Below are 56704 nucleotides of genomic sequence, written 5' to 3' on the forward strand. Positions count from 1 at the left end.
AGAGCGCGGCCAGCTCGGCCCGGTCGAAGGGCTGGGTGAGGTAGTGGATGGCCGGTTCGCCGACCCGGCCGAACTCGCCGTTGATCCGGCCCACCTCGCGTTCGATACGTTCGCGCAGGATCTGGTACTGGCCGACGCGTTCCCGGCTCGGCATGGCGACCTGGACGAGGACCGTGTCGCGGACCTTGACGTCGCCGCTGGCGAGCAACTCGCTGTAGGCCTTGAGCCGCTGCTCGATGCCCTTTGTGTAGTCCATCCGGTCGACGCTGAGGATGACCTGCCGGGGGTCGCCGAGGTCCTGGCGGAGTCGGCGGGCGCGGGCGGCCACGTCGGGGCGGGCGGCGAGGGCGGCCATCTCGGTGGTGTCGATGGAGACGGGGAACGCCCCGATGCGGACCACCCGGTTGTCGATCCCGATCCGGCGGTCGGTGGCGGGCAGCTCCAGCACCCTGGTGACGAGTTGGGCGAAGTTGTGCGCGGCCTGGGCGCGTTGGAAACCGACCAGGTCGGCCCCGAGCATGCCCCGCAGCAGCTCGGCCCGGCGGGGGAGCTGCATGAACAGCTCCGGCGGCGGGAACGGCACGTGCAGGAAGAACCCGATGCGCAGGTCGGGTCGCAGGGCGCGCAGTTGCCCGGGGACCAGTTGCAGGTGGTAATCCTGCACCCAGACCACCCCGCCCGGCTCGGCCACCTCGGCGGTCGCCTCGGCGAAGCGCTTGTTGACCCGCTGGTAGGCCTCCCACCACCGGCGGTGGTGTTCGGGTTGCTCGACGGCGTCGTGGTAGAGCGGCCAGAGCGTGGCGTTGGAGAACCCCTCGTAGTGGTCGCGAAGATCTTCTTGGCTGAGGGGAACTGTGTGCATCCGGACGCCGTCCACGTCCGCCAGCGCGGGGGCCGGCCCGGTGCCGCCGGCCCAGCCGACCCAGGTCGCCGGGGTGTGTCGCAGCAGCGGGTGCAGCGCGCTTACCAGCCCACCGGGGCTGCGGCGCCACTCGCAGGCCCCGTCCGGAGCCTGGTTGTCGTCGATGGGGAGGCGGTTGGCCACCACCACGAGGGAACTCTGTCGCATCTCGGGCATTCCGATCAGCAGAGGACTGACCGCCGCGAGCAAGGGAAAACCGGTCAGTCAGCGGGGGAAGTGACGTACATCGGTATTCCTACTGACAGTAAGTTACACCACTGTTACGTCCCGGGCGGGGCGAGGTCGTCCCGGGATGCGGTCGGCTGTGCCGGGCGTCAGACGACGGCGCCGTTGCCCGGGTCGTCGTCGTCCTCGTCGCCGGGGCGCAGCCGCCAGATCAGCGTGACGAACCCGGCCAGGATGCCGGTGAAGCCGAACAGGGTGACCGCCGAACGGTCGATGGGGAGCAACCACGGGAAGAGGAAGAGCACGAAACCGACGACCACCGCGAGCGTGCCGATCACCGCGTACTTGGAGAAGTGGGGCAGCGGCGGTGGTGGTGGCGGGTGGTAACCCTCGTCCTCGTCGTCGTCGGGCAGGTCGGCGCCGAAGGTGTCCAGCCCGTCCAGCAGCGACGGCTCGTCCGGCCGTGGGCCTCGCCCGACCGAGATCCCGGAGAAGTCGGTGGCCGACGGCAGCCGGCGGATGTCGGTGGCGGTCGGCCCGGCCTCGTCGGTGCCGGCTCGGGCGAGTGGGCCGGCGGCCGGCTCGTCCCGGGTCTTGAGGTCGTCCCGGTCATCGATGTCCTCCGCGGCCGGCCACGGGTGGTCACCGGCCGTCGAGGTGGTGTGAAAACCCGCCACGATTCGGGCCCACTCGGCGTCGATGTCCGGCTCGTCGCGGGCCGAGGGCTGCTCCGGGGCCGTTTCGTCGGCGAGCTGGGTGAGGTAGTCGCGTGCGGTGGTCAGGTGCGAGCGGTCGACGTAGAGCCGGTCGACAGGTCGGGCCGGAACGGTGGTGGTGCGGGTGACCGGGTTGAGGTCGGCGGAGGGTTGCAGGTAGGCGGCTATCCCACCGGCGGCCAGCACGTCGAGCAGGTGCTCGCCGACGCGCGGATCGACGTCGCCGACGACGGCGTACTCGCTCGCGTCGAGCCCGTTGTCCCGCCGTCCCCGGCGGGCCCCACCCGCTGACACCCGGACTTCCTCCTCAACGCGCCTCGCGACGCGGCCGCCCCTGCCCCCACGGCGCCGTTCGCACGCCGTGCCCTGAATCGTGACACGTCGGGGGTCGGTTCCGGGAGTGCGTTGTGTCGCGTCTTCCAAAGTCACGGCCGCTGCCGCAGGTCGCGGCAGGTCTAATGTCCGTTCTTGCGCGACACGTGCTATCTCGATGATCGTTGACACGGGCAACTCGACACGCCGAGCCCGCCCTGCCGAGCTGTCATCGAACGGAACCGGGGAGGCGCACGTGGCTGCTGATGAGTACGAGGAACTGGATATTCCGCCGCAGTTCCAGACCTTCGCCGACCGCCACCACCTGGAGTACCGGCAGACGCCACCCGGCATCGCCCTCTATCTGGGCCTCGCCGCGATTTTCGTGGGGGCGCTGTTCAGCGCGGCCCCGATGGTCGCCGACGACCGGATCATCGGTTACCTGATGCTGGGCGGCGGCGCCGTGTTGCTCGTCGTCGCCCGGGTGCTGCACAAGCGCAAGCAACGGCGGGAAGATGCGCTGTACCGCGAATACCTACAGTGGAAGAAGGAGCAGGGCGGGTAGCGGCGTGCGAGGTGCCCACTCGGTCCGTTGTGGCGCGGCTCCGGGCTTCGTAGGCTCGACCGTGACGGGCGACGCCTGCGGGCATGGCGCTCCGTCGCGGGCCCACCACGGGAAAGGACGCCGGTGCTCTACTGGCTACTGAAGTACGTCATCCTCGGTCCGCTGCTCAAGCTGATCTTCCGTCCGCAGGTGGAGGGTCTGGACAATGTGCCGGCGACCGGCCCGGTGATCCTGGCCAGCAACCACCTCTCCTTCTCCGACTCGATCTTCACCCCGCTGACCACCCAGCGGAAGGTCACATTCGTGGCCAAGGCCGAGTACTTCACCGGCAAGGGGATCAAGGGCTGGCTGACCAAGATGTTCTTCGTCGGCACCGGCACCATCCCCGTGGACCGCTCCGGCGGGCAGGCCGCCCGCGCCGCCCTCGACACCCAGTTGCAGGTGCTGCGCGCCGGGGGAGTGGCAGGCATCTACCCCGAGGGCACCCGCTCCCCGGACGGTCGGCTCTATCGGGGCAAGACCGGGGTGGCCCGACTCGCGCTGGAGAGCGGCGCGGTGGTCGTGCCCGTGGCGATGCTCAACGCCGACCAGATCCAGCCGCCCGGCAAGCTCATCCCCAAGATCGCCCGGGTGCGGATCCGCTTCGGCGCCCCCCTCGACTTCTCCCGCTACCAGGGGATGGCCGGTGACCGGTTCGTCGAGCGCGCGGTCACCGACGAGATCATGTACGAGCTGATGGAACTCTCCGGCCGCGAGTACGTCGACATCTACGCGCAGAAGCTCAAGCAGCTCGCCCCCGCGCCGGTGGCCGCCTGACCCACGCTCAGCAGGCCACCGCCGGCCCCGTCGGGCTGATCGGCCGCCCGGCCAGCGCGAGCAGACCCGGGGCGTCGTTGCGCAACGCGAAGGTGCCGACCTCGGCACGGGGCACCCGGGCGGCCGCCGGCTCGCCGGCCCGGGTCAGCTCGGCCGCCGCGAGCGCCAGCGCCAGCGCCCGGTCACTGGCGTCCGGAATCCGGCCGTACGTCTCGGCGGCGGCCAGGTGCAGCTCCGCCGCGCGCCGGTGGTCGCCGTCGGCCGCGGCCACCGCCGCCGTCACGGTCCGCAGCGCCGCCTCCGACCACGGCGTGCGATGACCCACCCGGTCCAGCATCGCCCGGACCCGCACCGAGGCGTCCCGCCCGGACAGAGCGGCGGCGTACGCGGCAGCGGCGATCCACTCGCCGCTGGCCAGGGCCGGCACCTCCGACCACGACCGATCCAGCTCGTCGATCAGCTCCGCCGCCTCGGCGCCACGGCCCTGCAACGCCCGGCACAGCGCCGCCATGCTCAGCATCGTCCAGCGCAGGCGGTGGAACCCGCTGCGTCGCGCGGTGTCCAGCGCGTCGCCCAGGTCGCTCGGATCATCGTCGTCGCGCAGCACCAGCAGGCAGCAGCGCAACCCCCGCACCTGCATGTCCCAGCTGCCGGTCGGAGTGTCCACGAACGCCTCCGCCGCCGCGAGCAGCCGGCCGAAGTCACCCTCGAACCAGGCCCGCATCGCCTCCGCCGAATAGCTTGTGGTCAGTGTCTGGCCGCTGGCCGTCCGGGCCGGCGCCGCCGAGAGCAGGGCGTCCGAGCGCAGCCAGTCACCCTCCTCGCGGATCGCCCAGGCGAGGTTCTGGGTGGCCCGGGGCAGCGCGAGCAGCTGACCGGCCCGCGCGAACTCGACGACCGCGTGCAACTCGTCCAGGCCGATCCGGTCGCCGGCCTGGTAACGGGCGGTCGCGGCGGTGATCCGGGCGTTGGTGCGTGTCTCGGTCAGGCCCAGCCGCTCCGCGATCTCCGCCGCGATCTCCGCCGCCGCCACGGCCAGGTCCCGCTCGTAGTTGAGCATGTGCAACCGGCCCAGCTCGGCGTACGCGTCGGCCTTCTGCGAGCTGTCCGGCAGCGGCTCGAACAACTGGACGGCTCGGTCCAGGCAGACCAGCGCGTCGGCGCGGTCGGCGCGCAGCCAGGCCGCCTGGCCGAGCAGCGTCCACGCCCGCGCCGCGCACGCGTCGTCGCCGTGCGCCAGCAGCCGGTCGGCGAGCGCGTGCACCTGCTCGGGCCCACCGCCGGAGAGGAACCCGTTGCCGTCGCGGTAGAACGAGATCTCCGTGCTGAGCAGCTCCAGTTGGAGCCGGCCCACCGGGTCACCGTCGTCGGCAAGGCCGAGCGCCCGGCCCGCGTGGCTCGCCGCCGCGTCCAGCCCGTGCAGGGCGTACGCCCGGCGGGCCGCCCGGTGCAGCGCCTGCCGTGCCGGCGCCGCATAGCGGCGGACCTGCATGCCGAGCGAGCGGGCGATCTCGTGGGCCGCCCAGCGGTGGTGGGCGAGCACCTCCGCCAGATCGGTGTCGCGACTGTGGGACAGCGCGTCGAGCCAGTCCGCCGCCCGCTCGTGCCGCGCGACCCGCTCGGTGCGCGGCAGCCGCTGGTAGCAGACGTCGCGCACAAGCACGTGCCGGAACCGGAACTCCGCCTGTCCTGCCATCGTCGACGCGGACTGCTCGTGCACGAAGTCGCGCTGCTCCAGGCGGCGCAGCGAACGTTCGACCGACTCGACCTGCTGCCCCAACGCGGACGCCACAGCACCCGGCCAGAACTGCACCCCGACCACCGAGGCGGCCAGCAGCACCGCCCGGTCGTTGGCGTCCAGCAGGTCCACCCGGTTGGCGATCACCGCGTGCACGCTCTCCGGCATCGTCAGTTCGAGCTGCTTGTCAAGCGACCAGCCCCGCCCGGACTGGCGCAACGCGCCCTGCTCGATGAGCATCCGGACGTACTCGTGGGCGTAGAGCGGGTTGCCGCCGGCCACCTCGATGAGCGGGGTGAGCATGTCGGCGGAGAATGCCGCCTGGCCGAACAGGTGCGCGTACAGGGCGGCGATGCCGGTGTCGCGCAGCGGCGGCAGGGTGATGGTCACCGAACCGGTGATGGTGCCGGCCCAGCTGGGATCCCTGTCGACAAGCTCCGGGCGGGCGGTGCAGAGCAACAGCAGCGGCACCTCCCGGGCCGCCGCCCCGAGCAGCTCCACGAAGCGCAGCATCGCGTCGTCGGCCCAGTGCAGGTCCTCGAAGACCAGCACGGTGGGGCGCCGGGCGGCCATCGCCAGCAGGAAGCGCCGCCACGCGGTCTCCGTCTCCTCGGCCGGCAGCGGCGTGCCGGACAGCCCGACCAGCGGGCGCAGGGCGTCCACCACCCGGTCCCGTTCACCCGGCCCGATCAGCTCACCGACGGCGGCGGTCAACCGCTGCGCCGCACTGCCGGCCGGATCGGTGTCCAGGATGCCGGCCTCGGTCTTGACGATGTCGGCGAGCGCCGCGAACGTGACATTCTCCCCGAACGGCGGGCAACGCCCGGTCCGCCAGGTCAGCGGCTCGTCGACCAGCCGGCCGGTGTGCCGGTAGAGCTCCCGCAGCAGCCGGCTCTTGCCGATGCCCGCCCGGCCGAAGATCGTCACCACCTGCGGCAGCCGGTCCCGCAGCGACCGGTGCAGGGCGTTGACAAGCATGCCCAGCTCGTGCTCCCGGTCGACGAGCGGCGTGGTGTCCGGCTCCCGGTCGGTGGGCTGGCGGCGCAGCGGAGACAGGGCGAGCCACACCTCGGTCGGTGCCGAACGGCCGCGCAGCGTGACCGGGGGCTGCTCCTCGTAGCGGATGGAGTCCTTTGTCAGCGCGTGCGTGGTGCCGCAGACCAGCACTCCGCCCGGTGGCGCGACGGACTGCATCCGGGAGGCCGTGTTCACCACGTCGCCGGCCACGATCGCCTGCCCGCCGTTGCGGGCGGCGGCCACGTCGACAAGTGCCTCGCCGGTGGCCACCCCCACCCGGAACCGCATTTCGGCGCTGCCGGTCGGCGCGAACCGGGTGAGCACCCGTTGCAGCTCCAGCCCGGCGCGTACGCAGCGCAGTGCGTCGGTCTCGGTGGCGATGGGCGCGCCGAAGAGCGCCATCACCGCGTCGCCTATGTACTTCTCCACCACCCCGCCGTACTGGCCGACCACCCGGCGGGCGGCGGAGAAGAAGCCTGTCTGCATGCCGCGGACCTGCTCCGGGTCGGCCCGCTCGACGTACGGGGTGAAGTCGATCAGGTCGACGAACAGCACACTCACCCGCCGGCGATCCTCCTGGGGGGTGACGACCGCGGGTCGGTCGGCCCCCGGCCGGGGCGACCCGCACGAGGTGCAGAACGTGACGTCCGGGGCGAGCGGACGCAGGCAATGGGGGCAGACGGCGCCCAGCTCGGTGCCGCAGCCACCGCAGAAGCGGTCGCCGTCGGCGGCCGTGCGTCCACAGCGCTCACACTGCGCGGCGATGACACCCTCCACTGGCGGACCGGTCGACGCCAACGGCGTCCCGTCAGACGGAGTATCACCGTCGGGACCGCTGTCGGGTACCGGCCTGTTGGCTTGTGGACAGTCCACTCGGGGGATTCGCGGACTACATTCAGTCAGCCAATGTCGATCAGCGACCAGAGGGGGACAGGTCAATGGTGTACGTCAAGTTGGAGAGCGACTGGACCGACGGCAACGGGGTCAGCCACTCCGCGGGCGAGTCGGTGGATGTCGACGCCGCCACGCTCGCCACGCTCCAGGCCGAGGGCATCGTCATCGAGCAGTCCCACGGCCCGGGCGGCGACGGCAAGGGTCCGGACAAGTGGGCCGGGCCGGGCAGCTCCGGAGTCTGATCCGACGCCTGTGACACGACGACGCGGCCGGGTCGCCCACGGGGTGACCTGGCCGCGTCGTGTTCGTCTCGGTGTGCCTGCCCGCCCCCGGCGGGTCAGCGGTCGCTCATGCCGGCACGTCGGCGCAGCGCGGCCACGTCGGTGACCACGATCCGGCGACCCTCGGTACGCAGCCAGCCGCGGCTGGCGAACGAACCGATCGCCTGGTTGACGCTCTGCCGGGAGCCGCCGGCCATCTCGGCCAACTGGCTCTGGTTGAGCTCGATCGTGATCATCGGGGCCTGGCTCTCGCCGGCCAGCCGGACAAGCGTCTTGGCCACCCGTCCGGGCAGGTCCAGGAAGACGTGGTCGGCATTCTGCTCGGTGAGCCGACGGATCAACCCGCCCAGCGAGCGCATCACCGCGTCCAGGATGCGCGGGTTGGAGTGCACGAGCTCCATGAACGCCCCCCGGGAGAGCGCGAGCGCCGCGCAGTCCTCGATGGCCTCGGCCGAGGCGGACCGGGTGGAGGCGTCGAGCAGGGAGACCTCGCCCAGCACGTCCGGTGGACGGATCACCGACAGCACCGCCCGCTCGCCCGTGGGCGCGGTGCGGAAGACAGCCACGGCGCCCCGGCGCAGGACGATGAGCGACTCACCCGGGTCGTTCTCCACGAAGAGCAGTTGGCCCTTGCGGTAGGTGCGGGGAACGGCGGCGGCGATCACGCGCTGCCGCACCTCGGGCTCCAGTCCAGCGAACATTTCGACACCCGTGAGCGCATCACCCGGCTCCGGCAGGCGAACCTCCACGGCCCAACCCCTCCCCGGTCAAGGACCACAAAATCGCTTACCGGGCGAAACCTGATGGCCCAGACAAGGTGAACTGACACCGATTCGGCGTCCGGTTAGCGGTACACATCAGATCATGACGGTCTTGTCGCTTGCTGTACACCCCTCGAAGCACTTCCGTGACCGTCGGATGCGGCTTCGCGTACCCGGTCGTTGCTTGTGGCCCGGGTCGCGCTGACCTGCGGCGATCTGTTTGTGGGCCCCGCCGGGACGTGCCCGACGGCGGTGGGCGAGGATGGCCGGAATGGTGTACCGCTACTTTTACGACTGCGAATTCATCGAGGACGGTCGGATCGTCGATCTCGTCTCGATCGGTGTCGTCGACGAGTACGGCCGCGAGTTCTACGCGGTCTCCACCGAGTTCGACGACTCCCGAGCCGTGCCCTGGGTCCGGCGCAACGTGCTGGACAAGCTGCCCTCGCCCGCCGACCGTGCCTGGCGATCCCGTGAGCGCATCCGCGACGACCTGTACGACTTCCTCGTCGAGCCGGTTCGGGACCGCCCGGGGGAACAGATGGAGCTGTGGGCCTGGTACGCCGCGTACGACCATGTGGTCCTCGCCCAGCTCTGGGGTGCCATGCCGGCGCTGCCTCGGGAGATCCCCCGGTTCACCAAGGACCTGCGCCAACTCTGGGACGACAAAGGTCGGCCGCCCCTGCCGGACGCGGACGCGGCCCGGCACGACGCCCTTGTCGACGCCCGGCACAACCTGGCCCGCTGGCGGGCGATGACGACCCGCTGACAGTGGTCGTACCTTTGCAGGTTTGACCGGTTCTGTCCCGGGCATCGGTCCGACGAGCCGAGCCGAGGGAGACTGCCATGAGCAACGAGCCGACCAGCGCCACCGAGGCCCGAGCACGGGTCACCGAGCTGGTCCGCGACGCCCGGATCTGCATGCTGACCACTATCGCCCTGGACGGCCGGCAGGTGAGCCGACCGATGGGTCTGCAAGAGGCCGAGTTCGACGGGGACCTGTGGTTCTTCGCCTCCACCGACTCGGCAAAGGTCCGTCAGATCCGGGTGAACCCGGAGGTCAATGTCGCGTTCTCGGACCAGAAGCGCAGCGCCTGGGTGTCGGTCTCGGGCACCGCCACCGAGGGGTTCGACCGGGCCCGCGCCGAGCAGTTGTGGAATCCGGTGCTCAAGGTGTGGTTCCCCGACGGGCTGGACACCCCCGGCCTGACGTTGATCAAGGTTCACGCCAGCTCCGCCGAGTACTGGGACTCGCCGAGCAGCACCGTGGTCAACCTGTTCGGGTTCGCCAAGGCGGTCGTCACCGGCCAGCCGCCGGCGCTCACCGAGAACCACGAGGTGACCTATTGACCCGCGGCTCGGTGTCGGGTGGCCCGGGGCGCGCTGTCATCACACAGGCAGGCCGACTACAGTGCGCAGTGACGGCCCGCCCCGGGCCGGCAACGGCGCCGATGGTCTGACTTGACACATATCCTGGGGCAAATCGGGCTTTACCTGATGCTCCAGGAGGATGAGCGGATCATGCGTATCGGCGTGCTCACCGGCGGCGGCGACTGCCCAGGTCTCAACGCGGTCATCCGGGCGGTGGTCCGCAAGGGCGTCGCCACTTACGGTCACGAGTTCGTGGGCTTCCGGGACGGTTGGAAGGGCCCGCTGGAGGGCCTGTCCCGTCCGCTGACCATCGCGGACGTCCGCGGCATCCTGCCCCGCGGCGGCACCATCCTCGGTTCCTCGCGGACGAACCCGTTCAAGATCGATAACGGTGTCGAGCGGATCAAGGACAACCTGGCCAGCCAGGGCATCGACGCGCTCATCGCGATCGGCGGCGAGGACACCTTGGGCGTCGCCACCAAGCTCTACGAGCTGGGCGTGCACGTCATCGGCGTGCCGAAGACGATCGACAACGACCTGGGCGCCACCGACTACACCTTCGGCTTCGACACCGCTGTCAACATCGCGATGGAGGCCATCGACCGGCTGCACACCACCGCGGAGAGCCACCACCGCACACTTGTCGTCGAGGTGATGGGCCGGCACGCCGGCTGGATCGCCCTGCACGCCGGCCTGGCCGGCGGCGCCAACGTGATCCTGCTGCCCGAGCGGCAGTTCGACGTCGACCAGGTTGCCGGCTACGTCGAGAAGCGCTTCCAGCACCAGTACGCCCCGATCGTCGTGGTCGCCGAGGGCGCCCAGCCGCTCGACGGCCAGATGGTGCTCGCCAACCAGGAGCTGGACTCGTTCGGCCACGTCCGCCTCGGCGGCATCGGCCAGTGGCTGGCCGAGCAGTTGGAGGCCAAGACCGGCAAGGAGGCCCGCACCGTGGTGCTGGGCCACATCCAGCGCGGTGGCACCCCGACCGCCTTCGACCGGGTCCTCGCCACCCGCCTCGGCCTCCAGGCCATCGACGCGGTCCACGAGGGCGACTGGGGCAAGATGGTCGCGATGCAGAGCACCGACATCGTCCGGGTGCCGCTTGCCGACGCCACACGTGAGCTGAAGACCGTGCCGCTGGAGCGGTACGCCGAGGCCGAGGTCTTCTTCGGCAGCTGATCAACGGTAGGGCGGCGCGGCGGGCCTACGGGCCCGCCGCGCCGCGACTCGACGCGAGGGGAGTACGGCCGACATGTCAGCCGGGGTGCACACGGTCGCGGTGATCGGCGCGGGCAAGATCGGTGAGCTGATGCTCTCCGGGCTGCTGCGCTCCGGATGGCCTGTGGACCGCCTGCTGGCCACCGCCCGCCGGCCCGCCCGCGCCGAGGAGTTGACCGCCCGCTACGGCGTACGAGTGGTCGACAACCTGACCGCCGTGGACGAGGCGGCGGTGCTCGCGATCTCCGTCAAACCGCAGGACGCCGGCGCCCTGCTGGACGAGATCGGCCCCAAGGTGCCCGCCGACAAGCTCGTCATCTCGCTCTGCGCCGGGCTGCCCAGCAGCTTCTTCAACCGTCGCCTGCCCGAGGGCACCCCTGTCGTCCGGGTCATGACCAACACCCCGGCGCTTGTCGACGAGGCGATGACAGCCATCTCGGCGGGCACGTACGCCACCGGGGCCCACCTGGCGCTCGCCGAGGAGATGTTCAAGCCCCTCGGGCAGACGATCCGGGTGCCCGAGTCACAGCAGGACGCCGTCACCGCGCTCTCCGGCTCCGGCCCGGCCTACTTCTACCTGCTGGTCGAGGCCATGATCGACGCAGGCATCCTGCTCGGGCTGCCCCGCCAGGTGGCGCACGAGCTGATCGTGCAGACCGCGATCGGCTCCGCCGTGATGCTGCGCGACTCCGGCGAGCACCCGGTGAAGCTGCGCGAGGCGGTCACCTCGCCGGCCGGCACCACCATCTCCGCGATCCGTGAGCTGGAGAAACACGGCGTACGGGCCGCGATGCTCGCCGCGCTGGAGGCCGCCCGGGACCGCGCCCGGGAGCTGGCCGCCCAGGCCGACTGACGTCCGCGCGGGGCCGTGCGCGACGGATGTGTGCCGCATACTGGCGGGCGTGTTCACACTCGCCCAGGCCCGGCACCTGGTGGCCACCCTTCGGCCGCGTGTCGACGAGTTGATCCGGCTCCGCGCCGACCTGGCTGAGCTGCGCGTCGACCTGGCCGACCACGGCGTCAGCGCGCTCGGCGGGCTCGCCGAGGTGAAGGGGCTGGAGGCCCGGCTGCACGGCGTCGTCGAAGAGCTGCACCAGCACGACATCCAGGTCAAGGGCATCGCCCCGGTGCTGCTCGACTTCCCCGGCGAGCGGGCCGGCCGCGCCGTGCTCTGGTGCTGGCTGGAGGGCGACTCCGACGTGCGCTGGTACCACCGGGCCGAGTGCGGCTTCGCCGGCCGCCGCCCGGTCTGACGCCCCGCCGCGCCGCCTGCGCGACGCCCTTGCGCCGCCTGCGCGACGCCCTTGCGCCGCCTGCGCGACGCCCTTGCGCCGCCTGCGCGACGCCCTTGCGCCGCCTGCGCGACGCCCTTGCGCCGTGCTGCCCGGTCTGACGCCGCGTCGCCCGCTTCGTGCGCCGCGTCGCCCGCGTGATCGACTCGGGTTCCTGGAATCCGGGGTATCCGGATGACGTGGACACCGCGCTTTCCGTGAAACCGAGTCGATCAAGCCACAGCGGGCGTGGGGGCGCAGGCCGTGCGAACAGGGGGCCTAGTGCGGGGCCGGCGGGGCCTAGTGCGGGGCCGGTTCGGTGGCCACGCTGACCGCGAACACCACCACATTGTCGACGTAGTGCCCGCGCCGCCGGTCGAAGTCGCCGCCGCAGGTGACCAGGCGCAGCTCCGCGCCGGGCGTCGGTCCGTAGACCAGAGCGGTGGGGAACCCGTCCTTGCGGGTCCGCAGCGACCCGGTGACCTGGAACGACAGCCACTGCCCGCCCCGCCACACCTGCACCCGGTCGCCGGGTCGCAGCTCGTCGAGCCGGGCGAAGACCGCCGGGCCGCGCCGCGAGTCCAGATGCCCGGCGAGCACGGCGGGACCGGTGTCGCCGGGGGCCGGACCGCCGCCGTACCAGCCGGCCGTGTCGAAGTCGGCCGGCGGCACCAGCGCTCCGGCGGGGTCCAGGCCCAGCACCGTGAGCGGCGAGTCGACGCCGATGCGCGGCACGCGTACCCGCGTGGGTGGTTCATGGGTCGCGGGCGTGGCGGCCGCCGACGGGCAGGCGTCGGAGCAGCCGGGGTGCCAGCTCGCGGCCGGCGGCGGGCCGGTGCCGGCCCGCCCTACCCCGCTGCCGGCGGCGAGGCCGACCCCGGCGGCCAGGCAGATCACCGCGCCGGCCGCGACGAGCGCGGCCCGCGGCGGCCGACGGTCGCGGTGCCGTCGGATCGCGGGGGCGGACCCGGCGCTCACCAGGTGGTGCGCCGCCGGCGCCACAGCAGCAGGCTCGCCGCGACGGCCGCCGCGGCAAACCCGCCGGCCACCAGGGGGTACGCGCCGAAGCCGGCCCTCGCGGTGCCGCCCGCGCCGGTGTCGACTCCACCGGCGGGTATGACGGTGCCGCCCTCGGCGTCGCGGCGCAGCTTGGCGGTGAGACCGCCCTGCTTGCCGTCGAGCACCAGCAGCGAGTAGACCGCGCCTCCGGTGAGCTGCACCTCGGCGTCGGTGCTCGGCCCGCCGACGCCGGTCAGTCGCAGCCGCCAGGCGCCCGGCTCGACCTGCTGGTAGTCGGTGGTGGTGGCGAACTGCACGCCGTTGGCGATCATCGGGCCGTCGGCGGCCACGTCGAGCACGGGGGTTCGCACCGACGCCTGCACGACGCGGACCTTGGCCCGGCCCTGGGTGGGCGCGCTGAGATCGTCGTTGAGCACCCGCAGCCCCAGGTCGGCGTGGCGGCCCACACCTGCCACCGTGTACGCCTCGCCGCTGCTCACCGCGACCTCGGTGGTGAGCACCGGGGGCTCGTTGGCGGGGGTGCCGGCCTCGCGCATCGCCACCGCGTAGCGGCCGGGCGCCAGCTCCAGGTAGTCGGAGACCACGCCATAGTCGACCCCGGGGAAGACCTGCGGTTTCGCGGGCTCGGGAGCGATCAGGTAGACGTCCACCGCCGGGGTGTCGGGGGAGAGGTGGGCGAGCCGGACGTAGCCGACGGTGTCGGCGCTGGCCGGCGTCGGCGTGCCCGCGGCGGCGAGGGTGGTGCCGAGCAGGAGCGCGCCCAAGCCGGCAAGCAGTCGGCGGGGCACGGTGCGGAGCGTGTGCATGTGGCCTCCGGGGGGCACTTTCGGTGAGCGGGCAGCAACCCAGGGAAACAGAGTCCCGTGAACGGGACTCCGGCGCAAGTTGTGCGCCCCACGTTCTCGCCGCTACCGCTCGGCGTGTGCGCCTGAGCCGGGCGGGCACGGGGCTGCTGGCGGCCTTGTGCTCGATTACCATCGGTCGATGCGGGATCGCCGGGTGGCACTGGTGTGGGCGGCCTTCGCGGTCGTCGCGCTGGTGTCCTGTGTGCTCGTGCTGCGCCGCCCGGATCGCCTCTCCGACCTGCACATCTACTACGGCGCGCTGTCCGACCTGCACGCCGGTCGACCGCTGTACGGGTACGTGGCGGAAAACGGCGGCCCATTCACCTATCCGCCGTTCGCCGCGCTCGTGCTGGGGCCGATCACCGCCGTCAGCGAGGGCGTACTCCAGGGGATCTGGCTGGTGGCGACCTGCGCGGCGGTCGTCGCCATCGCCGGGTCGGTCGGCGTCGCGTTGACCACCTGCCAGTCCCGGCGCCCGCTCGTCGTGGCGGTGGCGGCCACCGTGCTGATGCTCTCCGCGCCGGTGCAGAGCAACCTGCGCTTCGGTCAGGTCAGCATCTTCATCGTGCTGATGGCCCTGCTCGACGGCATGGGCGTCGTTCCGCCCCGGCTGCGCGGGGTGCTTGTCGGGGTCGCTGCGGCGATCAAGCTGACACCGCTGCTGTTCGTCGTGTATTTCCTCGCCACGGGCCGCTACCGCGACGCCTGTCGTGCCGCGGCGACGTTCGTGGCCTGCGCCGGGCTGGCCGCGATCGTGCTGCCGGGCGAGAGTTGGACGTACTGGACCGAGGCCGTGCGGCAGACCTCCCGGATCGGCAACCTGGCCTCGCTGGGCAACCAGTCACTGCACGGGATGCTGCTGCGCGTCGGCGTCGACGAGTCGACGCTGCCCCTGCTCTGGGCCGCCCTGGTGGCGCTGATCTGCGCGGCGGCGCTGCTGCGCGCCCGGCAGTTGACGGCGCAGGGCCGACAGGCGCACGGCGCGGTGCTCGTCGGCTGCGCCACTGTGGCCGCGTCCCCGGTGTCCTGGACACACCACCAGGTGTGGCCGGTGCTCGCCGCGATGCTGCTGATCGGCGCGTCCGGGGTGACCCGGCGGGTGGCCGGCGCGGCGCTGCTCGGCACGATGGTCGTCTCGTTGGGCGCGGTCCTCAGCCCGGTGTCGATGCGGCCGGGCGTGCAGTTTCTCTTCGAGAACGCCCGCGCTCTCGGGGTGTGCATGCTGTGCCTGGCCGGCTTCGGGGGCGTCGCGGTGGCCGCCTCCCGGACGACCCGGCGACCCGCCGCCGGCCGAGCCTGGTGGCGGGTGGGCATCACGGCCGCGGTGGCGGTCGCGTTCTTCGCCGTCCAGCCGCTGCCCGCCGGAGCGGACCCGACCTTCAAGGCGTACACCCTCGACGACGTGGTGAACCCGCGATACTTCTTCGTCTGCCGTGGCCCGGTCGAGTGCGCCGCCTACCGCACCGACGCGCTGGTCACCTTCGGCACCCGCGCCGAGAAGACGAAGGTACGGGTCAACGGCGTGGTCGCCCCGCAGGTGAGCCGCTTGGAGTACTACTCGGCCCCGGGCGGGGCACCTCGGGCCATCCCGCTGCTCGACGCGTACCCGGGAACGCGCACGTTCTCGTTCCGGTCGGCGAACATGAACCAGGGGCGGCTCGTCGCGTACGCCTCGGACGGCCAGCCGATCGCCAGCTACGACGAGGAGTTGGCCGCCGCCCTCCGCGCGACCACCCGGTAGGCGATCGCACGAAGGGCGGCGGTGCTGCTCAGCGGGTGGCGGCGGCCAGCAGGGCCTGAAGCTTGTCGGCACCGGCCGGCGCCGAGTGCTCCCAGTCGGTCGGGTCGGCGGAGTAGAGCGCGCCGTAGGCCGGGGTGTCCGGCTGGTAGCGCCACCCCTCGGCCAGCGACCCGGCGTCCACTGTGTCGTAGCCGATCCGGTCCAGGAAGGCGGTGACATCGGCCTTCGCGGTGGCGTCGTCACCGGCGATGGCGAGGGCGCTGCGGTCGGCCGCGCCGGCCGGCCGGGCCAGCGAGCCCAGGTGCTTGAAGAAGATGTTGTTGAAGACCTTTACCACCCGAGCCAAGGGCAGGTGCTGCTGAAGCAACTCGCTGCTGGTGACCTCGCCGGCGTCCAACTCCGGCATGTTGCCGTCACGCTGCGGGTAGTAGTTGTTGGTGTCGATGACGACCTTGCCGGTCAGCGGCTCCACGGGCACCGCCCGGTAGGCCTTCAGCGGCACACTGACCACCACCAGATCACCGGCCTGCGCCGCGTCCTGTGCCGTGCCGGCGCTCGCGTGCGAGCCCAACTCGTCGACCAGAGCGGTGAGCGTCTCGGGCCCTCGCGAGTTGCTCAACACGACGTCGTAGCCGGCAGCCACCGCCAGCCGGGCCACGGTGCCGCCGATGTTGCCACTGCCGATTAGTCCCACAGTTGTCATGTTGTTTCCCAACTCTGTCTGCCCGTGACACATTCCGACCGTGGCGACGGCCGGCCCCGCACGCTCTCGGAATGCGTTGCCTCGCCGAAGATCTCGCGACCTTCGCCGCCAGTACTGACGCATGGCTGCGCCGTGACCCGGTTCAGCACAACGTACTGCTCACACTTGTCGGAGATCGGCTCGCCGGGGACGTGCCACTCGTCGGTGACGAGCGGCACGTCCGGGCCGGTCGACGACGGAGCGCCGACGCGGTCGGGAGGGGTTATGCCCCGGCGGGGAGCACCTTGTCGATGGCGGCGCGCAGCTCGTCCGCGTCGGGTTCGACCGTCGGGGCGAACCGGGCGGCTACCGTGCCGTCCGGGGCCACCAGGAACTTCTCGAAGTTCCAGCGGACGTCCCCGGTGTGCCCCTCGGCGTCCGGGGTGTCGACAAGCGCGGCGTAGAGCGGGTGCCGGTCCGATCCGTTGACGTCGACCTTCTCGGTCAGCGGGAAGGTGACCCCGTAGTTGACCTGGCAGAAGTCGCTGATCTCGGCGGCGGTGCCCGGCTCCTGCCCGGCGAACTGGTTGCACGGCACGCCGAGCACGGTCAGGCCGCGCTCGGCGTAGGAGTCGGCGAGGGCCTGGAGCCCGGCGTACTGCGGGGTGAGGCCGCAGCGGGAGGCGACGTTGACCACCAGCAGCGCGCGGCCCTGGTACTGGGCGAGGTTGGCGGGGCCGCCGTTGAGGGCGTCGATCGGAATGTCGAAGACGGTCATGGACCCGAGGCTACGCGCGGGCCGTCGGGCATCCGGTGACGGTCGGGCGAGTGCAGTCCACGCACCAAAGGAAATCGAAACATGCACATCTTGACGAAGTGATGACCACCTGAGTACGGTCTCAGCAATCTCTTTTGGAAAGTTTCCTAACAGTTCGGGAGACGCCTCATGAAAAGATCGCTCCGCCGGGCCCTCTGGGCCGGTGCCGTGGTCGCCGTGACCGTCGCAGCGGTGCCGGTGACCACCGCGTTCGGCGCCGGCACGGTCACCACCACGTTCACCAAGGTGCAGGACTGGGGGACCGGTCACGAAGCGAGGGTGACCGTCACCAACGGGTCGAGCGCCTCGGTCAGCACCTGGCGCATCGAGTTCGACCTGCCGTCGGGCACCACAATCAGCAGCGCCTGGGACGCCGACGTGACAAGCAGCGGCAACCACTACGTCGCGGTCAAGAAGAGCTGGGCCGGCGCGCTCGCCCCCGGCGCCTCGTTCAACTGGGGCTACAACGGCACCGGTGCCTACAAGGCGCCGCTGAACTGCACCATAAACGGTGCTCCGTGTGGTGGCGGCACCCCGACCACCCCGCCCACCACGGCACCGCCGACCACCGCCCCGCCCACCACGGCGCCGCCCACGACCCCGCCGCCCACCACGCCACCGCCGACCACCCCGCCGCCGGGTGGCAAGAAGGTAGTCGGCTACTTCGCCGAGTGGGGCGTCTACGCCCGCAACTACCACGTCAAGAACATCCAGACCAGCGGCTCGGCCGCCAAGCTGACCCACATCCTGTACGCCTTCGGCAACACCACAGGTGGTCGCTGCTCGATCGGTGACAGCTACGCCGACTATGAGAAGGCGTACACGGCGGCGGACAGCGTCGACGGTGTCGCCGACACGTGGGACCAGCCGCTGCGCGGCAGCTTCAACCAGCTGCGCAAGCTCAAGCAGATGAACCCGCACCTCAAGGTGATCTGGTCCTTCGGCGGCTGGACCTGGTCCGGCGGCTTCACGCAGGCCGCGCAGAACCCGGCCGCCTTTGCCGAGAGCTGCTACAACCTGGTCGAGGACCCGCGCTGGGCGGACGTCTTCGACGGCATCGACGTCGACTGGGAGTACCCGAACGCCTGCGGTCTGAGCTGTGACAGCAGCGGCCCGAACGCGTTCAAGAACGTGATCAGCGCGCTGCGGTCGAGGTTCGGCTCCAACGCCCTGGTCACCGCCGCCATCACCGCGGACGGCAGCAACGGCGGCAAGATCGACGCCACCGACTACGCCGGGGCCATCGGCAACCTCAACTGGCTGATGCCGATGACCTACGACTACTTCGGCGCGTTCAACGCCCAGGGCCCGACCGCCCCGCACTCGCCGCTCACCTCGTACACCGGCATCCCGCAGCAGGGCTTCAACTCCGACGCGGCGATCCAGAAGCTCAAGAGCAAGGGCATCCCGGCCAACAAGCTGCTGCTCGGCGTCGGCTTCTACGGCCGGGGCTGGACGGGCGTCACCCAGGCCGCACCGGGCGGCAGCGCCACGGGCGCGGCGCCGGGCACCTACGAGGCAGGCATCGAGGACTACAAGGTCCTCAAGAACACCTGCCCGACCACAGGAACGGTCGGTGGCACCGCCTACGCCAAGTGCGGCAGCAACTGGTGGAGCTACGACACCCCGTCGACGATCAACGGCAAGATGACGTACGCGAACAACCAGGGCCTCGGTGGCGCGTTCTTCTGGGAACTCTCCGGCGACACCAGCAACGGTGAGCTCATCGGCGCCATCAAGGGCGGTCTCGGCTGAGCCGAGGGCCGACGTACCACCCCACACGGCGGGGAGGGACCGCACCGTCCCTCCCCGCCCGTGACGAAGCGGCCCGGTCGACGCAAAGCGTCGGCCGGGCCGCCGGCCTTGGGCGGTTCCGCCCGGATGTGGCAGACTCGCGGCTCGGCACGTCTCGATCCCCGTCGACGGAGGTGGTCATGCGCCCGACCCACCGCAGGCTGGCGGCGAGCGCCGCCGGGCTCGTCCTGCTCCCGGCCGCCCTGGCCGGCTGCGGGATCGGCGGTGCCGCCGAGGACGAGGCGGCCAAGCCTGAGCGGGCCCCCGCCGAGGAGGCCGCCACGCGGTCCCGCGAGCGCGTGCAGGCGTACCTCGACGCGATGTCCGCCAAGGACGTCGCCGCCGGCCGGAGTCAGCTCTGTGCGCTGCTGCACGACACCTTCGACGTCGCCGCCACCGGCCCCAACGGCGACTTCGCCGACCACTTCAAGGTGCCCGAGGCGACCATCACCGACATCCGGTCCGGGCCGCGTGGCCAGGAGGTAAGCGTGTCGGTTTCGGTCACCGCGGGCAAGCGCAAGATCAATCGGCAGTTGGTGTTCACCGTCACCCGTGACGGTGGCGACTGGTGCATCGCCGAAGAGGCGCCTGGCGTCGCGCCGGCCGCCGGCGCAACGCCGAAGGGCGCCGTTCCGTCCCCCGCGTCCTGATTCGCGGGCGCCCGGATCGACCTCCCAACGTGCGGAACCGTCCCCCTCGGCGCTCGGCCGCACCGGGGGTCGCCGTACGCTTTCGTCATGCGCCATGAGTGGCATCAGCTGAGCCATCCCGGGTTTGGTAACCCGGGTCTGCAGACCAGTCGTCCGACCGTCGACTCCGCCGAGGACGCCGCCCTTGGCCTGGACCGATGGCGGGAGCTTCCCCGCGAGCAGGTCCCGCCGTGGTCCGATCCGGCCGCCGTCGCCGCGGTCTGCAAGGTCCTCGACACCGTGCCGTCGGTCGTCGCGCCCTACGAGGTGGACCAGCTCCGGCAGAAGCTGGCCCTGGTCTGCGAGGGCAAGGCGTTCCTGCTCCAGGGGGGCGACTGCGCCGAGACGTTCGTCGACAACACCGAGAGCCACCTGCTGGCCAACGCCCGCACCCTGCTCCAGATGGCGATCGTGCTCACCTACGGCGCGTCGCTGCCGGTGGTGAAGGTCGCCCGGGTCGCCGGCCAGTACACAAAGCCCCGCTCGCTGCCGACCGACGCCCGCGGCCTGCCCGCCTACCGCGGCGACATGATCAACTCGCTGGAGGCCGACCCGGCCGCCCGGGTCGCCGACCCGCAGCGCATGATCCGGGCGTACGCCAATTCGGCGGCGGCGATGAACATGCTGCGGGCGTACCTCGCCGGTGGCCTCGCCGACCTGCACGCGGTGCACGACTGGAACAAGGGCTTCGTCAAGAACTCCCCGGCGGGGGAGCGCTACGAGGCGATCGCCCGGGAGATCGACCGCGCGCTGGCCTTCATCCGGGCCTGCGGGATGACCGACGACGAGGCGCTGCGGACCGTCACCCTCTACTGCTCCCACGAGGCCCTCGCCCTGGAGTACGACCGGGCGCTCACCCGGGTCTCCGACAGCCGGGCGTACGGGCTCTCCGGGCACTTCCTGTGGATCGGCGAGCGCACCCGGCAGATCACCGGCGCGCACATCGACTTCATCTCCCGGATCGCCAACCCGATCGGCGTCAAGCTCGGCCCGACCACCTCTCCGGACGAGGCGATCGAGCTGTGCGAGAAGCTCAACCCGGACAACATCCCCGGCCGGCTCACCCTGATCAGCCGGATGGGCAACCACCGGGTGCGCGACGCCCTGCCGCCGATCGTTGCCAAGGTCACCGCCTCCGGCGCCAAGGTGGTGTGGCAGTGCGACCCGATGCACGGCAACACCCACGAGTCGTCAAACGGCTACAAGACCCGGCACTTCGACCGCATCGTCGACGAGGTGCTCGGCTACTTCGAGGTGCACCGAGGGCTGGAAACCCACCCCGGTGGCCTGCACGTCGAATTGACAGGTGAGGACGTCACCGAGTGCCTCGGCGGCGCCCAGGGCATCGAGGACCTCGACCTGCCCGATCGGTACGAGACCGCCTGCGACCCGCGACTCAACACCCAGCAGTCGCTGGAGCTGGCCTTCCTCGTGGCGGAGATGCTGCGGGGCTGAGGTTGCGAGACCCGCAACCGGCACGCCGAAAGGATGACAGTGGCTGACATGTTCGTGGACCTTCGCTCCGACACGGTGACCCGGCCGACCGCCGGCATGCGGGAGGCGATGGCCACCGCCGAGGTCGGTGACGACGTCTACGGCGAGGACCCGACGGTCAACGCGCTGGAGGCCGAGGTCGCCGCGCTGTTCGGGCACGAGGCGGCGCTGTTCGCCCCGAGCGGGTCGATGGCCAACCAGATCGCCCTGCAACTGCTGGTGTCGCCCGGTGACGAGCTGCTCTGCGACGCCGACGCGCACGTCGTCACGTACGAGATCGGGGCCGCTGCCGCGTACGGTGGCATCTCCTCGCGGACCTGGCCGGCGGTCGGCGCGGACATCGACCCGGAGACGGTCGCGGGGATGATCCGCCCGGACGGCTACTTCGCCGTTCCCACCCGGGCGATCGCCGTGGAGCAGACCCACAACCGGGGCGGCGGCGGTGTGATCCCCCTGGCGACCCTGCGTGAGCTGCGCGGTGTGGCGGACGCCGAGGCGGTGGCGCTGCACTGCGACGGCGCCCGGATCTGGCACGCGCACGTCGCCGACGGGGTGCCGCTTATCGAGTACGGCCGGCTCTTCGACACGATGTCCGTCTGCCTGTCGAAGGGCCTCGGCGCGCCTGTCGGTTCGCTCGTGGTGGGTAGTGCCGAGAAGATCGAACGGGCTCGTCTGATCCGCAAGCGGATGGGCGGCGGCGTGCGTCAGGCCGGAATCCTCGCCGCCGCCGGTCGGTACGCGCTCGCGCACCACGTCGACCGGCTGTCGGAGGACCACGCCAGGGCGGCCCGGCTCGCCGAGGCGGTCGCGCCGTTCGGGGTGCTCGCCGCCGCGGTCCGCACCAACATCGTCCCGCTGGACCTGACCAAGCACGCGCTGGACGCCCGCGCTCTGGCCGCCGCCGCTCGCGCCGAAGGCGTACTGATCTCGGTGCTCGGCCCCCGGACGGCCCGCCTGGTGACCCACCTGGGCCTCGACGACGAGAACATCGACCGCGCGGCAACAGTCCTGACCCGAGCCCTGTCCACCTAACCCACCCCGCCGCCCCCACTTCCCCGGGTGATCAAGAGGTTTGCGTCAGATTCCGGCCTCCGGATGACGCAAACCTCTTGATCAACAGCTTGGGGGAGGGGCGTCAGGGGTGGAGGCGGGTGAGGGTTGCTATGTCGGCGGCGTGGCCGAGCTGCTTTTCGCTGGGGGTTTCCACGACCATCGGTACGCCGGCGGTGGCCGGGTGGGCCATCAGTTCGGCGAAGGCGGGCTCGCCGATGGTGCCCTTGCCGATGTTCTCGTGCCGGTCCCGGGTGGAGCCGCACAGATCCTTCGAGTCGTTGGCGTGCACCAACCGCAGCCGGTCCGCTCCCACAGTGGCCACAAGCGTGTCCAGGGTCGCCGTCATGCCACCCTCGGCGGCCAGGTCGTGCCCGGCGGCCCAGGCGTGGCAGGTGTCGAAGCAGACCCCGAGCATGGGGTGCCGGTCCACCGCGTCCAGGTAGGGCCCGAGGTGCTCCACCCGCGAGGCGAGCGACCGCCCACCGCCCGCGCTCGGCTCCACCAGCAGCATCGGCCCGCCGGCCTCGGCAGCCCAGTCGAGCAGGGGCAGCAGTTCCTCGCGGACCTGCCGCATCGCCGTCTCGGCGTACCCCTCGTCCACCGAACTGCCGGCGTGGAACACCACCGCCCGAGCGCCGATCGCCACGCCCCGACGCAGCGCGTGCGCCAGCGTCTGCGCCGACTTCTCGACAGTGCCCGGAGTAGGGGAGCCCAGGTTGACAAGCAGCGAGGCGTGGATGAACGCCGGAATGCCCCGCTCGGCGCAGCCGTCGCGGAACAGCGCGTCCTGCGCCGGATCCCCCGGGGGCAACGCCCAGCCCCGCGAGTTGGAGACGTAGACCTGCACCACCTCGGCACCTGTCGCGTCGAGGTACGGAAGCGCGGCCTTGGCGAGCCCACCGGAGGTGGGGGTGTGCGCGCCGACCGGGCGGGAACGGGTCACCGGCATCTCAGAGACACCCGATGGTGACCTGGGTGCCCGGCGGCACCTGCGAATTCTCGCCCGGGTTCTGGAAGCGCACCGTGGCGTTCGGGTTGAACTGGACCGCCACGGGGAAGCCCTGGCTCTCCAACACCTGCTTGGCCTGCTGGCAGGGCAGGTCGACCACCCGGGGCACGACGACAAGCGGCGGCCCCTTGCTGACATCCAGCTTGACCTGGGCGCCCTTCTCCACACCGGTGCCGTCGGCCGGGCTCTGGCCGAGGATCTCGTCCTTGGGCTTGTCGGAATCCTTGGGGGTCTCCACCGGCACCAGGCCGAGCCCGGCAAGTGTGGCACGGGCCTCGGTCAGGCTCTTGCCGACCAGGTTCGGCACCGACACCGGTGCCCGGCCACGGCTCAGCACGAGGGTGATCTTCGTGCCCGGCTTGACCTCGGCACCCACCTTCGGGTTGCTGTCCAGGACGATGCCGGCGGGCAGGGTGTCGTCGTAGCGGGAGGTGCCCCTGACCACCACCAGCTTCGCGTTTACCAGGTCCGCCTCGGCCAGCTCGAACTCCTTGCCGATCACGTCCGGCACCGGGAAGCGCTCCGGGCCGAGGGAGAGGGTCAGGGTGATCACGCCACCCTTGACGATCTTGGTGGTCGACGCGGGGGTCTGTTCCAGCACGCTGTCCTTCGGGGCCTGCTCGTCGAAGCGCGGCTCCCCGTACGCCAGGGTCAGGCCCGCGCGCTCGGCCTGCACCTGCGCGTCGGCCTTGGTCAGGCTCACCAGCTGCGGCGCGGTCGTGTAGCGGCCGGAGCCGAACCACCAGCCGCCGATCGCGGCCACCAGACCCAGCGTCACCACCACGGCCGCGACGGCCAGCCGGCCCCGCGGATTGCCCATCACCGTGCTGCGCAGCGTTGCGAGTCGGGCACCCAGGCCCTCGGACGGCTCCGGGGCGGCCCGGCGCCGACCCGGCCCCTGGCCACCGCCCTCGGGCAGGCGGGCCCAGGTCGGGCGCTCGGCAGGGCGGACCGTGGCGACCATCATCGTCGGCTGGGAAACCGGCGACTCGTCGGCCACCCGGTGGATCACGGCGGTGCTGCTGTTGAGGTCGCCCAACTGGTCCCGGGCGATCTGCACCTCCGCCAGCAGGGCGCCGGCGTCGGCGGGCCGGGCGTCGGGATCGCGCCGGGTGGCCCGCTGAACCAGGCCGTCGAGGACCGACGGCAGGCCGGGCACAAGCGTCGAGGGCGCCGGTACGTCCCTGTCGACGTGCTGCCAGGCGACGTCCACCGGACGGTCCCCGTCGTAGGGCACCCGGCCGGTGAGCATCTCGAACAGCACGATCCCGGCGGAGTAGACGTCGGTGCGCGGGTCGGCCCGACCCTCGGTGACCAGCTCCGGGGCGACGTACGCCACGGTGGCCATCAACTGGTTGCCCTGCTCCTCGTCGGCGCTCGCCTCGACGGCGCGGGCCAGCCCGAAGTCGGCCACCTTGACGACGCTGTCCACCAGGTTGGCGACGCCGCCGGTGGGTGCCTCGGCGACAAGCACGTTCTCCGGCTTGACGTCGCGATGCACCAGGCCGGCCCGGTGCGCGGCGGCGATCGCGGCGAGCATCTGCTCGACGATGGCCAGGGCCTCGTCCGGATTGAGTCGGCGCCGCTCGGCCAGCACGTCGCGCAGCGTGCGACCGCGGACGTACTCCATCACCAGGTATGGCAGGCCGGCGTGGGTGCCCTGGTCGTAGACCGCCACCACGTTCGGGTGGGTCAGCCGGGCGATGGTCTTCGCCTCGTCGGTGAACCGGGCCACGAAGTTGGCGATCCGGGTCCGCGCCTCGGACGCCTGGGTGGGGTGAATGATCTTGACTGCGACGGTGCGCTCAAGGCGTTCGTCGGTTGCGGTGTACACGGTCGCCATGCCGCCACGGGCCACGCGACCGCGAATGCGGTAGCGCCCGTCGATAAGCGAGCCCAGCAACGTGTCGGCGACCTGTGTGTCCATCGGCAGGGAGTCTATGTGTCCAGGGGGCGAAGGTTGAACAGGATGCTACAGGCCGGGGTCGCACGTGGGCCGTCCCGCCGAGGTCGGGGCACTCGGGCCGGCCCTGATCCGCTGCTCACCTCGGGTTCGAGGGCGGGCGCGGACGGGCCGTTCGGGGTGCCGGTGGCTGGCCGCGGCGGCGGCGTGGCAGGGTGATCGGGTGACCGAACCCGTACCCGATGAGGCCGTGCCCGGCCCCGAGCTCGCTGGCCCCACCGACCCGGCCGGCTGGCTCACCCTGCCCGACGTCGCCGAGCGCCTCGACGTGTCGATCAGCAAGGTGCACCAGATGATCCGCGACCGGGAGCTGCTGGCGGTCCGCCGCGACGGCATCCGCCGGGTGCCGGCGGAGCTGGTGGCCAACGACGTGGTGCGCAAGCACCTGCCCGGCGTGCTCAACCTGCTCTCCGACAACGGCTACGACGACGAGGCGGCGCTGCGCTGGCTCTACGAGCCCGACGACACCCTGCCCGGCGCCACCCCGGCCGCCGCCCTCTCCGGCGACCAGGCCCGCGAGGTCAAACGCCGAGCCCAAGCCCTCGGCTTCTAACTGCACGGCGCTTCCGCCCGCGCGCCGGGGTTCGCTGCGTCGATCATGAAGTTAGCGGCACGACACGCCGGTGCGGGCGTCGCTAACTTCATGATCAATCCGCGAGGCGGGCCGGGCGGAGCCGGGCCGGGCCGGGCCGGTTCAGTCGGTGCGGCGGGTGGCGGCTATGGCCAGGTCGACAAGGGTTTGGCGGGCCTCGGTGTCCAGGTCCACGGCGGCGAGAGCCGCCAGCGCGGTGTCGGTGAGTGTGACGATCCGCTGCTCGGTGCGGGCCAGTGCCCCGCTCGCGGTGATCAGCTCGCGGAGCTGGGTCACGCCCTGCTCGTCGAGTGCCGGGTCACCGAGCCGGCTCAGCAGCAGCTCCCGGCCCGCGTCGTCGCTGGCCTCCAGGGCAGCCGCCACCAGGTAGGTGCGCTTGCCCTCACGCAGGTCGTCCCCGGCCGGCTTGCCGGTCTGCGCCGGGTCGCCGAAGACCCCCAGCACGTCGTCGCGCAGCTGGAACGCCTCGCCCAACGGCAGCCCGTACGCCGAGTAGGCCGTCCGTACGTCGTCGCCCGCGTCGGCCAGCGCGGCGCCGAGCAGCAGCGGCCGTTCGACCGTGTACTTCGCCGACTTGTACCGGGCGACCTGACTGGCCCGTTCCACGGACGTGTCGCCGGTGGCCTGGGTCAGCACGTCGAGGTACTGCCCGACGGTGACCTCCGTGCGCATCTCGTCGAAGACCGGCCGGGCACGGGCCACCGCCCGCAGATCCAGACCGGCGGAGTGCAACAGCTCGTCGGACCACACCAGGCAGAGGTCACCGAGCAGGATCGCCGCCGAGTCGCCGAACCCGTCCGGGTCACCGCCCCAGCCGGCCGCCCGGTGCTGGGTGGCGAACCGCCGGTGCACCGCAGGCTCACCGCGGCGGGTGTCGGAGCGGTCCATCAGGTCGTCGTGGATCAGGGCGCTGGCCTGCACGAACTCCAGGGCGGCAAGGGCGGTGAGGACCTGGTCGGCGTCCACCCCGCCGGCGCCCCGGAACCCCCAGTACGCGAAGGCCGGCCGCAGGCGCTTGCCGCCGCCGAGCACGAACGCCTCGATGGCCTCCGCCACCGGGATGAGGGCCGGGTCCACCCGGGTCAGCCGCGCCCGCTGGCCGGCCAGGAATTCGGTGAGGGCCTTGTCGACCCGCTGTCGAAGGTCGGCGCGGTCGACGGGAGACACGGGAGCAGCGTGGGTCACGCCACGACGCTAGCGGGTCGCCACGGCCCGCGTTGTACCGCCACGTGGTCCGGTTGGCGTGGACCGGGCACGCCCGCCCGGCCGTGTGCCCGCGGTGCCGGCCCGGCCCGGCCCGGCGGCCCGCGTCGGACCGGCTCGGCGGGCGCTCGCGGCGGCCTCGGCGAGCACCACAAGCGGCACGTCCAGCACGACGGCGAGCCAGCCGAGCCAGAATCCTCCCGGTATGCGTCGTTGCCGTTCCCACCGGGACACCTCGTGCCGGCTCAGAGTCGGCACGCCGGCGGCGGCGCACAACTCGGCGGCGGTGCGCTGCTGGCTCCAACCCCGGACCAGCCGGCACCGGGCCAGGAGCGGCCCGAGCGGGGTGGGGCGCTGTGGTGTGGGCGAGGTCATCGGGCCTCCCGGCGGGGTGTCGGCGCGGCGGCACCCACCCGCCCACGGGACGAGACAAATGCCACCCTCGGCTGTGCGACCCCCGCGCCGGATCCCGGGCCGCCCCCGCCGCCCCTCCCGCGCCACCCATTCCTACCCCGGGGGTACGACGGCTTCCCCCGCCGGACCGGCACGCGCCCGCCGAACTGTGGGAGGCGGTGGGAAGGACCTGGGTGCCGCTGGCCCCGCCCGCTAGAGTCGGGGACGTGGCGCTCGGTCTTCCCTCGGTACTCCCCAATCCCCAGCCGGCGATCGGGGAGCTCATCCGTGACCGTCAGCCGACCTTCTCGTTCGAGTTCTTCCCGCCCAAGACCGAGGCGGGCGAGCTGCTGCTCTGGCAGGCGATCCGCGAGTTGGAGTCGCTGCGCCCGTCGTTCGTGTCGATCACCTACGGGGCGGGCGGCTCGACCCGGGACACGACAGTCGCGGTGACCGAGCGGATCGCCACCGAGACCACACTGCTGCCGATGGCCCACCTGACCGCCGTCGACCACTCCGTGGCCGAGTTGCGGCACGTGATCGGCCGGCTCGCCGGGGTGGGGGTGCGCAACGTGCTGGCGGTGCGCGGTGACCCGCCCGGCAACCCGGGCGGCGAGTGGGTCCGGCATCCCGAGGGCGTCGACTACGCCGAGGACCTGGTGCGTCTGGTACGAGACTCCGGCGACTTCAGCGTGGGCGTGGCGGCCTTCCCGTACAAGCATCCCCGCTCGGTCGACGTGGCAAGCGACACCGCGCACTTCGTCCGCAAGTGCCGGGCCGGCGCCGCGTTCGCGATCACGCAGATGTTCTTCGACGCCGACGACTACCTGCGGCTACGCGACCGGGTGGCCGCTGCCGGCTGCGACACCCCGATCCTGGCCGGGGTGATGCCGGTGACCCAGATCCGCACCATCGAACGGTCCGTGCAGCTGTCCGGGGCACCCTTCCCGACGACGCTTGCGGCCCGCTTCGAGCGGGTCGCCGACGATCCGGAGGCGGTCCGCCAACTCGGCATCGAGCAGGCCAGCGAGATGTGCCGTCGTCTGCTGGACGAGGGCGTGCCGGGCATCCACTTCATCACCCTCAACAGGTCCACCGCGACCCGCGAGGTCTGGCAGAACCTCAAGGTCGGCGCGCGGATGTGAACACGGCGTCCGCGACACCTGATGCCGGGCACGATGGTTGATCAGTGGTGGGCACACAGCTGAACTGGGACCAGTACGCCACGGCATGGGCGCGGCTGCACGGCGGTTTCGACCCCCGGGTCGCCGCGCCGGTGGTCCGCGCCTGGCTGCGGTTCTCCTACCACGTCGGATATGTGCTGGGCCGGCTGCGGGTCGGCCCCACCGCGGTCACCGTGGCCGGGGTGCTGCTCTGCTTCTGCGTACCGTTGCTGGCGACCCGGCCGGGGGACGGGCCGTTCCTCGGCGCGCTGTTCGTGCTGCTCGCCGCGGTGGCCGACAGCGTCGACGGTGCGGTGGCGGTCGCCACCGGCCGCACCACCCGGCTCGGCTACGTCTACGACTCGGTCGCCGACCGGCTCGGTGAGGTGGCCTGGCTACTGGCGTTCTGGCTGGTCGGCGCCCCGGGCGCGCTTGTCGTCGCGGGCGGCGCGCTGTCGTGGCTGCACGAGTACGTCCGTGCCCGCGCGGTCTCCGCCGGAATGCGCGAGATCGGCGCCGTGACCGTCGGCGAACGACCCACCCGGGTGTCGGTCGCGCTTGCCGGGTTGCTGGTCGCCGGGCTGGCCGGGCTGATCGAGCCGGATCTGGCCGCCGGCACCATCACCATGGCGACAGCGGTGTGGGTGCTGCTGGCCGGCTTCGGGTTGGGGCAGTTGCTCTCCACGGTCCGCCGCGCGCTGCTCGACGCCGGCTGAGCGGGACTACCAGGCAGGGCCGATCTCGCCGGCGACGATCTGCGCCGAGAGGGTCACCATCGGCAGGCCACCGCCCGGGTGGCTGGAGCCGCCCACCAGCCACAGGCCGTGCGCCGGGCCCCGGTTGGCCGGGCGGAGCAGCCCACCGGCGGTCCCGTAGATCACGCCGCCGGGCGCTCCGGTCGCCGCGTCCAGGTCGGCAGGGGTGCGGACCTCGCGGAACAGCAGCCGGTCACGCACGTCCACGCCGCGCTCGGCCAGGACCTCCAGGATCCGATCGGCGTACGCGTCGGCCAGCCCTGGGCGTCGCCAGTCGACCGCGCCAGCGGCGGTGCCCTGCCGGGCGGCGTTGACAAGCACGAACCACGCCTCGTGCCCGGCCGGGCGGACCATCGGGTCGTCGGCGACTGTGACGAACACCGTCGGGTCGACAGCCGGCCGCGCCCGTACGCCCCGCCCCGGATCGCCGAAGACCGCGTCGAACTCCGCGTCGTAGTCGCGCGGGAAGAAGACGTTGTGGTGCGCCAGCCCGGTGCTGCCGGAGACGCCGAGCAGCAGCACGAAACCGGCCAGGCTGCGGTCGTTCAGCCCGGCCAGCCGACGCGCGTGCGGCAGCAGGTCACGGTAGACGGTGAGCGCGTCCACGTTGGCCACCACCACGTCGGCGGGCACCGGCGCGGCGACGCCGGCGAGGCGTACCCCGTGCACGCGGCCGCCCGCCGCGTCGATCCGCGTCACGGTGGCGCCGGTCTGCACGACCACGCCGAGGTCCAGGCAGCGGGTCAGCAGCGCGTCGGCGAGCGTGCCCAGCCCACCGCGCAGGTACCAACCGCCGAACGTCATCTCGGCGTAGGGGACGGCGACGAGCGCCGCCGGCGCCCGGCGCGGGTCGGCGCCGGTGTAGGTGGCGTACCGGTCCAGCAGCATCCGCAGCCGCGGGTCGGAGAGGTGCCGGCGGCCCAGCCCGCGCAGGGTGCGGCCCGGAGCGATGGCGGCCAGGTCGCCGACGCGCCAGGCCAGCGACGCCAGGTCACGGGGGGAGTCGACAGCGCGGCGCAGGATGTCCCGCGAGGAGGCGTTCCACACCCGGGCGGCCCGCCGCCACAGCCGCTGCCAGTCGGCCGCCGCCCGGTCACCGAAGGCGGCCCCGATCCGGCCGGCGAACTCCACAGGGTCGGCGCAGGAGTCCAGCGCGGGACCGCCGCCGGGGAAGACGTGCCGGACGATCGGGTCCAGCGGCGCCAGGTCCAGGTATTCGTCGAGCTTCGCCCCGGTCGCCTCGAACAGGTCCTCGAAGACCTCGGGCAGGGTGAGCAGGCTCGGCCCGGTGTCGAAGTGGAACGACCCGGCCGGGGTGTCGTGCACGTACCTGCCGAGCTTGCCGCCGACCGTGTCGGCGGCCTCGAAGACGGTCACCTGGTGCCCGGTTGCGGCCAGCCGGGCGGCGGTGGCCAGGCCACCCACCCCGGCGCCGACGACCACGATCCGCGCCATGCCGCGTCCTCCTAGCTGACCGGGCGGCCCCGCCAGGTCAGGCGGTGTCGCTTTCGCAGATGGTACGACCGCAGGGTCAGCCAACCGAGGACCACGACCGACACGGGGTGTGCGAGCGCGTCGGGCCACCACCGACCCCCCGTCGACCGGGCGGTGAGCACCCGCCCGGCCACCCCGAGCAGGTAACCGGCCAGACCGACGGCGGCCACCCCCGGCGCGGCGGCCACCACGCCGACCAGCGCGACAAGCGGCGGGGCGGTGTAGAGCAGAAGCAGCATCGTCACCACGGCGGCCGCCGCGCCCGGATGCCCGAACGTCGCCCACAGCGACTTCGAGTAGCCGTCGCGCAGTTGCGGCCAGTTGTCGTACATCCGGCAGGTGGCCAGCCGGGAGCCGTCGGCCAGAGCGATCCGTCCACCGGCCCGCTTGACCGCCCGGGCCAGCTCGACGTCCTCCAGGATCTTGTCGGCGACCGCCGCGTGCCCGCCTGTGGTGGTGTAGCCGGCCCGGTCCAGCACCAGGAACTGCCCGCCCGCGGCGGCCAGCGACGGCCGCCGCGAGCGTTCCATCGCGCGCAGCGGCAGGAACGTCAGCCAGAGCCACTGCAGCAGCGGCTGCACCAGCCGGTCGGCCGCCGTCGCCACGACGATCCGGGGGTACGGCGACAGCAGCGTCGCGCCGGCGGCGCGCAGTTCGGTGACGGCGGCGGCCACTGCGTGCGGGGCGAGCACCACGTCGGCGTCGACGAACACCAGCACTGTGGCCGCCGGGTCGGCCCGGGTGGCCAACTGCCAGCAGGCGTGTGGTTTGCCCAGCCAGCCCGGCGGCGGGGCGACCCCGCTGAGCAGTGTGACCCTCGGGTCGTCGCCGACCACCGCGCGGACCACGTCGGAGGTGCCGTCGGTGGACCCGTCGTCGAGGACCACGATGCGCAGGTCGGGCACGCCCCGCTGGGCGAGCAGGGCGCGCAGGCAGGGGGTGACCCGGGCGGCCTCGTCGCGTAGCGGCAGCAGCACGGCTACCGGCTCGTCGACCTCGCCCGGCCGGTCGGTGGGCCGGCGCAGCCAGCGGGCGGCGTTGAGCCAGGTGTGCCCGGTCAGCACGGCAATGGCGACCAGCAGGACCAGCAGGACGGTCATCGGGTCGCGTCGACGCCGGGGCGGGCCGGCTGGTGGTCGTCCCGGTGCGTGTCGCCGGCCCTGCGGGCGCGCAGCAGGGTCACCGCCAGCGGTACGGCGGTCACCACCATGCCGGCCGCGCCCCAGAGCGCCGAGGCGGGCAGGTCGAGGAAGACCGCGTGGGCCAGGATGCTGGAGAAGTACGTCCACAGGTAGAGCGCGAACATTGGGTGATCCCGCTTGTCGGTGCGCTTGACGGTCGGGCCGGCCAGTGGGCGCAGCGCGCTCATCATCAGCACCGCGAAGAGCAGCCAGCCCAGGTAGTTGCTGACCGGGATACCGGCCAGGCCGGGCAGCGCCGGGGTGGCGTTGCGCCACACCCAGTAGCCCTCGGCGACCATCTGCGGGTCGAGGAAGAGATCCCAGGCGGCCAGCCCCACAGTGGCCAGCGCGATCCGCCCCACCCACCGGCGGGCCGTCGAGCCGCTGCGACCGGCTGTCGACCCGCTGCCGCCGGCCGTTGCGGCCAGGCCGCCGGCCGTTGCGGCCCGGCCGCCGGTCAGGCGGACCGCGGCCAGCCAGGCCGGCCACGCCATCCAGGTCCAGGCCAGCGGGATGATCAGCGGCACCCCGGCCAGCTTGGGGCCGAGTTCACCGGAGTAGTCGTAGCTGCCGAACGGCACACCGGTGGCCACCCCGATCGCCTCGATCGCGAATCCGCCGCCGGTGGCCACCGCGACAAGCGCGGCCGCGACCCGGGGCCCTCGACTGAGCAGCGCGTGGCCGACCGAGAGCAGCCAGCCGAGCACGACGGTGGCCACGGTCAGCCCGGCCCGGGTGTCGCCTGTGGTGAGCGGGTAGCAGATCTGGGCGAACACCAGGACGCCGAGCAGCGTCCAGGAGATCCGCCGGGTCATGACGCCTGTGGATCGAGCGGCAGGTCCCGCCCGAGGACGCCGAACGGCCGCTCGTCGCCGGGGAAGTGGAAGTCGCGCAGCACGTCGACGAAGCCGAACCGCCGGTACAGCCGCCAGGCCCGCGAGGTCTGCTCCTCGGCCTCCGGGGTGGACAGCAGCGTGGTGTCGCCCTCGGCCATGGTGAGCAGCGCCCGCAGTTGGCCGGCGCCCAGCCCGTGCCCCTGTGCCGGCGGCCGGACGTGTAGCTCGACCACCTCGAAGCAGTGGGTGAGCCAGCGCTGCCGGGTCGGGGCGTCCAGCGCCCGGTGCACCTGATCGTGCCACCACTGGCCGGGGGCGCCCAGATAGCCGTAGCCGAAGCCGGCGAGATGCCCTTCGCTGGTCAGGCTGGCCACGGCCCGGAAACCGGGCCGGCGGACGTGGGTGGCGATGTAGCCGCGCCGGGCCTCCAGCAGGTCGGTGCGGTATCCCATCGCCTCGCCGTAGACGGCCACCACGTCGTCCAGCCGTCGGACGAGATCGTCCGGCGTCCAGCGCACCAACCTCATGCCCGCCCATCCTTCACCGTTGCAGGGCCGCCGTCGGCGACCCATCCGAGCACCGTCCGATCGCCGACCACGTCGCGTACCTCGAACCGGGCGAACAGCTCTTCGGCGTACCAGCCCGCGGTGGGGGTTCGCATGATCGCCGCCCGATGCTCCGGGTGACGGTACGCGAACGCCACCAGGTCCGTCGGGTCGCGCCACACGCTCACCGTGCCCTGCCAACCCAGCGGAGCCTCACCGACGCCGAACCGGGCCAGCAGCCCGGGCGCGTCGCGCAGGGCGGCGGCCACCGGCGGGATCGCCCGCCAGAAGGTGGCCGCCCGGCGGGCACGCAACCGGGCCCGGGTCAGCGCCAGCACCGGGCCGGTGACCCGGCCGCCCGGCGGCTCGCCGAACGGCCGCTGGCCGGACCACTCACCCCGGCTGCTCAGCGGGCGCAGGTCGACCCGGGCCTGGGCGAGGGCGATCCGCGCCCAGGCGCGCCCGACCGGCGAGTCGTCGAAGCCGGCCGCCGCGGCGGGGGAGTCCCACACGGTCAGCGCCGCCCACCGGGTCAGGTCGGCGTCAGCCGGCCCGAAGCCGGTGCCGGTCCCGGTGCCCAGCAGCTTGCCGAACCGGACGCCCGGCAGGGCCCGCAGCCGGCGCGGGTCCACAGCCATCCGGGTCAGCGCCCGGGGCAGCGCGCCCCGGGCGGTCCGCCACACGTGCAGGGTGACCAACTCCGGTACGACGCTGCTGTGCTCGTTACGGTCGCTCACGCCACCTCGGTCGGGGTGCCGGCGGTGACCCGCAGCAGCTCGGCGTAGGTGGTCGGGAACACCGCCCGCGGCACGCCGCCCGCGGCCCAGATCTCCGGGTACGCCGCCAGCGCCTGGTCCACCAGGGTGCGGAGCGCCTGCGGGTGCCCGAGCGGGGCGACCCCGCCGATCGGCTGCCCGGTGTGCGCCCGGACGAACTCCGGGGTGGCCCGGCGCAGCCGGGTGACCCCGATCGACGACGCCAGGCCGGCGGTGTCCACCCGGTGCGCGCCGGAGGTGAGCACGAGCAGCGGCGCGCCGTCCGCGTCGAAGATCAGCGAGTTGGCGATCTGGCCGACCTCGACACCGAGCGCCTCGGCGGCCGCCACGGCGGTGTGCACGGCGTCGGGCAGCAGGCGGACCGTGCTGGCTCGGCCGGCGCCGTCGAGCGCACCGGCGCCGTCGAGTGCGTCCTGCACCGCCCGTACGTTCGGGTGTGGCTGCATGTCGCCATTCTTCACGGTCCGCCCGCGAACGGTTCAGCCGGCGCGTCACACGTTGCGTTTTCGTCGGAGGGGAGGTGTACTGTCAACAGCAGTTAGAACGAGTGTTCGATTGTCTCGTACGCTCGTTCCAACCAGCCGGAGCGCGGTGTTTCGCGGCGCCAGCTCCGGGCGGTGCGGCTCCGCGGGCCGCACCTGGGTTTCCGGGCAGTCGCGAGCCCGGTCCCGACAGGCAGGAGCGTCGCTCGCCGCCCACGACCCCCGGGCGGCGGGCGACGAACCCGCCGGTACGCCGGCCGGGTGTGGTGTGGGGAAGCATCCACACCCGGCCGGCCACACCCGGTGCGTCTTCCTCCGCACCACCCGACCTCGGCGTCTCGCCGGCGGCACCTCTGCGCCGGTCGACGTCCCGGCCACGTGGAGGAGACAGTCCATGCCGACCAACCCGGCTCAGGCACCGACGGTGCCGGCGCACGTGCTGCCGCACCGCACCCCTGCCCAACTCCTCACGTTGGCCCGGCGCGGGCTGGTCGAGGCCGGCCAGACCCGACCCGACGGTCTGCGCTACGCGGCCGCCCACCTGGCGGCACTGCGCGCCGCTGCCGCCCTGCTCGCCGCCCGGGCCCGGCCCGCGCCGAGCCGGCGCAACCGGATCACAAGCGTCTGGGTCCTGCTCTGCGCCGTCGCCCCCGAGCTCGACGAGTGGGCACGGTTCTTCGCCGCCGGGGCCAGCAAGCGGGCCGCCGCCGAGGCCGGCATTCCACGGGTGGTAAGCGCCCGGGAGGCCGACGACCTGCTCCGCGCGGCCGAACAGTTCGTCACGGTGGTGGAGACCGCGCTCGGCGTGGCCCACCAGCCCGCCCTGGACGGCCTCGTCGCCTGATCCCGTCGTGACATCGGTCGTCCGGCCGCCGGCCGGCCGGCGTCACGACGTGCCGGTCCTGATCTGTTCCACAGCAACGACGGGGGGTTGGTCCGATGGCGGGCCGCATGGTGGTCGGTTCCGCCGCTCTGGCCGATCTGGTACGTCCGGCGAGCGCACCCGATCCGGTCGGCGGCCACCGGGTGCTACCGGTGGCGCCCGAGCTGACCGGCCTCCTGCCCAACCGGGGTCTGCGCCGGGGCAGCACCATCGCGGTCGCCGTCGGTCAACCCCGGAACAGCGGTGGCACCTCGCTGGTGTTGGCCCTGCTCGCCGAGGCATCCCGAGCCGGCTCGTGGTGCGCCGTGGTCGGCGTGCCAACGCTCGGCGCGGGCGCGGCCGCCGAGCTCGGCATCGCCCTGGACCGGCTGGCCCTGGTGCCGAATCCGGGCCCCGAGTGGGCCACCGTGGTCGCCGCGCTGATCGACGGGGTGGACGTCGTGGTCACCGCCGTGCCGGCTGCCGTCTCCGCCTCGGTCGCCACCCGGCTGGCCGCCCGGGCTCGGCAGCGCGGCAGCGTGCTCGTCCCGTATGGCAGGTGGGACGGCGCGGACGTGACGTTGCAGGTGGTCCGTGGGTTCTGGGAAGGGCTCGGTCAGGGTCGGGGGCGGCTGCGTCGCCGGGAGGTCACGGTCTCGGCGCGCGGGCGCGGAGCGGCCGCCCGACCCAAGGAGATCAAGGTCTGGCTCCCCGGTGAGGAGCTGACCCGGGTGATTCCCCGGACGGTGCGGTCGGCCGTGGGCCGACCGGCTGTGCCGCTCGCCCTGGTCGGGCGGGGATGACCGGCTCGCCGATCCGGACCCTGCTGCTGTGGTGCCCGGACTGGCCGGTGCTCGCCGCCGAAATCGTCGACGGGGTGCCTGCCACCGGGCCGGTCGCCGTGCTGCACGCCAACCGGGTGGTCGCCTGCTCCGAGCGGGCCCGCGCCGAGGGGGTGCGCCGAGGGCTGCGCAAGCGGGAGGCGCAGGGCCGTTGCCCACAGCTCACTGTCGTGGAGTACGACCCGGGTCGGGACGCCCGGGCGTTCGAGCCGGTGGTCGCCGCCGTGGAGGAGGTGGTCGCTGGCGTCGAGGTGGTTCGTCCGGGTGCCTGCGCGGTGGCCGCCCGAGGTCCGAGCCGTTACCTCGGCGGCGAGGAGGCGGCCGCCGAACGGCTCATCGAGCACGTCGCCCAGTCGTGTCTGGTGGAGAGCCAGGTAGGCATCGCCGACGGGGTGTTCGCCGCGGGGTTGGCCGCCCGCGCCGGCCGGGTGGTGCCGCCGGGTGGGACGCCGGCGTTCCTGGCCGGGTTGCCGGTCGAGGCGCTCGGCCGGTCGGCACTTGCCGATCTGCTGCGCCGGCTGGGGGTGCGGACCCTCGGTGACTTCGCCGCACTGCCGGCCGGCGACGTGCTGGCCCGGTTCGGGTTCGACGGCGCGCTGGCCCACCGGCTGGCAGCCGGGCGGGATCACCGCCCGCTCGCCGTCCGGCAGCCGCCGGCCGACCTGACGGTGACCGCCGAGCACGACGAGCCGATCGACCGGGTCGACGCGGCGGCGTTCGCCGCCCGCGCGCTGGCCGAGCGGTTGCACGACCGGCTCGCCGGGCACGGGCTGGCCTGCACCCGGCTCGGCATCGAGGCGGTCACCGCGCACGGGCAGGAGTTGCACCGGGTGTGGCGGCACGACGGGCTGCTCACCGCCACGGCCATCGCCGACCGGGTGCGCTGGCAGTTGGACGGCTGGCTTTCCGGCAGCAACGGCCGCGCTGGCGCCCGACCGGCCCGGCCGACGGCCGGCATCATCCGGCTGCGACTGGTCCCGGACGGGGTGATCGCCCAAGCGGGCCTCCAGGCCGGCCTCTGGGGGGAGACCGGCGAGGAGCGGGAACGGGCACACCGGGCATTGAGCCGGGTGCAGGGCATTCTCGGCCCGGAAGCGGTGGTCACCGCGGTGCTCGGCGGCGGGCGTTCCCCGGCCGACCAGGTGCGACTGGTGCCCTGGGGCGACGAACGGCTCCCCGAACGTCCCGGCCCACCACCGCTGCCGGACGAGCCGATCGCCACCGGTGGCCGGGTCGCTGGCACTGGCGGTGCTGCCGGCACCGGCGGCGTGGCGGGCGTTGGTAGCGCTGCCGGCGTTGGTCGGGTTGGGGGCGCTGGCAGTGTCGCCGGCACCGGCGAGGTGGCGGACGCTCGACGGGCCGCGGACGCTGGCCAGACTCCCGGTGCTGCTGGCGCTGGCGGGGTTGCCGGTGCTGGCCGGGTCGCGGGCGCTGGCGGTGCTGCCGGGGTTGGGGGCACTGGTCGGGCCGTCGGTGCCGGTCGGGCTGCTGGCGCTGGTCGGGCTGCTGGCCGTGGTGGGGGTGGGGTTCCGCCGTGGCCCGGTCGGCTGCCGCGGCCCTCACCGGCGGTGGTGCTGCCGAGCCCGCTCGCGGCGACAGTGCACGACGCCGCTGGCGAGGCGGTGGTGATCAGCGCGCGGCTGGCGGTGAGCGCCCCGCCCGCCCGGCTGACGGTCGGCACCGGTCGGCCGGCGGAGATCGTCGGTTGGGCCGGCCCGTGGCCGGTGGACGAGCGGTGGTGGGCTCCGGCCGAGGCGCGGCGGCGGGCCCGGTTCCAGGTCTGCCTGGCCGATGGCACCGCTCTGCTGCTCGCTGTCGAGGCCGGGCAGTGGCTGGTGGAGGCGATCTATGACTGAGCGTTCAGATGGACGCCCGCCTAGCCGTGATCGACTCGGCATCACGGAAATCGGGGTATCCCGCCCCTTCGGACACCCCGATTTCCATGATGTCGAGTCGATCAAGCCGGTGGGCGCCCTGGGGGCGTGCAGGTGAGCTTCCACAACCCGAAGATGCCCTGGTCGGAGCTGGAGCAGGTGCTCTCCGGCCGTCCCGGCGGGGGCCGGTCTGGCGATGGCCGTCCCGGCGGGGGCCGTTCTGGGGACGGCCGTTCTGGGGACGGCCGGGCGAGCCGGGGTGAACGGCACCTGCACGTGGTGGACCCGCTCGCCGTGGATGCCGACGGTGGGGACTCCCCGGCCTGGAGTCGCCGCCGCGAGCAGTACCAGCCGCCGGAGCTGACCCGCCCCGACGGTGTGGTGCCCTACGCGGAGCTGCACGCGCACACCAACTTCAGCTTCCTCGACGGCGCCAGTCACCCGGAGGAGTTGGCCGAGGAGGCGGCCCGGCTGGGGCTCACCGCGCTCGCCGTCACCGACCACGACGGCTTCTACGGGGTGGTCCGGTTCGCCGAGGCGGCTCGTACGCTGAATCTGCCGACCATCTTCGGCGCGGAGCTGTCCCTGGGGCTGCCCGGCCCGCAGAACGGCGAGCCCGACCCGCACGGCGCGCACCTGCTGGTGCTCGCGCACGGCCACGAGGGGTACGCCCGGCTGGCCACCACAATCGCCCGCGCTCAGCTGCGCGGCGGGGAGAAGGGCCGCCCGGTCTACGGGGAGTTGGAGGAGGTCGCCGCCGAGTTGCGCGACCACGTGTTGGTGTTGACCGGCTGCCGCAAGGGGCATGTGCCGGCGGCGCTGCTCACCGAGGGTGTGGACGCGGCGGCCCGTGAGCTGGACCGGCTGACCGCGCTGTTCGGCGCGGAGACGGTGGCGGTGGAGCTGACCGACCACGGCCACCCGATCGACGCCGACCGCAACGACGCGCTCGCCGAGCTGGCCGCCGCTGCCGGGTTGCCGACGGTGGCCAGCAACAACGTGCACTACGCCACGCCCGGCCGGCGTCGGCTGGCCACCACTGTCGCCGCCGTCCGGGCCCGGCGCAGCCTGGACGAGATCGACGGGTGGTTGCCCGCGGCGGCCACCGCCCACCTGCGCAGCGGCGCGGAGATGGCGGCCCGGTTCGCCGCGTACCCGGGTGCGGTGGCGCGGGCCGCCGAGTTCGGCGCCGAGTTGGCCTTCGACCTGCAACTGGTCGCGCCGCGGTTGCCGGCGTACCCGGTGCCGCCGGGGCACACCGAGATGAGCTGGCTGCGGAAGCTGACTGCCGACGGGGCACGGGAGCGCTATGGGCCACCGCAGGCGCACCCGACGGCGTACGCGCAGCTCGACCACGAGCTGAACATGATCGAGGAGTTGGGTTTCCCCGGCTACTTCCTTGTGGTCTACGACATCGTCGCGTTCTGCCGTGAGCAGGACATCTACTGCCAGGGTCGGGGTTCGGCGGCCAACTCGGCGGTCTGCTACGCGCTGCGGATCACCAACGTGGACGCGGTTCGGCACCGGCTGCTCTTCGAGCGGTTCCTCGCCCCGGAGCGGGACGGCCCACCGGACATCGACGTGGACATCGAGTCCGACCGCCGGGAGGAGGTGATCCAGCACGTCTACACCCGGTACGGCCGGGAGCACGCCGCCCAGGTCGCCAACGTCATCTCCTACCGGCCCCGGTCGGCGGTGCGGGACGTGGCCAAGGCGTTCGGCTTCTCACCTGGGCAACAGGACGCCTGGAGCAAGCAGATCGACAGGTGGGGTTCGGTCGCCACTGTCGACGTCGAGGGCATCCCGGAGGAGGTGGTGGAGTACGCGAACGAGTTGCAGACGTTCCCCCGGCACCTGGGCATCCACTCCGGCGGCATGGTGATCTGCGACCGGCCGGTGATCGAGGTCTGCCCGGTGGAGTGGGGGCGGATGCCCGGACGCAGCGTGCTCCAGTGGGACAAGGACGACTGCGCCGCCGTGGGCCTGGTGAAGTTCGACCTGCTCGGCCTCGGCATGCTCTCCGCGCTGCACTACGGCTACGACATGATCGGGTCCCGGCTGGACCTCGGCGACATGACGTTGGACGACCCGGAGGTCTACGACATGCTCTGCCGGGCCGACTCGGTCGGCGTGTTCCAGGTGGAGAGCCGCGCCCAGATGGCCACCCTGCCCCGGCTCAAGCCCCGCGAGTTCTACGACCTGGTGGTGGAGGTGGCGCTGATCCGGCCCGGCCCGATCCAGGGCGGCTCGGTGCACCCGTTCATCAGGCGCAAGAACGGCCAGGAGGCGGTGACGTTCGCGCACCCGTTGATGCGCAACGCGCTGGAGAAGACCCTTGGTGTGCCGCTGTTCCAGGAGCAGTTGATGCAGCTCGCCATCGACCTGGCGGGTTTCGACGCGGCCGAGGCCGACCAGTTGCGCCGGGCGATGGGCGCGAAGCGTTCGGTCGAGCGGATGACCCGCATCGCCGACCGGCTCTACGCCGGGATGGCCGAGCGGGGCATCACCGGCGAGCTTGCCGACGACGTCTACCGCAAGCTCACCGCGTTCGCCAGCTACGGCTTCCCGGAGAGCCACGCGATGAGCTTCGCCTACCTGGTGTACGCGAGTTCCTGGCTCAAGCGCTACCACCCGGCGCCGTTCCTCGCCGCGCTGCTCAACGCCCAGCCGATGGGTTTCTACTCTCCACAGACCCTTGTCGACGACGCCCGCCGGCACGGGGTGGAGGTCCGTCGCCCCGACATCAACGCCAGCGGCGCTCTGGCGGTGTTGGAGTCCACCCCGGACACCCGGTGGGGCAGCGGGCCGGGGGAGCCGCCGCACGCCTGGGGGCTTGGCGGTCCGGCGGTCCGGCTCGGGCTGTCCAGCGTGCGTACCCTCGGGGCTGACGTGGCCGAGCGGATCGAGGCCGAGCGGGTGGCACGCGGGCCGTACCGGGACATGCCCGATCTGGCCCGGCGGGTCGGTCTCACCGCTACGCAGTTGGAGGCGCTGGCCACCGCGGACGCCTTCGCCTGTTTCGGGCTGACCCGGCGGGAGGCGCTCTGGGCCGCCGGCGCGGCGGCCCAGGACCGGCCGGGCCGGCTGCCCGGCACGGTGACCGGCGCGGCGGCGCCCACGCTGCCCGGGATGGAGGCGGTGGACCGGCTGGTCGCCGACGTGTGGGCCACCGGCCTGTCGCCGGAGAGCCATCCGGCCCGGTTCATCAGGGGTCAGCTCGACGTGCTCGGCGCGGTGCCGATCGCCCGGCTCGGCCGGGTGGAGCCGGGGCAACGGATCCGGGTCGGCGGCATCGTCACCCACCGGCAGCGTCCGGCCACCGCGGGTGGTGTCACGTTCCTCAACCTGGAGGACGAGACAGGGATGCTGAATGTCACCTGTTCGCCGGGGCTGTGGCAGCGTTACCGGCGGGTGGCCCGCACCAGCGCCGCGCTTGTGGTCCGGGGGCGGCTGCAACGGCACGAGGGCGTGACCAACCTGGTCGCCGACCGGTTGGACGCCATTGAGCCGCCGGTCAGCCCCGCATCCCGCGACTTTCGCTGATCAGTGATCCACATTACGGTTTCCGGTGCCGTTGAGCGGGAGACTCGCCTTGAGCGGGCAGAGCCGCCCGTGATCCATGAGGGGGAAAACAGTGCTGGGGAATCACGCGTACACCGGTGGAATCGCCAACTCCCGACGGACCCGACTCGGCGCGGGTTGGATGCCGTCGCACCTCGCCGATCCTCGCGAGTACGAGGTGACAAACGGCCCGGTCGCCAACGAGCGGCGGTCCCGCGCGGAGGACGAGACCGAGGGCACCGAGTCCTGACTCGCCGACGAGCCGCGTCCCGCCTGCCACACAGCCGCGATGCCGACTGGACCGGGTGACTAGGCTCGACCGAGTGGAGCAGACCCGAGGCCGGTTCGCTGGGCCGCCGCTGACCCCCCGTACCGCCGTGATCTGGTCGGTGCTCCGCGCCGAACTGGACCGGCGCGGCGACGCCGAACTCACAGTGCTGGACGTGGGCGGCGGCACCGGCGGTTTCGCCGTCCCGCTGGCCCGCGCCGGGCACCGCGTCACAGTGGTCGACGCCAGCCCTGACGCCCTCGCGGCGCTCACCCGCCGGGCCGCCGAGGCCGGCGTGGCCGACCGGATCGCCGCCGTGCAGGGCGACGGGGACGCCCTAGCGGGGCTCGTCGAGCCGGCCGGCGTCGACCTGGTGCTCTGCCACGCCGTGCTGGAGGTCGTCGACGACCCGACGCCGGTGGTGACCGCGCTGGCCACCGCGCTGCGCCCCGGCGGCGCGGCAAGTGTGCTGGTGGCCGGCCGGGCCGCCGCCGTGCTGGGCCGCGCCATGAACGGGCACCTGGACGTCGCGGCGGCGCTGGCCGCCGACCCGCACGGCACCGCCGGAGCGCGGGACACCCTGCGCCGACGCTACGACGCCCCCGGCGCCGCCGCGCTGCTCACCGCCGCCGGGCTCGTGGTCGAAGAGATCCACGGGGTACGCGTGCTGGCCGACCTGCTGCCGGCCACGGTCGCCGACGGGCAGCCCGCCGCCCTGGTCGAGCTGGAACTGGCACTGGCCGCCCAGCCGCCGTACCGGGACCTGGCGGCCCAGCTGCACCTGTTCGCCCGCCGACCGGCATGACCGGCACGCCGGCGCCGCTGGCCGTTCTCGGCCCGGACCACGGCGGCGACCGCCTCGCCGACGTGCTGCCCAGCGCGCTCGCCGTGCTGGGTGTGCCCGGCTCGCCCGACCCGCTCGGGTTGGCCCCCGCCCTGACCGGGGTACGCCGGGTCGCCGTGCTGCTCGTCGACGGGCTCGGCTGGTATCAGCTGCCGACAGCCGCGCCGTACGCGCCGACCCTCGCCGGGCTGGCCGCGACGGTGGCTCGCCCGCTCATCGCCGGCTTCCCGTCCACCACCCCGACCAGCCTGGTGTCGCTGGGCACCGGCGTCGCGCCGGGCGCGCACGGGGTGCTCGGCTTCACCGTGCGGGTGCCCGGCACCGACCGGGTGCTCACCCACACCGACTGGGCCGCCGACCCGTCGCCGCTGCGCTGGCAGCCGGTGCCCACCCAGCTGGAACGGGCCCGTGCCGCCGGGGTGGCGGTGAGCGTGGTGAGCCGGCCGGAGTTCGGCGGCAGCGGGTTGACGTTGGCCGCCAACCGCGGTGGTGACTTCCGGGGCGCCGCCGGTGCGGAAGACGTGGCCGCCACCATGCTTGCCGCGCTGGCCGCCGGCCCGGGGCCGACCCTGGTCTCCGGCTACCACGCCGACCTGGACCGGCACGGCCACCTCAGCGGCGTCGACTCGGCGCCCTGGCGGATCGCCGCCACCGAGGTGGACACACTGCTCGCCCGGCTGGTCGACGGGCTGCCGCCGGACGCGGCGCTGCTGGTGACCGCCGACCACGGCCAGCTCGACATCCCCGCCGCGCACCGCTTCGACCTGGACACCGATCCGCGACTGCGCGCCGGTGTGCGGCTGGTGGCCGGCGAGGCCCGGGTGCGTTACCTGCACGTCGAGCCAGGCGCCGCCGACGACGTGGTGGCCGCCTGGTCCGAGGTGCTCGGTGCCGCGGCACGTGTGCACACCCGCGACGAGGTGGTGGCCGGCGGGTGGTTCGGGCCGGTGCCCGAGGACCATCTGGGCCGGATCGGCGACGTGGTGGTGACCTGCAACGACACGTACGCGGTCATGGCCACCCGCACCGAGCGGCCGATGGCGTCCCGACTGGTGGCGTACCACGGGTCGGACACCGCAGCCGAGCTGACCGTCCCGCTGCTTGTCGTGCGGGGCTGACCGGCGCACGGTCCGGCCAGTCGGCGGCTGGTGCTGTCGTACCCCCGGGTTAGCCTGCCGGGATGGGCCGCAGCCAGTCGTTGCCCCGAGGCGATGATCCGCGCTTCGGGGGCGATCCGCGCTTCGGGGGCGATCCGCGCTTCGGGCCGGACGCCGACGACTCGGACAGCCCGATCCTGCACGTCGACATGGACGCCTTCTTCGCCGCCGTCGAGGTGCGCCGCCGCCCCGACCTGCGGGGCCGGCCGGTGGTGGTCGGCGGCGTCGGGCCGCGCGGCGTGGTCAGTTCGGCCAGCTACGAGGCCCGCCGCTACGGCGTCCGCAGCGCGATGCCGACCAGTCAGGCCCGCGCCCGCTGCCCGCACGCGGTCTACCTGCCTCCGGATTTCAGCGCCTACACGGCCGCGTCCCGTGCGGTCATGCAGATCTTCCGGGACGTCACCCCGCTGGTCGAGCCGCTCTCCCTCGACGAGGCGTTTCTCGACGTGACCGGGGCCCGCCGGCTCTTCGGCTCACCGGCGACAATCGCCCGACAGATCCGCCGCCGGGTCGCCGACGAGCAGGCGCTGACCTGCTCGGTCGGGGTGGCGCCGAGCAAGTTCGTGGCCAAACTGGGCTCCACCCGGGCCAAACCCGACGGCCTGCTCGTCGTGCCGCCCGGGCAGGTCCTCGACTTCCTGCACCCGCTGCCGGTCGACGCGCTGTGGGGGGTGGGGGAGCGGGCCGCCGAGGCGCTACGCCGGCTCGGCCTCGCCACCGTCGGCGACCTCGCCGAGGCCCCGGTGGGCATGCTCCGCCGGGCGGTGGGCGCCGCGTCGGCGGCGCACCTGCACGAGCTGGCCTGGGGGCGGGACAGCCGTCGGGTCAGCCCCGAGCAGGTCGACAAGTCGATCGGGGCCGAGGTGACCTTCGACGTCGACGTGGCCGACCCGGTCGAGATCCGCCGCGCGCTGCTGGCGCTCAGCGCGAAGGTCGGCGTCCGGTTGCGCGGATCCGGGCAGATGGGGCGCACCGTGTCGCTAAAGGTGCGGCTGGCCGACTTCCGCACCGTCAGCCGTTCCCGCACTCTCGGCGCGGCCACCGACACGGCCCGTGAGATGTTCGACACGGTCTGGGCGTTGTACACCGCGCTCGACCCCGGTGAGCGGGTTCGGCTCGTCGGTGTCCGTGTGGAGGGGCTCAGCCCGGCGCAGGGCGCGCCACGGCAACTCACCCTCGGCGCGCCCGAGCGCGGCTGGCGTGAGGCGGAAGCTGCCGCGGACGCCGCTGCTGCCCGATTCGGGCGGTCCGTCATAGGTCCGGCCAGTCTGTTAGGCGACCCTGAAGCCCGTCGAAAGGAAAATCCGCCCCACCCGTAGGTCGTCCCGCTTTCCGACGCGCGACCCCCCTCGTAGACTTGCGGGTAAGCAGCCGGTTGGCTGCCACGGTCTGTCGGCCCGAGTGGGCCTGACCAACGTGACCGGGGAGGAGTGCCGTGCCGCTCTCGGAGCACGAGCAGCGGCTGTTCGAGCAGATCGAGCGGTCGCTTGCCGAGGACCCCAAATTCGCCTCGGCCGTGCGCGCCAGCGATCCGCGCTTCCACGCGCGGCGTCGCCTGCTCGTCGCTGCTGGCGTGATAATCGCTGGCTTGGCTCTACTGGTCTATGGCGCGGTGATCAAGACTCCACCGCTGGCGGTGGCGGGCTTTGTCGTCATGCTGGCGTCGGCCGCGTTCGCGGTGCAGTCGCACCGTAAGGCGCAGTCACCTGACCTGCACGTGGTGGGTGGCACGACGAGTCGTCGTCGTCCCCGCGGTGGCCGATCCGGTCGCCGGTCGTCGATCCTGGACCGGATGGAAGACAGGTGGCGGCAACGCCCGGAGGGCCACCGCTGAGCCCGTCCCGCCGCTGAGGCGGGCCGTACGCCGCGACGAGCGGGTCGCCGGGGACACCCCCGGCGACCACTGTGGTATCCGCGCGCCCTCTGCCGGGCGCGATCAGCGGATGCGCCTCCCTGCACGGACCGGGTCACCAACCGGACCGAGCGCTAATCGGACCGAGCGCTGACCGGACCGAGCGCTGACCGGACCGAGCGCTGACCGGACCGAGCGCTAACCGGACCGAGCGCTAACCGCCCCGAGCGCCGACCGCTCTCATTCGTGTGATTCCGCTCCGGCATCTTGATGCCGGAGCGGAATCACGCCCAATGGAGCAGCCCTCGGGGCGGCACGGTCCGCCGAATCAAGCTCAGCGGGCGCGCGGTCAGTTCTGCGACTGCGCGGTCGGTCGGGTTCAGCGGCCCGCGCCAGCCGTCAGTTCAGCGGCCGCGCCGACCGGTCAGCTCAGCGGCCGCGCCGACCGGTCAGCTCAGCGGCCGCGCCAGCCGGTCAGTTCAGCGGCCGCGCGGTCGATCTGCTCAGCGGGCCGCGCGGCTGGCCAGGATCCGACGCGGGCTCCAGCGCAGGAGCCGGTAGCGGACCCGCCCGGTCAGCGCCACCAGACGCCCGGAAGTGTCCGCCAGGCCGATCCGCCAGCGCAGCAGCACCGACGGAGGCAGCACGGCGGCGAGCAGTCGGGTACGCCGGTCCGCCCGGGTGGCGAGCGCGCCACGGACCGCGCGCACCGCCGGCAGCAGCGGTTCACCAGTCAGCGGGTCCCGCGCGTACCGGGCCCGCTCCTCCGCCCGACCGAGCAGCCGCGCCGCCCCGACCGCCGCCGTGTCGTCGGCGAGGGCGTCCCGAACAAGCCGGTCCGCGGTAGCCCGGGGCGTCTCGGTCCGGTCGACCCGGACCTTGAAGTCGACAAGCGTGTCGAGTAGTTCCGCCCAGGCGGCGTGCGCGTCCGCGCGGGCGCGGCTGGCATCCGGGCCGACCACCACCACACGTGTCCCGTCGGCCGGCTGAACCTCGCCAGTGGTGCTTGCCACCGTGGCGCTGGCCCGGCCACTCCGCCGCCTGCGCAACGCCAGTCGCCGCAGAGCCGGCGTCGCCAACAGCGCCAGCAGGGCCAGCAGGCCGGCCGCCCACCACGGCCACACCGGCGCCTGCTCGGCCGGCTGCTCACCGGCGAGGGAGAGCCCGGAGTCGGTGTCCCGGTCGGCGTTGTCCGGGCCGGCCGGCCCGGCGGACGCGTCGGGGCCCGTCGGAGTGCCAGGGGTGCCGGCGTCCGGGGTGGACGGTTCCGGCGCGTCCGTGTCCGGAGCCCAGGCCGAACGGGTCGAGCCCGGCACGCCGTACGCCGGAGTGGCGTCGAACGGCACCCAGCCGATCCCGCCGAAGTACACCTCGGTCCAGGCGTGCAGGTTGAGGTTGGTGAGCGTGTACGTGTCGCCGTCGCGCTTGCTGCCGTTGGTGAACCCGAACGCCACCCGGGCGGGGATGCCCGCCGAGCGGACCAGCCAGGCCATGGCCGCCGCGTACTGCTGGCAGTAGCCGACCTTGTTGGTCAGGAAGTTGACGATGTCCTGGCCGCTGCTGCCGCTCTCGGTGCTGAGCCGGTAGCTGAACCCGTTGTCCGACGAGAAGTGCTGGTAGATCGCCAGCACCCGGTCGTAGTCGGTGCGCTTGCCCTGGATCAGCCCCTTGACCAGTTCCTCCACCTCGGGCACCGACCCGGGGGTGGCGGTGAGCTGGCGGCGTACCGGGTGGTCGGCCGCCAGCGGTTGGGCGGCCCGCAGCGCGGCAGGCGTGTACGTCGAGCGGATGTAGTCGAAGGAGTACTTGCGGCCCCGGGAGTTCTCCCGGTTGGAGAAGACGACCTGCTGGTTGGGGTCGTAGAGCCAGTTGCTGTTCAGGTCCTCGGTGCGCACCGGCTCGGCGTACACGGGCATGAGGGACATGCTGAGGCCCTTGGTGACCTCGACGGTCGCCCGGTAGGGGGTCTGCTGCACCCCTCGGCCGGCCCTCTCGGTCGGGTCCGGCAGGTCCCGGTTGGCCGGACGGCCGCTCGGGCTGCGGGCCTGGAAACCACTCGGGCGCAGCTCGTCGGCGACCGCGTAGCGCAGGTAGAACGGGTTCGGCTCGGAGGTGGTCACCCGGACCAGGTCGGCCACTTCGGACTGGTTGAGCTGGCCGGCGAGCGAGGCGAACAGGTCGATCCGACCCGACGACACACCCGATCCGGCCCGGCCGTTGCCGTTGCCCGTGCCGCCGCCGAGCCTGTCGAGCAGCCCACCTGTCATGCCCGGCACCGCCAACGGCAGTGCCACCGCCACCACCACCCCGACCACCGCGAGCCGGCGGCCGGCCGACGCCAGCGGCGAGGCCTCCCACACGTCGACGTCGCGGCCGTCGCCGGTGAACCGGCGACCGAACCGCCGGACCCTGTCGACGTTGTCGGTGACAAGCAGCCACAGGTAGCCGGCGGCGCCCACCACGAACGGCAGCGGGGGGACGCTGTCGACGTAGACGGCGACCGGCACCGAGTAGATGGCGAGCATCGGCAGCCCGGCCAGCGCGGGCCGGCGCAGGCCCACGGCCAGCACGTCCACGAGCACGGCCACGCCGCCGACACCGAGCACGGTGATGAACAGCAGCGGGTCGGTGTCCGGAACCTTGACGCCGTACGAGCGCATGTCCTGCATCGAGCCGCCGAGCAGCTCGGCGAAGTGCCCGAACGTGGCAGGCGTGGGCAGGATGGCGAACAGTTCGGCCCCACTGGGGAACAGCCAGGTCAGTGCGAGCACGAGCGCGGCCAGCATGCCGAGCACCTGACCCCAGAGTGGTGCCCGGACCAGCCGTGTCAGGGCCGCGACCCCGGCCACCACGGCGACCGCGATGGCGGCCTGGATCAGCCACGTCCAGCTCTGGAAGATGGCCGACAGCGGCGCGGCGGCGAGAAGTGTGGCGGCGGCCGCCACCGCGCCGATGTTCCGACTGGCGATCATGAGGGGGACCTTCCGTTCATCGCACGCCGCCGGCGACCGTCTCGGCCAGCGCGGCACGCATGGCGAAGCCCTGGGAACCCCGGCCCGCCTGCGGCCAGAGCACCGGCAGCCGGCCGCCGTGGTCGACGCCGACCACACGCCAACCGCTCTGCACCATGGCGAGCACGGCGGCGCCGTGCGCGTGCTCCGCCTCGGCGCGGGCCTTCTCCGGCAGGCTGAGCCACCCGGAGCTGTTCAACAGGAACCCGACGCAGGTCGCGCCGTTGCCGCGCAGCCCGGCCAGCAGTTCGGCCTCGGCCACGCTGACCGCGCCGAACAATCCGATGATCAGACCACCGTCGGCGCGCTGCCGGACCCGTTGCACCAGGCCGGCCAGCTCGGCCCGCTGGTCCAGCCGAACCTCGGCGAGATGATCGAGCAGCACGCCGTCGCCGCCGCCCTCCGAGGCGTCCACGTCCGCCCCGGAGCCGGTGACCAGGCGCAGCTTGTAGCCGGCCTGGCGCAGATGCACGGCGATGCTCGCGGCGGCGGAGACCGCCCACTCGAAGCTCGCCGTCGGCCCGTCGCCGCGGTGGCCGTACGCGCGGGTGTCGAGCACGACAGTGGCCCGGCTCTCCCACGGCTGCTCCTCGCGGCGCACCATCAACTCCCCGGTGCGCGCTGTCGACTTCCAGTGCACCCGGCGCAGGTCGTCGCCGCGCCGGTACTCCCGGGTCGCCGCGTCGTCCTCCCCGTGCACCGCCACCGACCGGGCGCGGCTGTCGCCGCTGCCCGCGTACTCCCCGGGGAGCCGGACCGACGGCAGCGGGGTGACCTGCGGGATGACCGTCAGGTGGTCGGTGCTGGGGAAGGCCCGGGTCAGCTCGCACAGACCGAACGGGTCGGTCATCCGGACCACAAGCGGGCCCACGTCGTAGCGGCCGCGCACGTCGGCGCGGACCGTGTACGCGACCGAGCTGGCCTGGTGGGCGCCGAGCCGCTCCAGAACGACACGTGGCCGGCTGCCCAGCGCGTAGGGCAGCCGGTCCTCCAGCAGCAGCGTGCCGGTGGGCAGGCGGGACAGGTTCTGCAGGCGCAGCACCACCCGCGAGTTGGCCCCGACCGGCACCCGGTGCGGGTCCAGGGAACGGTTGCAGGCCAGCTTGTAGCGGCTGCGCCCCACGTAGGCGGCGGCCAACAGCGGAAGGATGGCCAGCAGCACGGCCACCCGGAGCAGGTCCTTCTCGCCGAGGATGACGGCCGAGAGGGCCGCCGCGACCGCGGCGGCCAGGAACGAGCGCCCGCGGGTGGTCAGCCCGCGCAGCCCGGCACGCACGTCACGGCCTCCGCGGCTCGTAGGGCGCGCGACCGTTGCCGGTGGCGGGCCGGGTGTCGTAGGGGTTGCGCTGCCTGTCGTGCGGCAGCGGCAGTCGGTGCACCAACTCGGAGACGATCGCGTCGGTGGTGCGCCGGGCAAGCTGCGCGTCGGCCGTCGGGATGATCCGGTGCGCCAGCACCGGCACCGCCAGGGCCTGCAGATCGTCGGGCAGGACGTAGTCGCGGCCCTCCAGGGCGGCGACCGCCCGAGCGGTGCGCAGCAGTTGCAGGGTCGCCCGGGGGGACGCGCCGAGGCGCAGGTCGGGGGCCTCGCGGGTGGCGGTGACCAGGTCGATGGCGTACTGCTTTACCGCGTCCGCGACGTGCACCTGCCGGACGGTGGCGATGAGCTGCCGGACGATGTTCGCGTCGGAGACCGGGCGCAGCTCGTGCAGCGGGTCGGTGGCGCCGTGCCCGTCGAGCATTGCCAGCTCGGCGTTGACGTCCGGGTAACCCATGGCGATCCGGGCCGTGAACCGGTCGCGCTGCGCCTCGGGCAGCGGGTACGTCCCCTCCATCTCGATCGGGTTCTGGGTGGCGATGACCATGAAGGGGGTCTGCAGCTGATAGGTCACGCCGTCGACGGTGACCTGGCGTTCCTCCATGCACTCCAGCAACGCCGACTGGGTCTTCGGCGACGCCCGGTTGATCTCGTCGCCGACGACAAGGTTGGCGAAGACGGCACCGGGACGGAACTCGAAGTCGTGCGTCTCCTGGTTGTAGACGCTGACGCCCGTGACGTCACTGGGCAGCAGATCGGGGGTGAACTGGATGCGCCGCACAGTGCAGTCGATGGACCGGGCGAGGGCCTTGGCCAACTTGGTCTTGCCGACGCCGGGAACGTCTTCGATGAGGAGGTGGCCCTCGGCGAGAAGGACAGCAAGGGCAAGCCGCACAGTGGCGGTCTTGCCCTCGATGACCTGCTCGATATTGGACACGATGGCCTCGCTGGCGGCACGGAACTCGTCGTGCGGCAGTAGGCCGCCCACCTCGTCCCAGGTCTGTTGTGTCACGGGCCTCCTCCTCGTCGCCGTCACGGCAGCTCTGTAGAGAGCACCTGGACCCGCCGTTGGGTTCGCGACGTCGAGCCTCGTTTGCCGCAGGATTCTCACTGGCCTCTCAGGCTAACCATGTTTGTCGTTATCGCCGACCCCCGCAGGTAGTCGGTCGGTTACGTACGGATATTCGCCAAGTTGGGGGATGGGCACGGGGTATCGCGGGCCACGGTCGGCCGGCCCGGCGACGGGGTACACTGCCGGACATGGCCGGAGTCTTCCTGCTTCTTACCGGGCCGTGCTGATGCGCTGAACGCGCGACAGCACGGCGGCCCCTCCTGCGCGAGGGGCTTTTTCGTGCCCGCCGCCGGCTCGTACCCGGCGGCGCCGAGAGGACCGGCCCGGCCCGGCGGTGCCGAGACGAAGCGAAGCAAGCGAGGAGAGACCATGAGTGAGGCAGCCGCACCGGCGGGCGACATTCCCCCGTTCCGGTACACCGCGGCCCTGGCCGACGAGATCGAAGTCCGTTGGCAGGACACCTGGGCGCGCGAGGGCACCTTCCACGCACCGAACCCGACCGGCCCGCTGGCCGACCCGACCCACCCCCGCGCCGGCGCGGAGAAGATGTACGTGCTGGACATGTTCCCGTACCCGTCCGGCGCCGGCCTGCACGTGGGCCACCCGCTGGGCTACATCGGCACCGACTGCTACGCCCGCTACCAGCGGATGGCCGGCCGGAACGTGCTGCACGCGATGGGCTTCGACGCGTTCGGCCTGCCCGCCGAGCAGTACGCGGTGCAGACCGGCACCCACCCCAGGACCACCACCGTCGCCAACATCGAGCGGTACAAGACGCAGCTGCGCCGGCTGGGGCTGGCGCACGACGAGCGGCGCTCGGTGGCGACAATCGACACCGACTTCTACCGCTGGACCCAGTGGATCTTCCTGCAGATCTTCAACTCCTGGTACGACCGCGACGCCGGCAAGGCCCGGCCCATCGCCGAGCTGATCGCCGAGTTCGAGGGTGGCAACCGGCCCACCCCGGACGGCCGGTCCTGGGCCGAGCTGAGCGTCGCCGAGCGCCGCCAGGTCGTCGACGACCACCGGCTGGCGTACGTCTCGCAGGCCCCTGTCAACTGGTGCCCCGGGCTGGGCACCGTGCTGGCCAACGAGGAGGTCACCGCCGACGGGCGCTCCGACCGGGGCAACTTCCCGGTCTTCAAGCGCAACCTGAAGCAGTGGATGATGCGGATCACCGCGTACGGTGACCGGCTGCTGGACGACCTGGACAGCCTGGACTGGCCCGAGCCGATCAAGCTGATGCAGCGCAACTGGATCGGTCGCTCCACGGGCGCGCACATCGACTTCCCGACCGCGCAGGCGCCGGTACGGGTGTTCACGACCCGGCCGGACACCATCTTCGGTGCCACCTACATGGTGCTGGCTCCCGAGCACGAGATGGTCGACGCGCTGGTGCCGGCCGCCTGGCCGCAGGACACCAGGGACGCCTGGACCGGCGGGCACGCCAGCCCCCGGGCGGCCGTCGAGGCGTACCGCAAGGCCGCGGCGGCCAAGACCGACGTCGAGCGGCAGTCCGACACCAAGGAGAAGACAGGCGTCTTCATCGGCGCGTACGCCACGAACCCGGTCACCGGCGGGCAGATCCCGATCTTCATCGCCGACTACGTGCTGGCCGGCTACGGCACCGGCGCGATCATGGCCGTGCCCGCACAGGACGAGCGGGACTGGGCGTTCGCCGAGGTCTTCGAGCTGCCCATCGTACGGACCGTGCAGCCGGCGGAGGGCTTCGACGGTAAGGCGTACACAGGTGACGGCCCGGCCATCAACAGCGCCGCGCCCGAGCGCGGCCTGGACCTGAACGGCCTGGGGGTCGCCGACGCCAAGGCGGCGACAATCGCCTGGCTGGAGGCGAACGGCCACGGCACGGGCGCGGTGACCTACCGGCTGCGGGACTGGCTGTTCTCCCGGCAGCGCTACTGGGGTGAGCCGTTCCCGATCGTCTACGACGAGTCCGGTGCGGCAATCGCCCTGCCGGAGGAGATGCTGCCGGTCGAGCTGCCGGAGGTGGACGACTTCTCGCCGAAGACGTTCGACCCGAACGACGCCGACTCCAACCCGGAGACCCCGCTGTCGCGTCGCCGCGACTGGGTCGAGGTGGAACTGGACCTGGGTGACGGGCCGAAGCGCTACACACGCGAGACCAACGTGATGCCGCAGTGGGCCGGCTCCTGCTGGTACGAGATGCGCTACCTGGACCCGACCAACTCGGAGCGGTTCGTCGATGCCGAGAACGAGCGGTACTGGATGGGTCCGCGCGCCGACGGCGACTGCGGGGGCACCGACCTGTACGTCGGTGGCGCTGAGCACGCCGTGCTGCACCTGCTGTACGCGCGGTTCTGGCACAAGGTGCTGTTCGACCTGGGGCACGTGTCGTCGTTCGAGCCGTTCCGCAAGCTGTTCAACCAGGGCATGATCCAGGCGTACGCGTACACCGACTCGCGCGGCAGCTACGTGCAGGCCGAGGAGGTCGTCGAGCGCGACGGCGCCTACTACCTGGATGACGAGGTGGTCAACCGCGAGTACGGCAAGATGGGCAAGTCCCTGAAGAACGTGGTCACCCCTGACGACATGTGCGCCGCGTACGGCGCGGACACCTTCCGGGTGTACGAGATGTCGATGGGCCCGCTGGAGGTGTCCCGCCCCTGGGAGACCCGGGCCGTGGTCGGCTCGTACCGGTTCCTGCAGCGGGTCTGGCGGGCAGTCGTCGACGAGCAGACCGGCGCGCTGCGGATCACCGAGGACCCGGCCGACGAGGCGACCCGCCGGCTGCTGCACAAGGTGATCGACGGCGTCCGTGGCGACATGGACGGCATCCGGTTCAATACGGCGATCGCCAAGCTGATCCAGCTGACCAATGGGCTGACCGGGCTGTCGGCGACGCCCCGTGAGGTGGCCGAGCCGCTGGTGCTGATGGTGGCGCCGTTCGCCCCGCACCTGGCCGAGGAGCTGTGGCGCAAGCTGGGCCACGACACCTCGCTGACGTACGCGGACTTCCCGACCGCCGACCCGGCGCTGCTGGTGTCCGACACGGTGACCTACCCGGTGCAGGTCAACGGCAAGGTCCGGGGCCGCATCGAGGTCCCCGCCGACGCCTCCGAGGAGACCGTCCGCGCGGCGGCTCTGGACGCGGTGGCCGCCACCCTGGCCGGCAAGGAACCCCGCAAGGTCATCGTCGTCGCGGGCCGAATGGTCTCCGTGGTCGTCTGACGCCCCTGTCGGCACCACGCCGAGGTGAGCGTGATGACTCAGAGACCCGAGTCATCACGCTCACCCGTTTGTCCGTCGACGGCCCGGGGCCTGCTCGGCGTGCCGCCTCGGGTCAGCCGGTCGAGCCTGCGGCAACCCGTCGTCGGGCCTGCCACCACTGGCGGACCAGCACCAGACTGGCGATCAGGCCGAGGCTCGCCGGGGCGGCGGCGTACCAGTTGATGTGGCCGGGGGAGCTGACCGCCGCGCCGATCGCGGCGTACCCGAAGGCGGTCGGCGCGGACGCGATCACGCTGCCGGCCAGGAACGGCGCCAGCCGGGCGGCGGTGGTGCCGTAGCCGTAGCTCACCAGGCCGAAGCCGGCGATCGGCAGCAACCGGACGGTGACCACGCCGAACACGGTCTGCCGCGCGAACCACCTGTCGAGGCGGGCCAGCCGGCCGCGGACCCGTTCGGCGACGAACTCCCGGCCGAGCAGCCGGCCGACGGTGAAGCCGATCGCCGCCGCCACAAGTGCGGCGCCCAGGGCGTACGCGGCACCTTCGAGGGGGCCGAAGATCGCGCCCGCGGCCAGCGTGATGAAGGTCCGGGGGACCAGCGCGACAAGCAGCAACGCTCCGCCGAGGATCGCCGCCACCGGGGCGAGGGCCCCGAGCCGGTCGTCCAGCTGGTGAAGTTGCGCCGGATCGGGTCGGGGCGCCAGGAGCAGCAGCAGCCCGCAGCCGCCGATCAGGAGGACGAGCAGGGCGAACCGGACGGCCGACGGCTGCCGGAGCAGCCGCCGGACGGCGCGGATCATGCCCGAGCGGCGGCCACTGCGGAGCGGCGCTCGTTGCGGAGCCGGTCGGACCAGGTGTCGTCCAGCGGCGGAAGCTGGTGTGCGCCGGTGGCCCAGCGCAGCAGCAGGTCGGCAAGGGCCGGGTTGCGGGCCAGCGCGGGACCGTGCGAGTAGGTGCCGAGCAGCTTGCCGCGCCAGGCGCCCTCGGTGGTGCCGTCGTTGCCCACGCCGGCGCTGACCCGAGCCAGCGGGGAGACCTCCGGGCCGAGGTGGGTGCGGCCACCGTGGTTCTCGAAGCCGGTCAGCGGGGGCAGGCCCAGCCGAGGGTCGATCTCACCGGCCAACTCCCCGACGGCCCGGCTGGGGCCACGGTCGGACTGGAGGTCCAGCAGCTCCAGGCCACGGCACTGCACGCCCTTGGCGAAGAACGAGGTGCCGAGCAGTTGGTAGCCGGCGCAGACACCGAACACCACGGCGCCCTGGGCGACCGCCCGGTGCAGGCCGCCGTCGGCGATCAGCCGCTGCGCGCCCAGCGCCTGCGGGCCGTCCTCGCCGCCGCCGACCAGGTAGATGTCGGCGGTCGCGGGCAACTGCTGGTCGGAGCGGACCTCCAACACCTCCACAGGCATGCCGCGCTGGCGGGCCCGCCGGGCCAGGATCAGCGCGTTGCCCCGATCGCCGTAGGTGGAGAGCAGGTCGGGGTAGATCCAGACGATGCGCAGGCTCTCAGTTGACACGGTCCAACTCCGCTCGGATGTCCTGGAACGCGGTGTAGTTCGCGATGACCTCCAGCCGCCCCGGCGGGACCGACCGGATGGCGTCGTCGAAGGTGCGCACGTGCTGGAACGGCACGTCGTTGACGTCCAACCGGACCGCCAGGTCGTACGCCCGGTCGCCGGTGATCAGCACCTGCCGCCCGCGCAGCGGGGCGAAGTCGACGTCGAAGAGCCAGGAGGTGTCCAGACCGTCGGGGTCGCGCGCGTTGATGGACAGCAGGGTGGGCGCGTCGTCGGCCATGTCGAACGCCTCCAGCCAACTGGCCGGGTTCTTGGCCAGCAGCAGCCGGATGTTGCGCCCGTCCTTGTCGACCTGCGCGTAGCGGCCGGCCACCGACGTGACGATGCCGAGGCGGGACACCGCGTCGACGGGGCGTACGCCGAACTCGGCGGCCACGGCCAGCGCGGTCGCCGCGTTGCCGACGTTGACCTTGCCGGGTAGCTGGAGGGACACCTTGTGCCAGGAGCCGGTGGGGTCGAGCACGCCCTCGTCCTCGACGACCCAGTGCGGCTCCGGTCGGCGCAGTGCGCAGCCGGTGCACCACCACTGGTCGCCGGAGCGCTGGATGGTGGACCCGCACTCGGGGCAGACCCAGGAGTCGTCGTGCCAGCGCTGGCCGGCGCTGAACCAGGTCACGTGCGGTGGGTTGATGCCACGGGCCGGGTCGCCCGGCGGGGTGGCGGCCCACACGACCATCGGGTCGT

49 protein-coding genes and 2 pseudogenes (2 of these 51 cut by a window edge) are annotated in these 56704 nt (G+C 72.8%); 27 read left to right on the forward strand and 24 right to left on the reverse strand.

The annotated features are described in order from the left end of the window. Positions 1 to 1069 carry the 5' portion of a trehalose-6-phosphate synthase gene (locus ACFY2Q_RS10080; protein WP_387128888.1) on the reverse strand. Its footprint begins 416 nt before the window's first position, so only the first 1069 of its 1485 coding nucleotides appear in the window; its start codon is at positions 1067 to 1069; its stop codon lies beyond the left edge, outside the window. Positions 1070 to 1236: 167 nt separating this feature from the next. Further along, on the reverse strand, positions 1237 to 2097 hold the full coding sequence (locus ACFY2Q_RS10085) for a DUF308 domain-containing protein (protein WP_387128890.1): 861 nt from the start codon (positions 2095 to 2097) through the stop codon (positions 1237 to 1239). A gap of 274 nt (positions 2098 to 2371) precedes the next feature. Between ACFY2Q_RS10085 and ACFY2Q_RS10090 the strand changes: the two genes are divergently transcribed. Both ACFY2Q_RS10090 and ACFY2Q_RS10095 read left to right on the forward strand, forming a co-directional pair. Beyond that, entirely contained in the window at positions 2372 to 2680 is a 309-nt protein-coding gene (locus ACFY2Q_RS10090) for a hypothetical protein (RefSeq protein ID WP_387128892.1), read from the forward strand. Positions 2681 to 2803: 123 nt separating this feature from the next. Continuing rightward, entirely contained in the window at positions 2804 to 3496 is a 693-nt protein-coding gene (locus ACFY2Q_RS10095; protein ID WP_387128893.1) for a lysophospholipid acyltransferase family protein, read from the forward strand. 7 nt (positions 3497 to 3503) lie between these two features. On the opposite strand, the gene ACFY2Q_RS10100 is transcribed toward ACFY2Q_RS10095, so the two are convergent. Further along, positions 3504 to 7124 carry an adenylate/guanylate cyclase domain-containing protein gene (locus ACFY2Q_RS10100; protein ID WP_387128895.1) on the reverse strand — a complete coding sequence of 1207 codons (3621 nt, stop codon included), beginning with the start codon at positions 7122 to 7124 and terminating at the stop codon, positions 3504 to 3506. A 65-nt stretch (positions 7125 to 7189) separates the two neighbouring features. Between ACFY2Q_RS10100 and ACFY2Q_RS10105 the strand changes: the two genes are divergently transcribed. Then, positions 7190 to 7387, forward strand: coding sequence for a hypothetical protein (locus tag ACFY2Q_RS10105; protein WP_357010892.1), 198 nt, complete (start codon positions 7190 to 7192; stop codon positions 7385 to 7387). 95 nt (positions 7388 to 7482) lie between these two features. Here the strand turns inward: ACFY2Q_RS10105 and ACFY2Q_RS10110 are convergent, their stop codons facing one another. Further along, a complete protein-coding gene (locus ACFY2Q_RS10110) occupies positions 7483 to 8175 on the reverse strand; it encodes a Crp/Fnr family transcriptional regulator (RefSeq protein ID WP_387128898.1) in 693 nt (230 codons plus the stop codon). Between the two features lie 283 nt (positions 8176 to 8458). Here ACFY2Q_RS10110 and ACFY2Q_RS10115 point away from each other — a divergent pair, with 283 nt between their 5' ends. From ACFY2Q_RS10115 to ACFY2Q_RS10135, 5 genes are all read left to right on the forward strand, one after another. After that, positions 8459 to 8956 carry a polyadenylate-specific 3'-exoribonuclease AS gene (locus tag ACFY2Q_RS10115; protein ID WP_387129131.1) on the forward strand — a complete coding sequence of 166 codons (498 nt, stop codon included), beginning with the start codon at positions 8459 to 8461 and terminating at the stop codon, positions 8954 to 8956. Between the two features lie 77 nt (positions 8957 to 9033). After that, positions 9034 to 9537, forward strand: a complete 504-nt coding sequence (locus ACFY2Q_RS10120) for a pyridoxamine 5'-phosphate oxidase family protein (protein WP_387128899.1) — start codon at positions 9034 to 9036, stop codon at positions 9535 to 9537. Between the two features lie 171 nt (positions 9538 to 9708). After that, positions 9709 to 10737 carry a 6-phosphofructokinase gene (locus ACFY2Q_RS10125; RefSeq protein WP_387129132.1) on the forward strand — a complete coding sequence of 343 codons (1029 nt, stop codon included), beginning with the start codon at positions 9709 to 9711 and terminating at the stop codon, positions 10735 to 10737. Between the two features lie 73 nt (positions 10738 to 10810). Continuing rightward, positions 10811 to 11629, forward strand: a complete 819-nt coding sequence (proC, locus tag ACFY2Q_RS10130) for a pyrroline-5-carboxylate reductase (RefSeq protein ID WP_387128901.1) — start codon at positions 10811 to 10813, stop codon at positions 11627 to 11629. Between the two features lie 49 nt (positions 11630 to 11678). Beyond that, entirely contained in the window at positions 11679 to 12029 is a 351-nt protein-coding gene (locus ACFY2Q_RS10135; RefSeq protein WP_053658024.1) for a DUF2203 domain-containing protein, read from the forward strand. Positions 12030 to 12347: 318 nt separating this feature from the next. Here ACFY2Q_RS10135 and ACFY2Q_RS10140 read toward each other — a convergent pair whose 3' ends face one another. Then, the gene (locus tag ACFY2Q_RS10140; protein ID WP_387128903.1) at positions 12348 to 13049 is read right to left on the reverse strand and encodes a class F sortase; all 702 of its coding nucleotides are present in this window, start codon (positions 13047 to 13049) and stop codon (positions 12348 to 12350) included. Next, positions 13022 to 13873: a DUF4397 domain-containing protein gene (locus tag ACFY2Q_RS10145; protein ID WP_387128905.1), complete on the reverse strand. Its 852-nt coding sequence runs from the start codon at positions 13871 to 13873 to the stop codon at positions 13022 to 13024. Before ACFY2Q_RS10145 ends, ACFY2Q_RS10140 begins: the two co-directional genes overlap by 28 nt. Before the next feature lie 178 nt (positions 13874 to 14051). Between ACFY2Q_RS10145 and ACFY2Q_RS10150 the strand changes: the two genes are divergently transcribed. After that, positions 14052 to 15653: a glycosyltransferase 87 family protein gene (locus tag ACFY2Q_RS10150; protein WP_387128907.1), complete on the forward strand. Its 1602-nt coding sequence runs from the start codon at positions 14052 to 14054 to the stop codon at positions 15651 to 15653. A 28-nt stretch (positions 15654 to 15681) separates the two neighbouring features. Here the strand turns inward: ACFY2Q_RS10150 and ACFY2Q_RS10155 are convergent, their stop codons facing one another. Together ACFY2Q_RS10155 and ACFY2Q_RS10160 are read right to left on the reverse strand one after the other, a co-directional pair. Beyond that, on the reverse strand, positions 15682 to 16356 hold the full coding sequence (locus tag ACFY2Q_RS10155; protein ID WP_387128909.1) for an NADPH-dependent F420 reductase: 675 nt from the start codon (positions 16354 to 16356) through the stop codon (positions 15682 to 15684). 262 nt (positions 16357 to 16618) lie between these two features. Continuing rightward, complete coding sequence (locus ACFY2Q_RS10160) at positions 16619 to 17113, reverse strand: glutathione peroxidase (RefSeq protein WP_387128911.1); 495 nt, start codon at positions 17111 to 17113, stop codon at positions 16619 to 16621. Positions 17114 to 17281: 168 nt separating this feature from the next. On the opposite strand from ACFY2Q_RS10160, the gene ACFY2Q_RS10165 reads away from it, so the two are divergent. From ACFY2Q_RS10165 to ACFY2Q_RS10180, 4 genes are all read left to right on the forward strand, one after another. Further along, positions 17282 to 18907, forward strand: a complete 1626-nt coding sequence (locus ACFY2Q_RS10165) for a glycosyl hydrolase family 18 protein (protein ID WP_387128912.1) — start codon at positions 17282 to 17284, stop codon at positions 18905 to 18907. A gap of 179 nt (positions 18908 to 19086) precedes the next feature. Next, positions 19087 to 19596: a hypothetical protein gene (locus ACFY2Q_RS10170; RefSeq protein WP_387128914.1), complete on the forward strand. Its 510-nt coding sequence runs from the start codon at positions 19087 to 19089 to the stop codon at positions 19594 to 19596. Between the two features lie 87 nt (positions 19597 to 19683). Beyond that, entirely contained in the window at positions 19684 to 21090 is a 1407-nt protein-coding gene (locus tag ACFY2Q_RS10175; RefSeq protein WP_387128916.1) for a class II 3-deoxy-7-phosphoheptulonate synthase, read from the forward strand. Positions 21091 to 21129: 39 nt separating this feature from the next. Continuing rightward, positions 21130 to 22161, forward strand: coding sequence for a threonine aldolase family protein (locus tag ACFY2Q_RS10180; protein ID WP_387128917.1), 1032 nt, complete (start codon positions 21130 to 21132; stop codon positions 22159 to 22161). A 103-nt stretch (positions 22162 to 22264) separates the two neighbouring features. Here the strand turns inward: ACFY2Q_RS10180 and ACFY2Q_RS10185 are convergent, their stop codons facing one another. Together ACFY2Q_RS10185 and pknB are read right to left on the reverse strand one after the other, a co-directional pair. Further along, positions 22265 to 23125: a deoxyribonuclease IV gene (locus tag ACFY2Q_RS10185; protein ID WP_387128918.1), complete on the reverse strand. Its 861-nt coding sequence runs from the start codon at positions 23123 to 23125 to the stop codon at positions 22265 to 22267. 7 nt (positions 23126 to 23132) lie between these two features. Further along, a complete protein-coding gene (gene pknB / locus ACFY2Q_RS10190; protein ID WP_387128920.1) occupies positions 23133 to 25118 on the reverse strand; it encodes a Stk1 family PASTA domain-containing Ser/Thr kinase in 1986 nt (661 codons plus the stop codon). A gap of 199 nt (positions 25119 to 25317) precedes the next feature. On the opposite strand from pknB, the gene ACFY2Q_RS10195 reads away from it, so the two are divergent. Beyond that, positions 25318 to 25707: an Rv2175c family DNA-binding protein gene (locus tag ACFY2Q_RS10195; RefSeq protein WP_357010922.1), complete on the forward strand. Its 390-nt coding sequence runs from the start codon at positions 25318 to 25320 to the stop codon at positions 25705 to 25707. Positions 25708 to 25848: 141 nt separating this feature from the next. Here ACFY2Q_RS10195 and ACFY2Q_RS10200 read toward each other — a convergent pair whose 3' ends face one another. Together ACFY2Q_RS10200 and ACFY2Q_RS10205 are read right to left on the reverse strand one after the other, a co-directional pair. Further along, positions 25849 to 26931 carry a polyprenyl synthetase family protein gene (locus tag ACFY2Q_RS10200; RefSeq protein WP_387128922.1) on the reverse strand — a complete coding sequence of 361 codons (1083 nt, stop codon included), beginning with the start codon at positions 26929 to 26931 and terminating at the stop codon, positions 25849 to 25851. 9 nt (positions 26932 to 26940) lie between these two features. Further along, positions 26941 to 27324, reverse strand: coding sequence for a helix-turn-helix domain-containing protein (locus ACFY2Q_RS10205; protein ID WP_387128924.1), 384 nt, complete (start codon positions 27322 to 27324; stop codon positions 26941 to 26943). A 245-nt stretch (positions 27325 to 27569) separates the two neighbouring features. Here ACFY2Q_RS10205 and metF point away from each other — a divergent pair, with 245 nt between their 5' ends. Both metF and ACFY2Q_RS10215 read left to right on the forward strand, forming a co-directional pair. Then, positions 27570 to 28487, forward strand: coding sequence for a methylenetetrahydrofolate reductase [NAD(P)H] (metF, locus tag ACFY2Q_RS10210; protein WP_387128926.1), 918 nt, complete (start codon positions 27570 to 27572; stop codon positions 28485 to 28487). Positions 28488 to 28531: 44 nt separating this feature from the next. Beyond that, positions 28532 to 29221, forward strand: coding sequence for a CDP-alcohol phosphatidyltransferase family protein (locus ACFY2Q_RS10215; protein WP_387128927.1), 690 nt, complete (start codon positions 28532 to 28534; stop codon positions 29219 to 29221). 6 nt (positions 29222 to 29227) lie between these two features. Here ACFY2Q_RS10215 and ACFY2Q_RS10220 read toward each other — a convergent pair whose 3' ends face one another. From ACFY2Q_RS10220 to ACFY2Q_RS10245, 6 genes are read right to left on the reverse strand one after another with little or no spacing between them, the layout of a single operon-like run. Further along, on the reverse strand, positions 29228 to 30715 hold the full coding sequence (locus ACFY2Q_RS10220) for a phytoene desaturase family protein (RefSeq protein ID WP_387128929.1): 1488 nt from the start codon (positions 30713 to 30715) through the stop codon (positions 29228 to 29230). 11 nt (positions 30716 to 30726) lie between these two features. After that, a complete protein-coding gene (locus ACFY2Q_RS10225) occupies positions 30727 to 31854 on the reverse strand; it encodes a glycosyltransferase (RefSeq protein ID WP_387128930.1) in 1128 nt (375 codons plus the stop codon). After that, positions 31851 to 32750: a carotenoid biosynthesis protein gene (locus ACFY2Q_RS10230; protein WP_387128932.1), complete on the reverse strand. Its 900-nt coding sequence runs from the start codon at positions 32748 to 32750 to the stop codon at positions 31851 to 31853. The genes ACFY2Q_RS10225 and ACFY2Q_RS10230 overlap by 4 nt, the downstream gene beginning before the upstream one ends. Further along, positions 32747 to 33298: a GNAT family N-acetyltransferase gene (locus ACFY2Q_RS10235; RefSeq protein ID WP_387128933.1), complete on the reverse strand. Its 552-nt coding sequence runs from the start codon at positions 33296 to 33298 to the stop codon at positions 32747 to 32749. The genes ACFY2Q_RS10230 and ACFY2Q_RS10235 overlap by 4 nt, the downstream gene beginning before the upstream one ends. After that, positions 33295 to 34053 (reverse strand): monooxygenase, encoded by a 759-nt coding sequence (locus ACFY2Q_RS10240; protein ID WP_387128935.1) that lies wholly within the window; start codon positions 34051 to 34053, stop codon positions 33295 to 33297. The genes ACFY2Q_RS10235 and ACFY2Q_RS10240 overlap by 4 nt, the downstream gene beginning before the upstream one ends. Further along, a complete protein-coding gene (locus tag ACFY2Q_RS10245; protein ID WP_387128936.1) occupies positions 34050 to 34538 on the reverse strand; it encodes a YbaK/EbsC family protein in 489 nt (162 codons plus the stop codon). Before ACFY2Q_RS10245 ends, ACFY2Q_RS10240 begins: the two co-directional genes overlap by 4 nt. 430 nt (positions 34539 to 34968) lie before the next feature. Here ACFY2Q_RS10245 and ACFY2Q_RS10250 point away from each other — a divergent pair, with 430 nt between their 5' ends. From ACFY2Q_RS10250 to ACFY2Q_RS10295, 10 genes and pseudogenes are all read left to right on the forward strand, one after another. Beyond that, positions 34969 to 35418, forward strand: a complete 450-nt coding sequence (locus ACFY2Q_RS10250) for an SAV_6107 family HEPN domain-containing protein (protein ID WP_387128938.1) — start codon at positions 34969 to 34971, stop codon at positions 35416 to 35418. Positions 35419 to 35513: 95 nt separating this feature from the next. Further along, the gene (locus ACFY2Q_RS10255) at positions 35514 to 36239 is read left to right on the forward strand and encodes a hypothetical protein (RefSeq protein ID WP_387128940.1); all 726 of its coding nucleotides are present in this window, start codon (positions 35514 to 35516) and stop codon (positions 36237 to 36239) included. Further along, positions 36236 to 37492, forward strand: a pseudogene (locus ACFY2Q_RS10260) (DNA polymerase Y family protein); the annotation flags it as partial. The gene ACFY2Q_RS10255 and the pseudogene ACFY2Q_RS10260, both read left to right, overlap by 4 nt. A 309-nt stretch (positions 37493 to 37801) precedes the next feature. Next, positions 37802 to 38134: pseudogene (locus tag ACFY2Q_RS10265) on the forward strand (DNA polymerase Y family protein); the annotation flags it as partial. Between the two features lie 132 nt (positions 38135 to 38266). Continuing rightward, entirely contained in the window at positions 38267 to 41695 is a 3429-nt protein-coding gene (locus ACFY2Q_RS10270; protein ID WP_387129134.1) for an error-prone DNA polymerase, read from the forward strand. 91 nt (positions 41696 to 41786) lie between these two features. Next, positions 41787 to 41963 carry a hypothetical protein gene (locus tag ACFY2Q_RS10275; RefSeq protein WP_387128942.1) on the forward strand — a complete coding sequence of 59 codons (177 nt, stop codon included), beginning with the start codon at positions 41787 to 41789 and terminating at the stop codon, positions 41961 to 41963. Between the two features lie 55 nt (positions 41964 to 42018). Further along, positions 42019 to 42786, forward strand: a complete 768-nt coding sequence (locus tag ACFY2Q_RS10280; RefSeq protein ID WP_387128945.1) for a methyltransferase domain-containing protein — start codon at positions 42019 to 42021, stop codon at positions 42784 to 42786. Beyond that, on the forward strand, positions 42783 to 43943 hold the full coding sequence (locus ACFY2Q_RS10285; RefSeq protein ID WP_387128946.1) for an alkaline phosphatase family protein: 1161 nt from the start codon (positions 42783 to 42785) through the stop codon (positions 43941 to 43943). Before ACFY2Q_RS10280 ends, ACFY2Q_RS10285 begins: the two co-directional genes overlap by 4 nt. Before the next feature lie 62 nt (positions 43944 to 44005). Further along, on the forward strand, positions 44006 to 45301 hold the full coding sequence (locus ACFY2Q_RS10290) for a DNA polymerase IV (RefSeq protein WP_387128948.1): 1296 nt from the start codon (positions 44006 to 44008) through the stop codon (positions 45299 to 45301). A gap of 116 nt (positions 45302 to 45417) precedes the next feature. Continuing rightward, complete coding sequence (locus ACFY2Q_RS10295) at positions 45418 to 45816, forward strand: DUF3040 domain-containing protein (RefSeq protein ID WP_387128949.1); 399 nt, start codon at positions 45418 to 45420, stop codon at positions 45814 to 45816. A gap of 521 nt (positions 45817 to 46337) precedes the next feature. Here ACFY2Q_RS10295 and ACFY2Q_RS10300 read toward each other — a convergent pair. Genes ACFY2Q_RS10300 through ACFY2Q_RS10310 form a run of 3 tightly spaced genes read right to left on the reverse strand, consistent with a single transcriptional unit; the run spans position 46338 to position 51175 of the window. Then, positions 46338 to 48806: a transglutaminaseTgpA domain-containing protein gene (locus ACFY2Q_RS10300; protein ID WP_387128950.1), complete on the reverse strand. Its 2469-nt coding sequence runs from the start codon at positions 48804 to 48806 to the stop codon at positions 46338 to 46340. Between the two features lie 16 nt (positions 48807 to 48822). Next, a complete protein-coding gene (locus ACFY2Q_RS10305) occupies positions 48823 to 50121 on the reverse strand; it encodes a DUF58 domain-containing protein (protein ID WP_387128951.1) in 1299 nt (432 codons plus the stop codon). Position 50122: 1 nt separating this feature from the next. Beyond that, positions 50123 to 51175, reverse strand: a complete 1053-nt coding sequence (locus tag ACFY2Q_RS10310; RefSeq protein ID WP_387128952.1) for an AAA family ATPase — start codon at positions 51173 to 51175, stop codon at positions 50123 to 50125. 429 nt (positions 51176 to 51604) lie between these two features. Here ACFY2Q_RS10310 and leuS point away from each other — a divergent pair, with 429 nt between their 5' ends. After that, positions 51605 to 54445 carry a leucine--tRNA ligase gene (leuS, locus tag ACFY2Q_RS10315; protein ID WP_387128954.1) on the forward strand — a complete coding sequence of 947 codons (2841 nt, stop codon included), beginning with the start codon at positions 51605 to 51607 and terminating at the stop codon, positions 54443 to 54445. A gap of 112 nt (positions 54446 to 54557) precedes the next feature. On the opposite strand, the gene ACFY2Q_RS10320 is transcribed toward leuS, so the two are convergent. The 3 genes in view from ACFY2Q_RS10320 to ACFY2Q_RS10330 are tightly spaced (each overlapping or abutting the next) and all read right to left on the reverse strand, a layout consistent with a single transcriptional unit that may run on beyond the window. Next, a complete protein-coding gene (locus tag ACFY2Q_RS10320) occupies positions 54558 to 55244 on the reverse strand; it encodes a TVP38/TMEM64 family protein (RefSeq protein WP_387128956.1) in 687 nt (228 codons plus the stop codon). Further along, positions 55241 to 55960: a type 1 glutamine amidotransferase gene (locus ACFY2Q_RS10325; RefSeq protein WP_387128958.1), complete on the reverse strand. Its 720-nt coding sequence runs from the start codon at positions 55958 to 55960 to the stop codon at positions 55241 to 55243. Before ACFY2Q_RS10325 ends, ACFY2Q_RS10320 begins: the two co-directional genes overlap by 4 nt. Continuing rightward, positions 55950 to 56704: the 3' portion of a MurT ligase domain-containing protein gene (locus ACFY2Q_RS10330; protein WP_387129137.1), read on the reverse strand. Its footprint extends 493 nt past the window's final position; 755 of the gene's 1248 nt are visible here — the last part of the coding sequence; its start codon lies off the right edge, out of view — the gene reads right to left on this strand; the stop codon is at positions 55950 to 55952. Before ACFY2Q_RS10330 ends, ACFY2Q_RS10325 begins: the two co-directional genes overlap by 11 nt.

The sequence above is a fragment of the Micromonospora sp. NPDC000316 genome (assembly GCF_042898885.1).
Taxonomy (GTDB): domain Bacteria; phylum Actinomycetota; class Actinomycetes; order Mycobacteriales; family Micromonosporaceae; genus Micromonospora.

Coding starts and splice junctions, on each gene's coding strand:
- ACFY2Q_RS10115 (WP_387129131.1), top strand. CDS start 8,459: ATGGTGTACCGCTACTTTTACGACTGCGAATTCATCGAGGACGGTCGG.
- ACFY2Q_RS10165 (WP_387128912.1), top strand. CDS start 17,282: ATGAAAAGATCGCTCCGCCGGGCCCTCTGGGCCGGTGCCGTGGTCGCC.
- ACFY2Q_RS10245 (WP_387128936.1), bottom strand. CDS start 34,538: ATGCAGCCACACCCGAACGTACGGGCGGTGCAGGACGCACTCGACGGC.
- ACFY2Q_RS10120 (WP_387128899.1), top strand. CDS start 9,034: ATGAGCAACGAGCCGACCAGCGCCACCGAGGCCCGAGCACGGGTCACC.
- pknB (WP_387128920.1), bottom strand. CDS start 25,118: ATGGACACACAGGTCGCCGACACGTTGCTGGGCTCGCTTATCGACGGG.
- ACFY2Q_RS10160 (WP_387128911.1), bottom strand. CDS start 17,113: ATGACCGTCTTCGACATTCCGATCGACGCCCTCAACGGCGGCCCCGCC.
- ACFY2Q_RS10220 (WP_387128929.1), bottom strand. CDS start 30,715: ATGGCGCGGATCGTGGTCGTCGGCGCCGGGGTGGGTGGCCTGGCCACC.
- ACFY2Q_RS10105 (WP_357010892.1), top strand. CDS start 7,190: ATGGTGTACGTCAAGTTGGAGAGCGACTGGACCGACGGCAACGGGGTC.
- ACFY2Q_RS10155 (WP_387128909.1), bottom strand. CDS start 16,356: ATGACAACTGTGGGACTAATCGGCAGTGGCAACATCGGCGGCACCGTG.
- ACFY2Q_RS10145 (WP_387128905.1), bottom strand. CDS start 13,873: ATGCACACGCTCCGCACCGTGCCCCGCCGACTGCTTGCCGGCTTGGGC.
- ACFY2Q_RS10150 (WP_387128907.1), top strand. CDS start 14,052: ATGCGGGATCGCCGGGTGGCACTGGTGTGGGCGGCCTTCGCGGTCGTC.
- ACFY2Q_RS10175 (WP_387128916.1), top strand. CDS start 19,684: ATGCGCCATGAGTGGCATCAGCTGAGCCATCCCGGGTTTGGTAACCCG.
- leuS (WP_387128954.1), top strand. CDS start 51,605: ATGAGTGAGGCAGCCGCACCGGCGGGCGACATTCCCCCGTTCCGGTAC.
- ACFY2Q_RS10320 (WP_387128956.1), bottom strand. CDS start 55,244: ATGATCCGCGCCGTCCGGCGGCTGCTCCGGCAGCCGTCGGCCGTCCGG.
- ACFY2Q_RS10230 (WP_387128932.1), bottom strand. CDS start 32,750: ATGACCCGGCGGATCTCCTGGACGCTGCTCGGCGTCCTGGTGTTCGCC.
- ACFY2Q_RS10300 (WP_387128950.1), bottom strand. CDS start 48,806: ATGATCGCCAGTCGGAACATCGGCGCGGTGGCGGCCGCCGCCACACTT.
- ACFY2Q_RS10125 (WP_387129132.1), top strand. CDS start 9,709: ATGCGTATCGGCGTGCTCACCGGCGGCGGCGACTGCCCAGGTCTCAAC.
- ACFY2Q_RS10205 (WP_387128924.1), bottom strand. CDS start 27,324: ATGACCTCGCCCACACCACAGCGCCCCACCCCGCTCGGGCCGCTCCTG.
- ACFY2Q_RS10255 (WP_387128940.1), top strand. CDS start 35,514: ATGGCGGGCCGCATGGTGGTCGGTTCCGCCGCTCTGGCCGATCTGGTA.
- ACFY2Q_RS10225 (WP_387128930.1), bottom strand. CDS start 31,854: ATGACCGTCCTGCTGGTCCTGCTGGTCGCCATTGCCGTGCTGACCGGG.
- proC (WP_387128901.1), top strand. CDS start 10,811: ATGTCAGCCGGGGTGCACACGGTCGCGGTGATCGGCGCGGGCAAGATC.
- ACFY2Q_RS10250 (WP_387128938.1), top strand. CDS start 34,969: ATGCCGACCAACCCGGCTCAGGCACCGACGGTGCCGGCGCACGTGCTG.
- ACFY2Q_RS10290 (WP_387128948.1), top strand. CDS start 44,006: ATGGGCCGCAGCCAGTCGTTGCCCCGAGGCGATGATCCGCGCTTCGGG.
- ACFY2Q_RS10235 (WP_387128933.1), bottom strand. CDS start 33,298: ATGAGGTTGGTGCGCTGGACGCCGGACGATCTCGTCCGACGGCTGGAC.
- ACFY2Q_RS10285 (WP_387128946.1), top strand. CDS start 42,783: ATGACCGGCACGCCGGCGCCGCTGGCCGTTCTCGGCCCGGACCACGGC.
- ACFY2Q_RS10170 (WP_387128914.1), top strand. CDS start 19,087: ATGCGCCCGACCCACCGCAGGCTGGCGGCGAGCGCCGCCGGGCTCGTC.